Genomic DNA, 55,594 nt, shown 5'->3' on the forward strand with positions numbered 1-55,594 from the left:
GCCCTGAACCCAAGCATGCTTGTCAAACCAGCACGCCCAGGCTTCGACCAAATCAGCCCGAATGGCTGCTTGGGTGCTATGAAAACAATAGCTATTAGCGCCTTGTAGACAGGCGAAAGAAGCCGTTTTCATTCAAAACTCAAGCCACCACAGCCTCCCGCTCATCCGCCGCAAACTCCGGCAACCCTTGGAGCCGCTCATAGATCGGCGCAAAGTCCGCCGCCGTCATCTCAAACAGCTGCTCAAAACTGTCGATCACAAAATACGTCTGCTGGTACGTATCGATCTTGTAGCGCGTGCGCATGGTCCGCTCCAGCGCCAGCGGAATGCGCTGGGGCTCGGGGCTCTGCACCGAATACGCCAGCTCGCCCGACGAACTCAAAATGCCCGCGCCATAGGCCCGCAGCTCCCCCGCCTCGCGGATCAGGCCGAACTCGATCGTGTACCAATACAGGCGGCTCAGCATCTCGCACGACCCCAGCCCCTGGGCCTTCAGTCCGCCCTGGCCGTAGCGCTGCACATAGTCCGCAAACACGGGGTTGAACAGCAGCGGCACATGGCCGAACAGGTCGTGAAAAATGTCGGGCTCGACGATGTACTCGAACTCCTCGGGCTTGCGGATCCAGTCCGTCACCGGGAATTGGCGGTTGGCCAGCAGGGTGAAAAACGGCACCTCCGGGATCAGACCGGGCACGCCCACCAGCTCCCAGCCCGTGGCCTTGTAGAGGCGCTCGTTAACCTCTTCAAAACGCGGAATGCGGTCGCTCGCTCCCAGCGACGGCAGGGCGTCGATGAACGCCTGGCTCGCCAGGCCGGGCAGCAGGGCGCGCTGGCGTTCGTACAGGCGGCGGTAGGTGTCGTGGTCGGCGGCGGTGTAGGCCGCGTAGTTCTGCGGGCAGGTGTAGTTCTCGCCGGCACGCGAGTAGTCGCCCCGGGGCGGGCGGGTGGATTGGCCATAGACGACGGGGGCTTGTCCCATTTTTGTACTCCTTTGCCGCCATGGTCGGCGCACCGCGAAAGTGGTGCGCATCTGCCCGGCAGCTGCTAATCGATCTTGATTTTTGCGGCCCGGATCAGGAACTCGTACTTGCTGTTTTCCGAGCGCACAAATTGCGCGAACCCGTCGAGCATCAGCTCTTCGGGCGTGATGCCCATCTTCTTGAACTTCTCCTTGCCGGCGGGCGCATGCATGGCGGCCGAGAAGGCCGTGGCATAGCGGCGTGCGTCCGCATCGGGCAGCGCGGCGGGCGCGAACAGCCCGAACCAGGTGGACACGTTGAAGCCCTGCACGCTGTCGTTGATGCTGGGCACGTTGGGCAGCGCCTCGTTGCGGCTGAGCGTGGTCACGCCCAGCGCCAGCAGCTTGCCCGACTGGATCTGCGGCAGCGCCGAGGCCAGGTTGTCGAACACCATCAGCACCTGGCCCGATTCCAGCGCGGCCAGCGCGGGCTTGGAGCCCTGGAAGGGCGTGTGGCCCATCCGGGTGTTGGTGAGCGACTCGAACATTCCGGCCGAGATGTGGCCGATGCTGCCGTTGCCGCCCGATCCGTACTTGAACTGGTCGGGGTGCTTCTTGAGGTGCCGCACCAGGTCGGGCGTGGTCTTGATGCCCAGCTTGGCGGCCTGCTCTGCGTTCACCACCAGCACATTGGGCGTGCGCGCGACCAGGGCCAGGGATTTGAAGTCCTTGAGGGGGTTGTAGGGGAAGTTCTGGTACAGCCAAGGGTTCACCGCGTGGGTGGCCACTGCGCCCATCAGCACCTGGTTGCCGGCCTTGGGGGCCTTGGCCACCTGGTCGGCGCCGGTGCCGCCGCCGGCCCCCGGCTTGTTCTCCACCACGATGGGGCCGAGCTGGCCGGCGGCACCAGCGGCCACGATGCGGGCCGAGATGTCCAGCGGGCCGCCAGCGGGGTAGGGGACCACGATGGTGAGGGGGGCAGACGGGTTCTGCGCGAGCGCGGCACTGGCCGCGCTCGTCAGAAGGATGCTGAACAGGGTGCTACGGAGCGACATCGGGATCCTTTTGAGTTCCGGGGAGCGCGCAGTATAGGCACCTGTTCAGGGTAAACCCTTGATGCTGTCAGGACCCGGCCGGGTCAGGTGTTCAGCACCCCGCGGCGGATCTGGTCGCGCTCCAGCGATTCGAACAGCGCCTTGAAGTTGCCTTCGCCAAAGCCGTCTCGGTAGTCGCCCTCGCGCTGGATGAATTCAAAGAACACCGGGCCCAGCATGGGCGTGGAGAAGATCTGCAGCAGCAGGCGGGGCGTGCCGTCGGCCGTGGTGCCGTCCAGCAGGATGCCGCGCGACTGCAGCTCGGGCACGGGCTGGCCGTGGCCGGGCAGGCGGGTGTCCAGCATTTCGTAGTACACCTCGTTGGGCGCCGTGGCCAGGGGCACGCCGGCCAGGCCCAGCTTGTCCACCACGTCCAGCAGGTTGTCGCAGATCAGCGCGATGTGCTGGATGCCTTCGCCGTTGAACTGCATCAAAAATTCTTCGATCTGGCCGCCGCCCTGCTTGGCTTCTTCGTTCAGCGGGATGCGGATCTTGCCGTCGGGCGCGGTCATGGCCTTGCTGGTCAGGCCCGTGTATTCGCCCTGGATGTCGAAGTAGCGGATTTCGCGGAAGCCGAACAGCTTCTCGTAGAAGTTGGCCCAGAAGCCCATGCGGCCCCGGTACACGTTGTGCGTGAGGTGGTCGATCAGGTTCAGGCCGTGGCCTGCAGGGCGGCGGTCCACGCCTTCGATGAATTCGAAGTCGATGTCGTAGATGGACTTGCCGTCTTCAAAGCGGTCGATCAGGTACAGCGGTGCGCCGCCAATGCCCTTGATGGCGGGCAGGCGCAGCTCCATGGGGCCGGTGGGGATCTCGATGGGCTGGGCACCCAGCTCCAGCGCACGGTTGTAGGCTTTGTGCGCATCCTTCACGCGAAAGGCCAGGCCGCAGGCCGAGGGGCCGTGCTCCGCGCCGAAGTAGGCAGCCTGGCTGTGGGGCTCGCGGTTCAGGATGAAGTTGATGCCGTTCTGGCGGTACAGCACCACGTCCTTGGAGCGGTGCTTGGCCACCAGCGTGAAGCCGAGCTTTTCAAACACCGCCTCCAGCACGCCCGGTGTGGGCGAGGTGAACTCGACGAATTCGAAGCCCATCAGGCCCATGGGGTTGTCCCAGGCTTCGAGCTGGGCGGCGGTTTCTTGCGGCAGGGCGGCGTTCATGGGGTGTCTCCGGCATTCGTTGATGAATGTCATGGACTGTAGGCGCGCCCTGCCTCATGTTTCTGGCGAAATCAAGAGGCTTTGGTCTCTGATTTGCAGGAATCTTGTGAAAACTCAAATTCTGACGCAGGCTGTCGGCGCAGTCCGTGGGGGCCGCCCATTGCGGCTCGCTGGCTCAGGAGCCGGTGCCGGTGCTGGCGGCCTGCAGCTTGCGCAGCGCCAGCGCGGCGTCCACGCGCTGCTGTTCGTCGGCGGAAAAAAGCTGTTGGCGCAATTGCTGGGTTGCGGCCCCATCGCCCTGCTGGGCCCGGGCCTGGCTGTACTGGGCCAGGCGCTGCTGCCAGTGCTGCTCCTCCCGGTCGAGCCGGGCCAGTGCATGGGCGGCGGCCTCGCCATACTGGGCGCTGCGCGCGGCGTGGCGCGTGTGGTCGTCGGCGTTCTGGGCATTGAAGGCGGCGGTCTGTGCGGCGGCGGCCAGGTGCTCGGTGGCGGCGCTGCGTTCGGCGCGGCGCTCGGGCGAGAGTTCGCTGTCGGCTGCCTGCAGCGCCTGGGCGCGCTGCTCGGCTGTGAGCTGGGGGTTGCGGGCCGCCTCCAGGCGCGCCAGGGTGTAGCGGTCCAGCTCGGCCTCGCGCGCAAACAGCGCGTCGTATTCGGCCCCGTCAAAAAACTGCAGGCGCACCGTGTGGCGGGCGTCCATCGCATCGCGCAGGGCGCGCGGGTCGGTCGGGTCCTGGGGCGCGCGCAGCTGGCCCAGGGCCACGCGGTAGTCCACATAGCGCTCGGCCAGCGCCAGCGCGCGCGTGGCCAGGGCGGCGGGGAAGTGGCGCCCCACCAGTGCGGCCAGGCGCTGCTTGAGGATCGCGGGGTCGCTGGTGTCGCCCGCTTCGAGCAGCAGGGCCTCCAGCGTGTTGCGCAGGCCGTCCACCAGCAAAGGGTCGGCCATGCCCTCCGTGCCGCTGGCGCGGTGGTGCGCCAAGGCATTCGCATCCGCGCCCGCACCCTGCGCGGACGGGGCATGCAGGCCTGCGCTGGGGACTGGCGCGGCGTCCGCGCCCAGCGGCCCCGCAGGCCATGCGCCCACACCGGGCCAGCCCGCGGGCCCCATCAGCCACCAGGCCACGGCGGCCGAGGCAAGGATGGCCAGGGCCGCTGCGGTGCGGGGCCGGATGTGGGGAGTCATGCTCACAGGCCCTGCTGCTTGAGGCGATTGGCGTGCTGGCGGTACAGCGTCACCGGGTCGGTGGAGAACCAGTCGCGCAGGCCCAGCAGCTGGTTCACCTCGTCCAGGTGGTTCTGGCGGTAGTCGCCCAGGTGCTTGCCCAGGCGCGACGAGCAGGCCGACACCAGGCCGTCGTTGGCTTCGCCAAACACCAGGCTCAGCACGCTGAGCAGGCCGTCGCTGGCGTCGAACACATTGGTCAGCGGCTGCGTGCCGGTCCAGGAGTAGTAGCGCACGCCGTTCACCAGCTCGGCCCCGCTGCCGCAGCCCGTGGGCACGGCCTGCGGAAAGCGGCGGTTGAAGTCGGCCAGGCCGGCGGTGGTGAGCGAGTCCAGCGCCGCCGTGGGCATCTGGGGCAGGCCCGTGCCGCCGGAGGTCAGGTTGATGAGTGCCACCAGCGCCGACGCTGCGCCGCTGGCCAGGGTCTCCGACACCGAGCCTGCGGGCGCCACGCCACGCAGGATATCGGCCACGCGCGAGCCCTTGTTCACGCCCCCGATGGAGGTGACGGACGCCACCAGCTGCGGCGCCACGCCCGCCACGTAGCGCGTGGTGGGGCCGCCGTGCGAGTGGCCCACCAGGTTCACCTTGGCCGCGCCGGTGATCGCCAGGATGGTCTTGACCTGGGCCAGCAGCTGCTCGCCCCGCACCTCGGAGCTGTTGGCGGCCGACACCTGGGCCACATAGACCTTGGCACCGCCCTGGCGCAGCGCGTCGGGGATGCCGTAGAAGTAGTCGATGCCCAGGGCCGAGTCAAAGCCGAACAGGCCGTGCACCAGCACGATGGGATACCGCGTTTGCGTGTAGCCCGTTTGCGCCTGCGCGCCCACGCCCACCAGCAGCAACCCCGCCGTCGCCGCCAGCACCAGTCGCCGCAGCAAGCGGCTGAAAAATCCGGTCATGTATTTGTCTCCGTTGATGTGATTTCTTATGTTTGCAAAAAAGAACGACCGTTCGTTTTTGCAAGGTTTATTTTTCGTGGAGGCGGCCGGTGTCACTATCGGGACATACCCGAGCCCGCAGGCTGTGGGGCGCCAAAGTCCAGGATTTCGTAGAATCCTGCGCCATGAAAGCCTTTGACGCATTGGACAAGCTGGATCGGGCCATTCTGCGCCGCCTGCAGGAAAACGGCCGTGAAACCTACGACGTCATCGGCGAGCAGGTGGGCCTGTCGCCCAGCGCCGTGCTGCGCCGGGTCAAGCGGCTGGAAGACAGCGGCGTGATCCACCGCTACGTGGCGCTGGTGCAGCCCGAAGCCGTGGGCCTGGGGCTCACGGCCTACCTCAACGTGCGGCTCGAAAAACACACCGAAAGCCACAAGCGCAACCCCATGGACCTGTTCCGTGCCAGCGTGCAGACCTGGCCCGAGGTGGTGGAATGCGCCTCGCTCACCGGTGAGATGGACTACCTGCTGCGCGTGGTCGTGGCCGACATGGCGCACTACAGCCGCTTCATCATGGACACCCTGCTCAAGCACCCCAGCGTGCAGGACTGCAAGACCAGTTTTGTGCTCGACCGCGTGAAGGCGACGACGGCCGTGCCGGTGTAAGGGGTGGGGGCTGCACCCAGGGGCCGCTGTTGCCGGGGGAGCCGCTCCGCTATACGCTTGGGATGGCTGGGTGGTGGTTCTTGTTGCTCTTGAAACGAGAGCTAAAACATCTTGTGCAGATTGCGGAAGCCCCGCTTTTCATGGTTTTTGAGTGCGGTCACTATTTTGCTGCGCTGCAGCAAAATGACTGGAAATGATTGGGGAAAACCCTTACATTACACGGCATGATCGCAACCAAAGACTGGCTCAAGGCATCCTGGTACGCCGGCAGGGACATGCTGCGTCCGGTGACGGGCGGCCCTTCTGTCGGTGACATTCGCATCAAGCAGGAGGTGCCCGTGATGGTTCCTATCCGTGCCCTGGGGCCTTCTTACCGCGAGCGGATCACCCAGCATCTGCTGCAACTGGAGCCCGCCGACCGCTACCTGCGGTTTGGCTATGCCGCCAACGATGAACAGATCCGCCGCTACGCCGAGCAGCTCAACTTCGACCGCGACGAGATCTTTGGCGTCTACAACCGCCGCCTGGAGCTGATCGCCATGGCGCACCTGGCGTTTTCCGAGCACCCCGAGCACAAACACTGCGCTGAGTTCGGCGTGTCGGTGCTCAAGCAGGCCCGGGGCCGTGGCTTTGGGGCGCGCCTGTTCGAGCGTGCCGTGATGCATGCCCGCAACGAAGGGGTGAACATGGTGTTCATCCATGCGCTGTCCGAGAACACGGCCATGCTCAAGATCGCGCGCAACGCGGGGGCCACGGTGCGCCGCGATGGCTCCGAATCCGAGGCCTACCTGCAGATCCCGCCCGCGAGCCTGGACACGCGCATGGCCGAGATCGTGGAGCAGCAGTTTGCCGAGGTGGACTACCAGCTCAAGAAGCAGGCCAAGCAGTTCTGGGATTTCCTGGCCAACGTGCAGGAAGTGCGCAGCGGCGTGCAGCACGCGCGCCACCAGTCGGCCGAATAACGGCCGCGCAGCGGGCCGGGCCTGGGCATGGCGCGGGCCCTGTCACGGCAATCCGCTATCCTAGGGGCCCGATCCACTACCGCACGTCCTGCGCACCACGACAGTGTCTGATCCGCATCCCGGGCGCCTGCCCGAAAAGGAAGACAAACGCAGCTTCCTGCAGAAGGTGGCCGAGTTCATCCACCCCGGCCCCGACTCGACGGAAGAGTTGATCGAAACCCTGGCCGAGGCCGAGGACAACGAAGTCATCGGTGCCGAGTCGCGCGTGATGCTGGAGCGTGTGATCCGCATGGCCGACATGACGGCCGGCGATGTGATGGTGGCCGCGCCGCGCATGGACCTTGTCAACATCGACGCGCCGTTTGACGAGCTGCTGCACCTCGTGATCAGCACCGCGCATTCGCGGTTTCCGGTGTACCAGGGCGAGCGCGACAACATCATCGGCATCCTCATGGCCAAGGATCTGCTCAAGTTGCAGCGCGCGCCCGGGTTCAGCATCCGCGCCCTGCTGCGTCCGGCCGTGTTCGTGCCCGAAAGCAAGGGCCTGAACGATCTGCTGCGCGAGTTCCGGGGCAACCGCAACCACCTGGCCATCGTGATCGACGAGTTTGGCCGCATGGCCGGGCTGGTCACCATCGAGGATGTGCTGGAGCAGATCGTGGGCGAGATCGAGGACGAGTTCGACATCCCCGAGGACGACGGCGACATCTTCGGCCTGGCCGACCGCACCTACCGCGTGAGCGGCGACACCTCGGTCGAGCGCGTCTGCGAAGCCTTTGATGCGCTCATCCAGAGCAGCGACCCCGGCGAGAGTTTTGACACCATCGGCGGCCTGATCGCCCATGAAATGGGGCACGTCCCCAAGCGGGGCGAGCACCTGCAACTGGGCGGCCTGCATTTTGTGGTGCTGCACACCAAGGGCGGCGCCGTGCGCTGGTTCAAGGTGTCCAAGGCCGAAGACGGCAGCGCTGCCGGTTGATGGCGACTTGCGCAAAACAGAGTTCAAGCAAGCGATCCGCCATAGTGAGCCGTCTGTTGTTCCATCCTTATTTGTGTAAGTCTTGTTGATGCTGCGGGCTTCCTTGACGATGCGCTGGCCCCTGCAGGCGCTGCTGGCACTGGCCGCAGGGCTGGCACAGGCGGCGTCGCTGGCCTGGCCGGGCAGTGGCCAGCCCCTGTGGTGGCTGCAGCTCGTGTCCCTGGCCGTGCTGGCCCGCCTGGTGCGGCCCATGGCCAATGCTGCCACGGGTGGGGCGGTGTCCTGGCAGCGGGGCGCGCTCATCGGCGGCGTGTTTGCCACGGCCTGGCTCTCTGGCACCTTCTGGTGGCTGTTCATTTCCATGCACGCCTATGGTGGCCTGCCTGCGCCGCTGGCGGTGGCTGCGGTGCTGGGGTTGGCCGCGTTCCTGGCCAGCTACTACGCCGCTGCCTTGGCCTTGTTTTGCCGCCTTGCGCCCGTCCATAAAGCGGGAGCTGCTCTGCTTTTCGGAGCGCTCTGGTTGTTGGCCGAGCTGGCGCGGGGGATCTGGTGGACGGGCTTTCCCTGGGGCGCGGGGGGCTATGCCCATGTCGATGGGCCCCTGGCGGTGCTGGCGCGGTATGTGGGCGTCTATGGCGTGGGGGCAGTGGCCGCCGTGCTGGCGATGGGGGCGGTGCAGCTGCGCCCCGCCGACCTGCGCCGTGGGCGGCTGTGGGCGTGGCTGCTGGCCATGGCGGGCGTGCTGGCCCTGGCCACGGTGGGCCGCTTCTGTGCCGTCAATCTCTGCCACACCCCTTCGCAACCCCCGCCGCCGCCGCTGAGCCTGGAGCTGCTGCAGGGCAACATCCCGCAGGACGAAAAATTCCAGCCGGGCAGCGGCGTGCCCGTGGCGCTGCAGTGGTATGCCCAAGCGCTGCGCGATGCCAAGGCGGACCTGGTGGTGGCGCCCGAAACCGCGATCCCGCTGCTGCCCCAGCAGCTCATCCCGGGGTATCTCGAAGGCCTCCAGCAGCGCTATGCACAGGGCCCGCAGGCCGCGCTGGTGGGCATTCCGCTGGGGGATGAAACCCTGGGCTACACCAACTCGGTGCGGGGCATGGGCCCCTCCACGCCGGGTGGGCAGGCCGAGCCCTACCGCTACGACAAGCACCACCTGGTGCCCTTTGGCGAGTTCATCCCGCCGTTCTTCAAATGGTTCACGGCCATGATGGACATCCCGCTCGGGGACTTCAACCGGGGGGCAGTGGGCCAGCCGTCGTTTGCCTGGAAGGGCCAGCGCATCGCACCCAACATCTGCTACGAGGATCTGTTTGGCGAAGAGCTGGGCGCGCGCTTCATCGACCCGGCCCAGGCGCCCACGGTGTTCGTCAACTTCAGCAACATCGGCTGGTTTGGCGACTCGCTGGCGATTGACCAGCACCTGCACATCAGCCGCATGCGCGCGCTGGAGTTCGAGCGCCCCATGGTGCGCGCCACCAACACCGGCGCCACGGCCATCATCGACCACCGGGGTATGGTCACCCACCAGCTGGAGCGCCACACCCGGGGCGTGCTCCGGGGCGAAGTGCAGGGCCGGGGGCTCAGCGCGCCAACCGGCTGGGCGATCACGCCCTATGCGTGGTGGGTGGCCCGCTGGGGGCTGTGGCCGCTGTGGGCACTGGGGGGGCTGGCGCTGGTTGCGGCCCTGCTGGCCCAGGGTGTGCGCAGGGCGCGGGGCGGTTGATCCAGGTCAGCCGCCAGCTGGGCCACAGGGTGCGGGACAATCCCTTCTTTAGAGGCGCCTCCCTATGCCTTGATAATAGAGCCCCGCAAGCGGGGGCTTGTTTTGCGGACAACGATGATTTGAGGCGGGGGAACCCGCCGTTCTGGAGCACGACTGAAAATGGCAGATTCCTTTTCCTACGAACAACTGATCGCCTCGGGCGAGGGCCGGCTGTTCGGCGCTGACAGCGGGCGTCTGCCGCTGCCACCCATGCTGATGTTTGACCGCATCACGCACATCGACAGCGATGGCGGCGCGCATGGTTTGGGAAAGATCGTCGCCGAACTCGACGTCAAGCCCGATCTGTGGTTCTTTGCCTGCCACTTCCAGGGCGATCCGGTCATGCCGGGCTGCCTGGGCCTCGACGCCATGTGGCAGCTGATCGGCTTTTACCTCACCTGGCTCCAACTGCCCGGCCGGGGCCGCGCGCTGGGCGCGGGCGAGGTCAAGTTCACCGGTGAAGTGGGCCCGGATGTGAAGCGGGTGACCTACGAAATCGACATCAAGCGCGTGATCAAGCGCAAGCTGGTGATGGCCATTGGCGACGCCCGCTTGCTGGCCGATGGCAAGGAAATCTACGTAGCCAATGACCTGCGCGTGGGACTGTTCAAGCGCGAGGGCGACGACAAGGACGCAGCATGACCAGCAAAAAGCGTGTAGTCATCACCGGCGCGGGCATCGTCTCGTGCATCGGCAACGACCTGGCCACGGTGGAAGCCTCGCTGCGTGCGGGCACCAGTGGCATCAAGGCCGTAGAAAAATTCAAGGAACTGGGCCTGCGCAGCCAGGTCGGCGGCGCCCCTGAGATCGACATCGAAGCGCGCATCGACCGCAAGCAGCTGCGCTTCATGGGCGATGCAGCGGCCTATGCGCAGATCGCGCTCGAAGACGCCATTGCCCAGGCAGGCCTCACGCCCGAGCAGGTGAGCCACCCGCGCACCGGCCTCATCATGGGCTCGGGCGGCGGTTCGCCCGCCAACCAGATCGAAGCGGCCGACACGCTGCGTGAAAAGGGCATTCGCCGCGTGGGGCCCTACCAGGTCACGCGCTGCATGAGCTCCACCGTGTCCGCCTGCCTGGCCACCAACTTCAAGGTCAAGGGCATCAACTACTCCATCACCTCGGCCTGCTCCACGTCGGCGCACTGCATCGGCGCGGCCGCACAGCAGATCGCCTGGGGTGTGCAGGACGTGATGTTCGCGGGCGGTGGCGAAGAGCTCTCCTGGGGCATGTCGCTGCTGTTCGACGGCATGGGCGCGATGTCCAGCAAGTACAACGACACGCCCGAGAAAGCCTCGCGCGCCTACGATGCGAACCGTGATGGCTTCGTGATCGCCGGCGGCGGCGGCGCCGTGGTGCTGGAAAGCCTGGAGCATGCCCAGGCGCGCGGCGCGACCATCCTGGCCGAAGTGGTGGGCTTTGGCGCCACCAGCGACGGCGAAGACATGGTGGCCCCGTCGGGCGACGGCGCCATTGCCTGCATGCAGCAGGCGATGGAAGGGCTCGACGCCCCCATCGACTACATCAACACCCACGGCACCTCCACCCCGGTGGGCGACATGCAGGAAGTGCGCGCCATGCGTGCCCTGTTTGGCGACCAGGTGCCCCCGTTCTCGTCCACCAAGTCGCTCACCGGCCACTCGCTGGGTGCCACGGGTGTGCAAGAGGCCATCTACTGCATGATCATGCTGAACAAGGGCTTCATCGCCGGTTCGGCCAATGTGGAAACCCCTGACCCGGCGCTGGGCGCCATGCCACTGGTCATGCAGACGCGCGATGCGCAGCTCACCACGGTGCTCTCCAACAGCTTCGGCTTTGGCGGCACCAACGCCAGCCTGGTGCTGCGCCGCTGGTCGGGCGCCTGACGCGGTAAGCGCTACCGCTTCGCCCCAACCCGCCCCCGCATTCGCGGCGGCGGGTTTTTTCTTGGCAGGCGGTCGGCTCCGTCGGTTACTTGCGCGGCCGTGGTGGCGACAGCGCTTCGTGCAGCAGCGCAGGCAACATGGCCAGCATGCGCGTGGCCTGTAGCCCCGGAGGGTGGTGGCTGGCGTGGTAGCTGTACAGCGACATGGGCGGCAGGTCGGGCAGCTCCACCGCCGCCACATGGGCCGGGTCCAGGCGGATGGCCGTGAGGAAGTCCACCACCGTCCAGCCCATGCCCAGCCGCACCAGCTCCAGCGCCAGGCGCGAGGTCTGCACCTGGATGCCGGGCCCGCCCGGTGTGCCCAGGCGGTCGGCCGTGCGGTCGATGGACTGGCGCATCGGGTCGTCGCCCACCAGCCGGACCACGGGCACCTGCGCCAGGCGCGCGGCCGTGCTCGCGGCGCGTGGGGCACGGTCCCACACGGTGCGCGCCACGGCCAGCGACAGGCGGCCGCTGACCAGCAGCTCGCTGTGGATCTGCGGGTGCGGGTGCTCGAAAAAACCCAGCCCAAAGTCCACGCTGCGCGTGAGCAGCGCCTGCGTCATCTGGTCCTGGTGGATGGTGCGCACCTCCACCCCCACCTGCGGGTGCTTTTGCGCATGGCGGTGCAGCAGCGTGGGCAGAAACTCGTGGGTGATGGAGGGGATGGCGGCCAGCCGCACGTCGCCCAGCTCGGTGGTGGCCAGGTTGCGCGCGGTGCGCTGCAGTGCGTCCAGCTGGCGGTGGATGCTGCCGGATTCTACGGCCAGCACCTGCGCCTCGGGCGTGGGCGTGAGGCCCGCCGGCGTGCGGTTGAACAGCCGGTAGCCCAGCTGCAACTCGGTGTGGGCCACGGCCTTGCTCACAGCCGACGGTGTGATGCACAACAGGCGGCCTGCGGCACTCATGCTGCCCGTCTGCAAAACGGCCTGGAACACTTCGAGTTGGCGCAGGTTCATGGGGACACAGGGAAGAACAGCGAAGAAGGGGTGTGAATTCAATTCACAGGGTGAGGCCAATTATTCCACTTGGCTGTGTGTGGATTTCTCATAGGATGCCGCACCGCCCGCCACCCGCAACCGGGGGCGGGTGGTGGCGGGACGCAGCACACCCAGGCTGTACCAAAAAAATGAACCGGAGACACAAACCATGCGAATTTTTTCTGCTTCTTCCTCGTCCATCACGCGCCGCTGGTTTGCGGGCGTGGTGCTCTCGGCCCTGTCCTCGGTCGCCCTGGCCCAGGCGGCCAAGCCCCATGTGGTGGTGCTGGCCACGGGCGGCACCATTGCCGGCGCGGGCGCATCGGCGGCCAACAGCGCCACCTATGCGGCCGCCAAGGTGCCGGTGGACAAGCTGCTGGCGGGCCTGCCCGAGCTGGCCAGCGTGGCCAAGGTCTCCGGCGAACAGGTGTTCCAGATCGCGTCCGAGAGCTTCACCAACGAGCACCTGCTGCGCCTGGGCCAGCGCGTCTCGGCCCTGTCCAAGCAGGCCGATGTGGACGGCATCGTCATCACCCACGGCACCGACACGCTGGAAGAAACCGCCTACTTCCTGAACCTCGTGGTGCGCACGGCCAAGCCCATCGTGGTGGTCGGCTCCATGCGCCCCGGCACGGCGTTGTCGGCCGACGGTGCGCTGAACCTGTACGACGCCGTGACCGTGGCGGCCAGCAAGGACGCCGCCGGCAAGGGCGTGCTCGTCACCATGAACGACGAGATCCAGAGCGGCCGCGATGTGAGCAAGACCATCAACATCAAGACCGAGGCCTTCAAGAGCCAATGGGGCCCGCTGGGCATGGTGGTGGAAGGCAAGAACTACTGGTTCCGCGCGCCCATCAAGCGCCACACCCTGAACTCCGAGTTCAACATCGACGACATCAAGGCCCTGCCCGCCGTGGACATCGTCTATGGCTACGGCAACATGAACACCACCGGCATCGAGGCCTATGGCAAGGCGGGCGTCAAGGCGCTGGTCCACGCCGGCACGGGCAATGGTTCGGTGGCCGCACAGGCCGTGGAGGCCCTCAAGGCCCTGCGTGGCCAGGGCGTGCAGATCATCCGCTCGGCCCGCGTGCCCGACGGTTTTGTGCTGCGCAATGCCGAGCAGCCCGACGACAAGTACGACTGGGTGGTGGCGCATGACCTGCGCCCTCAAAAGGCCCGCATCCTTGCCATGGTGGCTTTGACCAAGACCCAGGACAGCAAGGAACTCCAGCGCATCTTCTGGGAATACTGATCTCCCGAACTGCGCACCAACCGCTCGCCAGAGCGCACTGCAAGCGACACCGGTGGCCAAGGCCGGGGCTCCACAAGGGCCCCGGCCTTTGTTCTTGGCGGGGCGCCGTAAAATCGCTGGTTTCGCCCTGGCACCACGCCGTTTCCTGATGGGAGGCAGCAGGCCCGGGCACCGGTTTGATCCCGTTGTTGTTTCACCTTTCTCATTGCCCGGCCCTGGTTCTGCCAGGGCCCCACACCTCATGTTGACCTTCCAGCAAATCATCCTGAAGCTGCAGTCCTACTGGGACGCGCAGGGTTGCGCGCTTTTGCAGCCCTATGACATGGAAGTGGGTGCCGGCACCTCGCACACCGCCACCTTCCTGCGCGCCATCGGCCCCGAGCCCTGGAAGGCCGCCTACGTGCAGCCCAGCCGCCGCCCCAAGGACGGCCGCTACGGCGAGAACCCCAACCGCCTGCAGCACTACTACCAGTACCAGGTGGTGCTCAAGCCCGCGCCGGCCAACATCCTGGAGTTGTACCTGGGTTCGCTCGAAGCCCTGGGCTTCGACCTCAAGAAAAACGACATCCGCTTCGTCGAAGACGACTGGGAGAACCCCACGCTGGGCGCCTGGGGCCTGGGCTGGGAGGTCTGGCTCAACGGCATGGAGGTGACGCAGTTCACCTACTTCCAGCAGGTCGGCGGCATCGACTGCAAGCCCGCCACGGGCGAAATCACCTACGGCCTGGAGCGCCTGGCCATGTACCTGCAGGGCGTGGACAACGTCTACAACCTGAAGTGGACCGACACGCTGAGCTATGGCGACGTCTACAAGCAGAACGAGGTGGAGCAGTCCACCTACAACTTCGAGCACAGCGACGCGGACTTTTTGTTCACCGCCTTCAATGCGCACGAAAAGCAGGCCAAGTACCTCATGGAGCAGCAGCTCGCGCTGCCGGCCTATGAGCAGGTGCTCAAGGCCGCGCACAGCTTCAACCTGCTGGATGCACGCGGCGCCATCAGCGTGACCGAACGCGCCGCCTACATCGGCCGCATCCGCAACCTGGCCCGTGCCGTGGCGCAGAGCTATTACGAGAGCCGCGAGCGCCTGGGCTTCCCCATGGCACCGCGCGAGTGGGTGGAACAGATGACGAAGAAGGCTGCGTGAGAGAAATGACGATGACAACCCAAAACCTCCTCGTAGAACTGTTTGTCGAAGAGCTGCCCCCCAAGGCGCTGCAAAAGCTGGGCGATGCCTTTGCCACGGTGCTGGGCGACCAGCTCAAGGCCCAGGGCCTGGCCACGGCAGCGTCCGTGGTCACGCCGTTTGCTTCGCCCCGTCGCCTGGCTGCGCATGTGACCGCGGTGGCCGACAAGGCCGCCGACAAGGCCGTGCAGCAAAAGCTCATGCCCGTGACGGTGGGCCTGGACGCCGGCGGCAACGCCACGCCTGCGCTGCTGAAAAAGCTGCAGGCGCTGGGCGCCGACGTGTCCGACCCGGCAGCCGCTGTGGCTGCATTGAAGCGCGCACAGGACGGCAAGGCCGAGGCCCTGTTCTACGACAGCGTGGTGCCCGGCGCTACGCTGCAGGACGGCCTGCAAAAGGCGCTGCTCGAGTCCATTGCCAAGCTGCCCATTCCCAAGGTCATGAGCTACCAGCTCGAAACCGACTGCGAGCTGCCCGGCTGGAGCAGCGTGAACTTCGTGCGCCCCGCACATGGCCTGGTCGCGCTGCACGGCAGCACCGTGGTGCCGGTGAAGGCGCTGGGTCTGTCGGCGGGCAACAGCACGCAGGGCCACCGTTTTGAAGCCGCCGTGTCGCCCGTGGTGCTGGCGGATGCCGACAGCTACGCCGCTACGCTGAAAAAGGACGGCGCCGTGATCGCCAGCTTTGCCGAGCGCAAGGCCGAGATCGCGCGCCAGCTGGCTGCGGCTGCTGCGAAGGTGGGCAACGGCGCGCGCCCCATCGACGACGAGGCGCTGCTCGACGAAGTGACCGCGCTGGTCGAGCGCCCCAACGTGGTCACCTGCTCGTTCGAGACCGAGTTCCTCGACGTGCCGCAGGAATGCCTCATTCTCACGATGAAGGCCAACCAGAAGTACTTCCCGCTGCTGGACGCCGCAGGCAAGCTGACCAACAAGTTCCTGGTGGTCAGCAACATCAGCCCCGAAGACACCAGCTTTGTGACCGGCGGCAATGAGCGCGTGGTGCGCCCGCGCCTGGCCGACGCCAAGTTCTTCTTCGACCAGGACCGCAAGAAGACCCTGGCCTCGCGCGTGGAAGGCCTCTCCAAGGTGGTCTATCACAACAAGCTGGGCACGCAGGGCGAGCGCGTGGAGCGCGTGCGGGCCATTGCCAAGGCCATCGCACAGCAGCTGGGCGATGCGCAGCTGGTGCAAGACGCCGACCTGGCCGCGCAACTGGCCAAGACCGACCTCGTGACCGACATGGTGGGCGAGTTCCCCGAGCTGCAAGGCATCATGGGCGGCTACTACGCCCTGAACGACGGCCTGGGCGAAACCGTGGCGCATGCCATCGAAGACCACTACAAGCCGCGCTTTGCCGGTGACACACTGCCGCGCAACACCGCCGGCGTGGTGGTGGCCCTGGCCGACAAACTGGAAACCCTGGTGGGGATGTTTGGTATTGGCAACCTGCCCACGGGCGACCGCGACCCGTTCGCGCTGCGTCGCCACGCACTGGGCGTGATCCGCATGCTGGTCGAGAAGGACTTGCCGCTGGACCTGAACGCCCTGCTGGCCGGTGCCGTGCCCGCCTTTGGCGACAAGATCACCGACGCATCGGCAGCCCTGGCCGACTTCATCTACGACCGCCTGGCCGGCAGCCTGCGCGAGCAGGGCTACCGCGCACAGGAAGTCGATGCCGTGATGGCCCTGCGCCCGCAGCGCCTGGCCTTGGTCGAAAAGCAGCTCGCCGCAGTGCGCGCCTTTGCCGCACTGCCCGAAAGCCCGGCCCTGGCCGCCGCCAACAAGCGCGTGGGCAACATCCTGAAAAAGGCCGAGGTCGAAGGGGCGGTGGACGCCCACGTCAACCCCGAGCTGCTGCAGGAAAAGGCCGAGCAGGACCTGTACGCCGCGCTGCAGCGCTTTGTGCCCGAGGCCAATGCGCAGTTCGACGCGGGCGACTACACCGCCAGCCTGCAGACCCTGGCCGTGCTGCGCGCGCCGGTGGATGCGTTCTTCGACGACGTCATGGTGAACGCCGAGCAGATGGACCTGCGCCTCAATCGCCAGGGCCTGCTCAAGAGCCTGCACGACGCGATGAACCGCGTGGCCGATCTCTCGCGCCTGGCGGTCTGACCCCGGGGCTGATAGGCTGGCGGTTCGTTCTCACAAGGCAAAACCCCTCCTATGAAACTCGTCATCCTGGACCGCGACGGCACCCTCAACCCGATGGGCGATGACTACATCACCTCGGCCGACGAGTGGACCGCCGTGCCCGGCGCGCTCGAAGCCATTGCCCGGCTCAACCATGCCGGCTGGCATGTGGTGGTGGCCACCAACCAGCCGGGGCTGGGCCGGGGGCTGTTTGATGTGGTGGCGCTCAACGCCATCCACGCCAAGATGCACCGCCAACTGGCGGCGGTGGGCGGGCGCATCGACGCGGTGTTCTATTGCCCGCACGCGGCCGACGAGGACTGCACCTGCCGCAAGCCTGCGCCCGGCCTGCTGGAGCAGATTGGCGACCGCTATGGCGTGGAGCGGCACGACCTGCGCGTGGTGGGCAGTTGCGAAGCCCATGTGCAGGCGGGCGCCGCGCTGGGTGCGCAGGTGCACCTGGTGTGCACCGGGCGTTCGGCCCAGGTGGTGCCCGGCGGGCCGCTGCCGGCGGGGCTGCCACCCGGCACGCTGGTGCATGCCAGCCTGGGCGATTTCGTGGACCAGTTGCTGCCCCTGGTGCCCGGGGCTCCGGCCACCGCAGCGCCGCTGCCTGCCGCGGGGCAGGGCGCCCACTAGCCACCGATTTTGCTATTTAATTAATAGCTGTTTGCGCTTGATGGACAGGCGCTGGCGGCCCAAAAGACTATAAAAATGGCTTTCATCCGTTCTGTCATTCACCTACTCTGGATGGGCATCACCGTGGTGCCCTATGCGCTGGCCATCATGCTGGGCACGCTGCTGGGGGTGCGCGGCCTGCCGCTGTACCGCATTGCGCGGGCCTGGCTGTCGCTGTGCATCAGTGGCGCGCGGGCCATCCTGGGCATCCGCGTCGAGATCACGGGCATGGAGAACCTGCCCCAGGGCGAGAACGCCGGCGCGGTGCTGCTGGTCAAGCACCAGTCCACCTTCGAGACCTTTTTGATGCCGACGATCATGCCGCACCCCCTGGCCTACGTGTTCAAGAAGGAGCTGCTGTATGTGCCCTTCTTCGGCTGGGCCATCGGCCGGCTGGACATGATCCACATCGACCGCAGTCAGCGCACCCAGGCCTTCAACAGGGTGGTGCAGCAGGGCAAGGACCTGCTGGCCAAGGGCATCTGGATCATCATGTTCCCCGAGGGCACACGCATCGCGCGCGGGCAAAAGGGCAACTACAAGACCGGCGGCACGCGCCTGGCCATCGACACCGGCGCGCCCGTGGTGCCGATTGCCGTCACGTCCGCCAAGGTCTGGCCGCGCAAGGCCTTCGTCAAGCGCCCGGGCGTGGTGGAGGTGTCGATTGGCCAGCCCATCTCCAGCGTGGGGCGCGAGCCCGACGAGCTGATGCGCGAGGTCGAAGCCTGGATCGAGGCCGAGATGCGCCGCCTGGACCCGGGGGCCTATCCGGCCACTGCAGCCAGCGCAGCCGTCCAGAGCGGGAAGTAAGCCCACCGTGATGCCGCGGCTTGTGCAGCTGGCGCTGGACCTGTTCGACCCCCCGGCCGCTGCGGCGCCCGCGCCAGTGGCCCCGGCTGCGGGTGTGCCAGGTGCCAAGCAAAAAATGCCCTCTGCGCCCGATGGGCAAGCGCTGATAGCTCCTAAAACAATAGTAAACCGCCCCTCAATCTCGGCGTCCCCGGCGGTGCCGCTGCCTTCGTTGCTGTCTCCCGCCGAGTTCCGCCACCCAGAGGCCAGCCGCGAGTTGCTGCTGGGCGATGCGGTGGTGGCCTATGCGCTGCAGCGCGCGCGGCGCCGCAGCATCGGCTTTACCGTGGGGGCCGACGGCCTGTCGGTGCGGGCGCCGAGCTGGGTCACACTGTCGGCGGTGGATGCCGCGCTGCGTGAAAAATCCGGCTGGATCCTGCGCAAGCTCTCCGAGGCCCGCGAGCGCCAGCAGCGCCTGGAGGGCGGCCGCATCGTCTGGGCCGACGGCGCCGTGCTGCCCTACCTGGGCGAGCCTTTGACCGTGGTGCTGGACCCGAGCCACGGCTTTGCAGGCAAGGGTGGGGCGCTGGTGGCGGCTGCAGGGCAGGGTGCCAGCCTGCACATCGGACTGCCCCACAGCGCCAGCCCCGCGCAGATCCGCGATGCCGTGCAGGCCTGGCTCATGCGCGACGCGCGCCGCCACTTCACCACGCGGCTGGACCACTTTGCCCCGCTGCTGGGGGTGCGCTGGGCCAGCCTGCGCCTGTCGAGCGCACAGACCCGCTGGGGCAGCGCCAAGGCCGACGGTTCCATCCGCCTGAACTGGCGCCTGCTGCACTACCGCCCGGCCGTCATCGATTACGTGGTGGCGCACGAGCTGGCCCACCTGCGCGTGATGGACCACAGCCCCCGCTTCTGGGACACCGTGGCCACCGTGGTGCCCGACTATGCGCAGCTGCGCAGCCGCCTGCGCGACGAACCGGCCCCTTTATGGTGAACCCCCCTGAGTCGCCTGCGGCGCCTTCCCCCGAGGGGGACGACGCCCTCGCTGCGGGGCGGCCCTTGCTCGGCGTCCCTCGCACTGGCCGCGCTTGATTCAAACGTTTTGCCCAATGCCCTGAAAGGATCGACACCATGACAACCACGCTCCCCCCTGTTTCCCCCGCCGACGGCTATGCCGGTGACGTGACCCCCCAGCAGGCCTGGCAGTGGGCGCAATCCGGCCAGGCCGTGCTGGTGGACGTGCGCAGTGATGCCGAGCGCGAGTGGGTGGGCCGGGTGCCTGGCGCGGCCGCCGTGGCCTGGAAACAGTGGCCCGGCATGGCCATGAATGCGGAGTTCGATGCGCAGATGCGCGCCGCCGTGCCTGCGGGCACGCCCGCCGTGCTGCTGTGCCGCAGCGGGGTGCGCTCCATCGCCGCCGCGCGCCGCGCCACCGAGCTGGGGATTACCGCGTACAACATCCTCGAAGGCTTCGAGGGCGACTCCGATGCGCAGGGGCAGCGCGGCAAGCGGGGTGGATGGCGCTTTCACGGCCTGCCGTGGAAGCAGGGTTGAGTGAATTGATTTGCTATTAAAAAAAGAGCTGCCAGCGCTGGCAGCTCTTTTGGCTTGAAGTCCTGGGGGCTTACTTGGCCAGGGGCGGAATGCGCAGCTTCTGGCCGGGGTAGATCTTGTCGGGGTGGCTCAGCATGGGCTTGTTGGCCTCGAAGATCACGGGATACTTGTTGGCGTCGCCGTAGAACTTCTTGGCGATGGCCGACAGCGTGTCGCCGCGCACCACGTCGTGGTACTGCGCTTCGGGCTCAGGGTGGGTCACGTCCATCAGGTTCTCGACGCTGGTCACGCCGGCCACGTTGCCGCAGCACAGGGTGATTTTTTCCTTGGCGGCCTGCGTGGGGGCCGCGCCCTTCACGGTGACCTTGCCTTCGGGGCCTTCAAAGGCCACCTGCACGTCGCTGGCGCCCAGGTTCTGGGCGGTGATGTAGGTCTCGATGGCCTTGCCCGCCTTGGCATTGAGTTCGCCCTGTGTGGGGGCGGCTGCCGTGGCGGCCTGCGCGTCTTTGCCGCCGAACAGCTTTTCACCGGCTTCCTTGATGAAACTGAAAAGACCCATGTCGTACCTCCTAATGTTGCAGAAACAGGAACAACCACTGTAGCGGGAATGTGGGGCCGTCCTGTGTCGGACAGCGGCGCGAAACGATTTTTCACATTCCCTTGCGGGCCGCTGTGCGGCTGTCGCTGGGGGAGCAGCCCCGATCGCAAAACTCGGGATAATCCGCCGCATGACTTTTCTGGCCATCGACGTCGGTAACACCCGTCTCAAATGGGCGTTGTACGACGCTCCCCGCCCCGGGGCTGCGCTGCTCGCGCATGGCGCCGAGTTCCTGGACCACATCGATCGCCTGGCCGAAGGCAACTGGGCCCCGCTGCCCCACCCGGAGCGCATGCTGGGCTGCGTGGTGGCCGGGGATGCCGCCAAGCGCCGGGTGCAGGAGCAGATGGAACTCTGGGACGTGGCCCCCTCCTGGGTGGTGTCTTCGGCGCAGGAGGCGGGGCTGACCAACGGCTACGACCACCCCTCACGCCTGGGTTCGGACCGCTGGGTGGCCATGATCGGCGCGCGCCACCACGTGCTGGCCCAGGGCTCCGCGCGGCCGCTGATCGTGGTGATGGTGGGCACGGCCGTCACGGTGGAGTGCATCGATGCCGAGGGCCGTTTCATGGGCGGCCTGATCCTGCCCGGCCACGGCATCATGCTGCGGGCGCTGGAGACCGGCACCGCCGGCTTGCATGTGCCCACGGGCGAGGTGCGCCCGTTCCCCACCAACACCAGCGATGCGCTGACCAGCGGCGGCACCTATGCCATTGCCGGTGCGGTGGAGCGCATGTACCAGCACCTGCTGCAGCACTGCGGCCAGGAGCCCGCCTGCATCATGACCGGCGGCGCCGGCTGGAAGATGGCCCCCAGCATGACCCGGCCGTTCGAGCTGGTGGACAACCTGATTTTTGATGGGCTGCTGGAGATTGCCGCGCGGCGTTTTGGGGGTTGAGGACTGCGGCTCCAAGCCTGTCTGCGCAGGCTTGGACGGCCCCGAAGCGCCTCAGGGGGTTACTCTTCCAGTTCACTCCGCGCCATTTCCACATCCAGCCGCTCCATGGCATCGGCCGGCTCGCTGGCAGCGGCCTTTTCGTACAGCTGGGTGGCTTCCTTCATCTTCTTGTCGCCCTCCAGCATGACGAGCGCGTTGGCGTATTCGATCATGGCGATGGCCGAGCCGGGGTTGAGTTTGAGTGCCTCCTGGAACAGCTTGAGGCCCGCGTCCTTCTTGGCGCCATAGGTCATGCCGCCAATCAGCGAGCCCACCTTGTCGATCACCTCGGCGTGGAAGGCGCCCAGCGCAATGCGCGCATCGGCGTGCTTGGGCGACAGGGCAATGGCCTTTTCCAGAGACTCCTTCACCTTGCCGCCCAGGCCCTGGGCCAGCGCCTTGGCCACGCTGATGCCCTGGCTGTAGCGGCCCAGCGCATAGGCATGCCAGTACCAGGCGTTGGCGTTGTTCGGGTCTTCGCCGGCCTGGGCCTGGGCGCGCTCGGCCACCTGGGTGAACAGGTCCAGGCGTGTTTTTTCCTTGGGTTCCAGGTAGTTGGCGTAGATGGACATGGCCTTGTTGGCCACGGTGATGCCCGCGCCACCGGCGGCCAGGCCGGCGGTAGCGGCCTTTTCAAAGTCGCCGTTGTGGAACAGTGCCCAGGCTTCCAGCGCGGCGGAGTCCTTGGGGCAGGGCTCGGCATCGCCGCCATGCAGCCTTGCCCAGTGCTTCTTGACGCCCGCGGCGTCGAAGGCGTAGTCGCCTGCGTGGGGGAAGGGGGTCCATTTGGCCATGTGTGTCTCCTGTGGTTCTTGTGGGCGGTTGGATCAGCCCGGTGCTGCGGCATAGGCGCCCACCAGCTGCAGCAGGTGGGCACGCTGGCCACTTTCGAGGTAGGGCATGAGCAGGTTCAGCACATGGTGGGCCCCGCGCAGCAACGCGGCCTGGGCGCTTTCGGGCTCCAGCGCGCGGCGCGGGTCGCGCACGTATTCAAAACTGAGCCAGTAGGTCAGCACCACCACCATGCTGGTGGCAGTGGCCTCCAGCTCGCGCGAGTCGATGTGCAGGGCTTCCGCGCGGCCCATGCCGTCGAGCATGGCGCGCACGGCCCGGGTCTTGTTCTTGAGGATGGCCTGGAAATGGGTTTCCAGGCGCCGGTTTTTGGACAGCAGATCGTTGAGGTCGCGGTACAGAAAACGGTACTGCCAGATCAGCTCGAACAGCGTGTGCATGAAGAACCAGGCGTCTTCCACGTTGCGCACGCCATCGGCGGCCGCGAGCAGCTCGGTGAGCGAGCGCTCATAGCGATCGAACAGCGCGTTGATCAGCTCGTCCTTGGCGGGGTAATGGTAGTAGAGGTTGCCCGGGCTGATGCGCAGCTCGGCCGAAATCAGGGTGGTGGAGACGTTGGGTTCGCCGAACCGGTTGAACAGGTCCAGCGTGACTTCCAGAATGCGTTCTGCGGTGCGGCGTGGCGCTTTCTTCACCATGTGTGCAGGCCCTTCGCGTCGTTGTGCGTCGTGATTTCGGTGTCTCTGATGGCTACTCTAACCCACGCGGTCATGCTGCAGTGCGGCATGGGCGGGGGGCTCCGTGCCGCTGTGTGCGGCAGCTGGGCTGCTTGGAACAGGTTCTAACGCAGTTCGCGGGTTTCGCCAAAAGAAGAAAAGCGGCCGGCGCGCAGTCGCGCGCGGGCCGCCTTCAGGGGCGCAGAGCGCCGCCCGTGTGCAATCAGCTGGCCGACGGTGTGCTGGCGCTGTCGGCGGCCGCTGCGCGGGCTGCGGGCTTCTTGGCGGCAGCCTTCTTGGCCGGTGCGGGCTTGGCGGCGGGCTTGGCTGCTGCCACCTTGGCAGGGGCCGCCTTCTTTGCTGCTGCCTTCTTGGCCGGTGCCTTGGCGGCGGGCTTGGCTGCGGCCTTGGCGGGGGCGGCCTTGCTGCCCTTGGCCAGTGCGTCCACGCGGGCGCTCAGGGCTTCCAGGTCGCGGGCCGAGGGCACGCCTAGCTTGGCCAGCGCCTTGGCCACGCGGTCTTCAAAGATGTTTTCGAGCTTGTCCCACTGGCCCTGGGCCTTGGAGCCGATGTCGCTGGCCATGGTGGTCACGCGGCTGGTGGCTTCGGTGATCTTTTCTTCGGCCACGGCCTGGGTCTTGCGCTGGATCGTCAGGCCTTCCTTGACCAGGGCTTCAAACACCTTGCCGCCTTCTTCTTGCGCCTTGGAGAAGGCGCCCAGGCCCGCCAGCCAGATCTGCTGGGCGGAGTCCTTGACGGTGCTGGACAGTTGGGCGTTGCTCTTTTTCTTGTCGGCGCTGAGTTTCTGCAGTTTCTTGACCATGGGGCCTCCGTTGTGCGGTTGGTTGGTTGATGGGTTTTGCCGAGGTGGGTTGCCGTCGACGCATGGCCGCACTGTACGCCGCACCGCGCGCAAGGTGTAGGCACGCGCTCCTAAAAAAGTAGAGCATGCCATCTAGCGGGGCCAGGCTCTGGCGGCCTAGCATCGGCGCGGGTTTCTGCTGAATCGGTGCGCGCAGGCCTTGGGCAAGAATGAAGCAATCTCACAGGAGTTTTCCATGCAGTATTTCGTGACAGGGGCGACGGGGTTCATTGGCAAGCGGCTGGTCAAGAAGCTGCTGGAACGCAAGGGCGCCGTGGTGCATTTCCTGATCCGCAAGGAGAGTTCCGACAAGGTGGCCGACCTGCGCAGTTTCTGGGGCGTGGGGGCTGCGCGTGCGGTCCCTGTGTTTGGCGACCTCACCGCCAAGAAGCTGGGCGTGGCCGCAGAAGACATCAAGAAGCTCAAGGGCCAGATCGACCATTTCTACCATCTGGCCGCGGTCTACGATCTCGGCGCGGATGAGGAAACCCAGGTGGCCGTGAACATCGAGGGCACGCGCAACACGGTCGACCTGGCCAAGGCGATCGACGCCGGCCACTTCCACCATGTCTCGTCCATCGCCGCCGCCGGCCTGTACGAGGGCGTGTTCCGCGAGGACATGTTCGAGGAGGCCGAGGGCCTGGACCATCCCTACTTCCAGACCAAGCACGAGAGCGAAAAGATCGTGCGCCAGGACTGCAAGGTGCCCTGGACGGTGTACCGCCCCGCCATGGTCGTGGGCGACAGCACGACCGGCGAGATGGACAAGATCGACGGCCCCTACTACTTCTTCAAGCTGATCCAGCGCCTGCGCCAGCTGCTGCCGCCCTGGATGCCCACCGTGGGCCTGGAGGGCGGGCGCGTGAACATCGTGCCCGTGGACTTCGTGGTCAACGCGCTCAATGTCATCAGCCACCAGGCGGCCATCGCCAAGAAGTGCTACCACCTGGTGGACCCGGTCGGCTACCGTGTGGGCGACGTGCTCGACATCTTCAGCCGTGCTGCCCATGCGCCGCGCATGAACCTGTTCATCAACGCCGCACTGCTGGGCTTCATCCCCAAGGGCATCAAAAAGAGCCTGATGGCCATGGCGCCCGTGCGCCGCGTGCGCAATGCCGTCCTGAAGGACCTGGGCCTGCCCGAGGACATGCTCACCTTCGTGAACTACCCCACGCGCTTTGACTGCCGCGAAACCCTGGCGGCGCTCAAGGGCTCTGGGGTGGCCTGCCCCAACCTCAAGGATTACGCCTGGCGCCTGTGGGACTACTGGGAACGCAACCTTGACCCCGAGCTGTTCATCGACCGCACGCTCAAGGGCACCGTGGCGGGCAAGGTGGTGCTGATCACGGGCGGGTCGTCCGGCATAGGCCTGGCGGCGGCGCACAAGTTTGCCGAGGCGGGTGCCACCACCATCATCTGCGGGCGCGACCAGGACAAACTCGATGAAGCCTGTGCCGAAGCCAAGGCCAAGGGCTATGCGTTCATCGCGTATTCGGCCGACATCGCCGACATGGCCGACTGCGACCGCTTTGTGCAACTGCTCATCGACAACCACGGCGGCGTGGACTTCCTCATCAACAACGCGGGCCGCTCCATCCGCCGCGCTATCGAGTCGAGCTACGACCGCTTCCACGACTACGAGCGCACCATGCAGCTCAACTACTTCGGCTGCCTGCGCGTGACCATGGGCTTTTTGCCCGGCATGGTGGAAAAGCGCAAGGGCCATGTGGTGAACATCAGCTCCATCGGCGTGCTGACCAACGCGCCGCGCTTTTCGGCCTATGTGGCCAGCAAGGCGGCGCTGGACGCCTGGACGCGCTGTGCGTCGAGCGAGTTCGCGGACCAGGGCATCACCTTCACCACCATCAACATGCCGCTGGTGCGCACCCCCATGATCGCGCCCACCAAGATCTACAACAACGTGCCCACCCTGAGTCCCGAGGAAGCGGCCGACATGATCGCCCAGGCCTGCATCTTCAAGCCCGTGCGCATTGCCACGCGCCTGGGCATCACCGGGCAGATCCTGCACGCGCTGGTGCCGCGCGTGGCCCAGATCACGATGAACACGAGCTTTCGCATGTTCCCGGATTCCACGGCCGCCAAGGGCAGCAAGGATGCCAAGCCGCAGCTCTCCGCCGAGGCGGTGGCGCTGCAGCAGATGATGCGAGGTATCCATTTCTGATCCGATGGCCCTTCAACCCGCCCCGGTGGCCCCGTATTGAACTCTGTTACCGGGTCACCGGGAGGGGTGGGATAATCGCGGGCTCTGCCGAGCAGGCATTTCACACAGCCCTCCCTATGATTCTGGTTACCGGCGGCGCGGGTTTCATCGGCGCCAACTTCGTTCTTGACTGGCTTGCTGCCTCCAGTGAGCCCGTGGTCAACCTCGACAAGCTCACCTACGCGGGCAATCTGCACAACCTGGACGGTATCCAGGGCGATGCGCGCCACACTTTCGTCCAGGGGGATATCGGCGACACCACCCTGTTGGCCCGCCTGCTGGCCGAGCACAAGCCGCGCGCCGTGGTCAACTTCGCGGCCGAATCGCATGTGGACCGCTCCATCCACGGCCCCGAGGATTTCATCCAGACCAACATCGTCGGTTCGTTCCGCCTGCTGGAGGCCGTGCGTGCCTACTGGGGCGCGCTGCCCGAGGGTGAGCGCGCGGCGTTCCGCTTCCTGCACGTGTCCACCGACGAGGTGTACGGCTCGCTCGCCCCCACCGACCCGGCGTTCGCCGAGACGCGCGGTTTCGAGCCCAACAGCCCCTACAGCGCCAGCAAGGCCGCCAGCGACCACCTGGTGCGCGCCTGGCACCACACCTATGGCCTGCCGGTGCTCACCACCAACTGCAGCAACAACTACGGGCCCTACCACTTCCCCGAGAAGCTGATCCCGCTGATGATCGTCAATGCCTTGGCCGGCAAGAATCTGCCGGTGTACGGCGACGGCATGCAGGTGCGCGACTGGCTCTATGTGAAGGACCACTGCAGCGCCATCCGCCGCGTGCTGGAAGCCGGCGCGCCCGGCGAGACCTACAACGTGGGCGGCTGGAACGAGAAGCCCAACATCGAGATCGTGAACATGGTCTGCCGCCTGCTGGACGAGCTGCGCCCCCGCGCCGACGGCCAGAGCTACCGCACCCAGATCACCTACGTGAAGGACCGCCCGGGCCACGACCGCCGCTACGCCATCGACGCGCGCAAGATCGAGCGCGAGCTGGGCTGGAAGCCCGCCGAAACCTTCGACACCGGCATCCGCAAAACGGTGCAGTGGTACCTGGACCATGCCGACTGGGTGGCCAGCGTGCAGACCGGCGCCTACCGCGACTGGGTGCAGACCCAGTACGCGCAGGAGCCTGCGGCCGTGGCGGGCGCCCGCGCATGAACATCCTGCTCTTTGGCAAAGGCGGCCAGGTCGGCTGGGAGCTGCAGCGCAGCCTGTCGGTGCTGGGCACCGTCACCGCCTTGGACCATGACAGCACCGACCATTGCGGCGATTTTGCGAACCCGGCGGGGGTGGCCGACACGGTGCGCGCCCTGCGCCCGGACGTTATCGTCAATGCCGCCGCCCACACTGCCGTGGACAAGGCCGAGAGCGAGCCCGACTTTGCTCGCACGCTGAACGCCACCACCCCTGGCGCGATTGCGCAAGAGGCCGCCAGGCTCGGCGCCTGGCTGGTGCACTACAGCACCGACTACGTGTTCGACGGCAGCGGCAGCCGCCCCTGGGTCGAGACCGATACGCCTGCACCGCTGAGTGTCTATGGCCGCACCAAGCTCGAGGGCGAGCGGCTCATCGCAGAGGCCGGTGCCAAGCACTTGATCCTGCGCACCAGCTGGGTCTACGCCGCACGCGGCGGCAACTTCGCCAAGACCATGCTGCGTCTGGCCCAGGAGCGCGAGCGCCTGACCGTGATCGACGACCAATGGGGCGCACCCACCGGTGCCGACCTGCTGGCTGACGTGACGGCCCATGCCATCCGCCACCTGCTGCGGCACCCCGAGGACGCCGGCCTGTACCACTGCGTGGCGGCCGGCGAGACAAGCTGGAATGAGTACGCCAAATACGTGCTGGCGTGTGCCCAGATTGCCAATCCTGCTATCGAAATAAAAGCAAAAGAGGTGGCGCCCGTTCCCACGAGCGCATTCCCGACCCCCGCAGTGCGCCCGCACAATTCGCGCCTGAATACCGGCAAACTGCAGGCCACTTTCGGCCTCGGCTTGCCGCATTGGCAGGCCGGCGTGGCGCGCATGCTGGCTGAAATTCTCTGAACGGCACCCTCATATGACGCAACGCAAAGGCATCATCCTGGCAGGAGGCTCCGGCACCCGGCTGCACCCCGCCACCCTGGCCATCAGCAAGCAACTGCTGCCGGTCTACGACAAGCCCATGATCTACTACCCGCTGAGCACCCTGATGCTGGCGGGGATCCGCGACATCCTCATCATCAGCACGCCGCAGGACACCCCGCGTTTTGCGCAGTTGCTGGGGGATGGCAGCCAATGGGGGCTGAACCTGCAGTACGCGGTGCAGCCCAGCCCGGATGGCCTGGCGCAGGCGTTTGTGATTGGCGAGGCGTTTCTGGATGGGGCGCCCAGTGCGCTGGTGCTGGGCGACAACATCTTCTACGGCCATGATTTTCACGAACTGCTGGGCAATGCGCAGCAGCGCACGGAGGGGGCCAGCGTGTTTGCCTACCATGTGCAGGATCCCGAGCGCTATGGCGTGGCTGAGTTCGATGCCCAGGGCAAGGTGCTGTCGCTGGAGGAAAAGCCCGCGCAGCCCAAGAGCAGCTATGCGGTTACCGGCCTGTACTTCTACGACAACCAGGTGGTCCAGATGGCCAAGGACCTCCAGCCTTCGCCGCGCGGCGAGCTGGAAATCACCGACCTGAACCGGCTGTACCTGGAGCAGGGGCAGCTGAGCGTGGAGATCATGGGGCGCGGCTATGCATGGCTGGACACGGGCACGCACGAAAGCCTGCTGGAAGCCGGCCAGTTCATTGCCACGCTGGAGCACCGCCAGGGGCTGAAGATTGCATGCCCCGAGGAGATCGCCTGGCGCTCCGGCTGGATCGACAGCGCGCAACTGCAGCGCCTGGCCCAGCCCCTGTCCAAGAACGGCTACGGCCAATATCTGCAGCGCCTGCTCAACGACAAGGTTTATTGATCCGCCATGCAAGCTATCCGGCAATCCATCCCCGATGTTGTGCTGATCGAACCCAAGGTGTTTGGTGACAGCCGAGGGTTTTTCTACGAGAGCTTCAATCAGCAGGCCTTCAACGAGGCCACGGGCACGAACCATTCGTTCGTGCAGGACAACCACAGCCGCAGCAGCCAGGGCGTGCTGCGTGGCCTGCACTACCAGCTGCCACCCCGGGCCCAGGGCAAACTGGTGCGTGTGGTGCGGGGGGCGGTGTTCGACGTGGCCGTTGACATCCGCAAGGATTCGCCCACCTTTGGCCAGTGGGTGGGCGCGCTGCTGACAGAAGACAACCACCGGCAGCTCTGGGTGCCGCCAGGCTTGGCCCACGGCTTTCTGGTGCTCTCCGAGTCGGCCGATTTCCTCTATAAGACCACGGACTACTACAGCCCTGAGCACGAGCGCTGCATCCGTTGGGACGACCCGCAGCTGGCCATTGCCTGGCCTTCCGTGGAGGCCGCGATTCAGCTGTCGGCGAAGGACCAGGCGGGCCGGTGGCTGGCCGAGGCAGACCTTTGACGGGCTCTCTGGCGCCTGCGTCCGAAGCTCCCGGCGCCGACGGCCCCCCGGCCGCACTGCGGATCGCCATCCTCGGGGCGCGGGGCATTCCGGCGAGCTACGGTGGCTTTGAGACCTTTGCCGAGCAGTTGGCCACGCGCCTCGCTGCCCGTGGGCACCAGGTCACGGTCTATGCCGAGGGCGGAGACCGCCCGGTCGCAGACACCGTTTACCAGGGAGTCCGGGTGCGCACCCGGCGCCGGCCCCGGTGGGGGGCGGCTTCGGTGCTGGCCTACGACTGCGCCTGCCTGTGGGATGCGCGCCGTGGGTACGACCTGGTCTACATGCTGGGCTATGGCGCCGCGTGGGCCTGCTGGTGGCCCCGGGTTTTTGGGGTGCCGGTCTGGATCAATGTCGATGGGCTGGAGTGGGCCCGCAGCAAGTGGGGCTGGGGCGCACGCGTTTATCTGCGCTGCATGGAATGGGTGACCACCAAGGTCGCCACACGCCTCATTGCCGATGCCGAAGCCATCGCGCAGCGGTTCCGCCAGGCCTATCCGAGCGGAGCACCGAGCAGCTTCATCGCCTATGGCGCCGAGTTGGTCCAGGCCGAGGACGTCGACCCTGCGGTGCTGTCGGCATGGGGGCTGCAGCCCCACCGGTACATGCTGGTCGTGGCGCGGCCGGAGCCTGAGAACCATATCCTGGAGATCGTGCAAGGCCATGTGCGCCATGGAGGCGACTGGCCCCTGGTGGTTGTGGGCGATGTGTCGGGCGCTACCCCCTATCAGCGGCAGTTGCTGGCGCTGGCAAGTGATCGCGTGCGTTTCGTGGGTGGCATCTACGACACAGGGCAGCTCAAAAGCCTGCGCGTGCATGCGGCCTGCTACCTGCATGGCCACTCGGTGGGTGGCACCAATCCGTCGCTGCTGGAGGCGCTGGCCTGCGGCAACTGGGTGATCGCGCACGATAACCCCTTCAATCGGGAGGTCGCACGCGACGCGGCAGAGTACTTCAGTACCCCCGAGCAACTGGCGCGCAGCCTGGACCGGGTGGTGAGCCAGGGGGCGGCCCTGCAGGCCGAGCGCAGCCGCCGTGCACGTGGCATTGTGGCGGAGTACTACACCTGGGATGGCATTGCAGATGCCTATGAAGCGTTGATGCGCGCCGAGTGCCTGCCCCGCCGTTCGTCGGCAGCGGTCCAGCGGTGAGCGCCATGGCTGGCACCAGTCCACGTCGGCCCCGCATGACGAGGTGGCGCCCATGAGCGCTGCGCTGGTCGATGTGCTGCTGGCCACCTACAACGGGTCGAAATACCTGGCGGACCAACTCGACTCCATTCTGGTCCAGACGCACCAGGATTTCCGGCTCCTGGTCAGCGACGACGGCTCGTCGGATGGCACCTTGGCAATCCTGCAGCAGTACCAGGCCCGGCTGGGCGAGCGCCTGGTCTTGGTGCCGAACCCCTTTCCCGGCAAGGGCGTGGTCCGCAACTTCGAAAACCTCATGGCGGCCAGCCTGGCCGATGGCGTGGCGCAGTGGGCGGTTTTTTCTGACCAGGATGATGTCTGGCTGCCCGAAAAAATAGCGTCATCGCTGGCGGAGATGCGACGGATCGAAGGCGATGACGGCAGCCATGTGCCCTGCCTGGTGCATTCGGATCTCACGGTGGTGGACGAGGGGCTGGTGGTGCTGTCCCGATCTTTCGCCCAGTACCAGCAGATGGAGCCGGCCACCTGCTCCCCGCTGTCGCTGCTGAGCGTGAACCAGGTGACGGGTTGCACCATGATGGTCAACCGGGCCTTGCTGAAAATGGCGCTGCCGCTGCCCGCCGAAGTCATCATGCACGACTGGTGGTGTGGCCTGGTCAGTGGCAGCGGGCGCCGGTCCTTCCTGGCGACGCCCTTGATCCTGTACCGCCAGCACGGCGCGAACCAGGTTGGTGCCAAGGACCGGGGGTTGAAGACTCGGTTGCGGCGCATGTTCACGGACGGCCCCGGGGTGGTGCGTCGGGTGAGGGGGCTGGGCCGTGCCACCTCTTTGCAGGCCCAGGCGCTGCAGCAGCGGCTGCGCGCGCAGGGGGTGGATGGGGGCTACGTGTCAGAATACCTCTCTTGGAGAGGCCAGCCTTTGTGGTCCAGGGTGACCAGCTACCGCCATTATTATGTCGGCCCCGAGCTGGATCGGCTGAGCCGCTGTTTGCTGTGGTTCAAATGACCCCCTCACAGGGTGAATTTTGATAATTCCAGGGTATCTGGTTCGGAAATGTGCAAAGGCGTAGGTAATGAAGTCTTCGGCTGAAGTAATCGAAATGGAAAGCGTTGATGCCGCTGCGCCCAAGCTGGGGGAAATGCTGCTTGCCGAGCAGAAGCTCTCCCGCAACGACCTGGACAGGGCGCTGGAGGTGCAGCGCTCCATGGGGGGGCGGCTGGGCCGGCTGCTCATCAGTCTGGGTCTGGTTTCCGAGGGGGACGTGTATGCCGCCCTGGCGCGCCAGGCGGGGTTGCCTCTGGTGCGCCAGGACGGGTTTCCGAAGGACAAACCGGAAACCTCCAGGTTGAACACCAGCTTCCTGCTGGCCAACAACCTGTTGCCGCTCGGGGATGCCGACGGCACCGATGGCGAAAAATCACTGCCCGACTTCGCGTCGGTGGACCCCAGGAGTGCGCAGCTTCAGGATGCCCTGCGGCTTGTGTTTGGGCAGGTGCCCCGGATCAGCTTCGGGCTTGAATCCGAGATCTCCAGCCAGTTGAACGAGTGGTATGTGCAGGATGCGTCGCAGGGCGAAGACGGCGGGGGCGACCAGCCGGAGGCGTCGGAGTTCATCGAGCACCTGCGCGATATGGCCTCCGAGGCGCCCATCATTCAGCGCGTGAGCCAGATCCTGGCGCAGGCCGTGGCTGCGCAGGCCTCGGACATCCACATCGAGACCTACGAAGAAAAATCGGTGGTGCGCATCCGGGTGGACGGAGAGATCTTTCCCATCGACGAAATCGACAACAAGGATGCGCCCGCGATCGTGTCGCGCATCAAGATCCTGTCGCAGCTCGACATCGCCGAGCGGCGCATGCCCCAGGACGGCCGCACCAAGCTGCGCGTGCATGGCAAGGAAATGGATGCGCGGGTGTCCACCATTCCCACCATGTTTGGCGAATCGGTGGTCATGCGCCTGCTTGAAAAGAACTTCGACCTGCTCTCCCTGGAGAGCCTGCATTTCACGCCGCCCACGCTCAAGACCATGCGCCAGCTGCTGAGCGTGCCGCATGGCATTTTCCTGGTGACCGGGCCCACGGGGTCGGGCAAGTCCACCACCCTGTACGCCTCGATGCAGGAGCTGGAGGGTGAGAACCTCAAGATCCTCACCGTGGAAGACCCGGTGGAATACCGCCTGCAGTGGCTCAACCAGGTACAGGTGCAGCCCCAGATTGGCCTCACGTTCGCCAAGGTGCTGCGCTCCTTTTTGCGCCAGGACCCGGACGTCATCATGATCGGCGAAATGCGCGACGGTGAAACCGCCGAAATCGCTGTCCAGGCCGCGCTCACGGGCCATCTGGTCATGTCCACGCTGCACACCAACAGTGCCTTGGGGGCCATTGTCCGTCTCATCAACATGGGGGTGGAGCCCTATCTGATCACGGCGTCGGTGGTTGGCGTGCTCGCGCAGCGCCTGGTGCGCAAGCTGTGCGACGAGTGCAAGGCGCCGCTGCTGCCGGAGCAGGCGCAAGCTGCTGCGGTGTCTCTCGGGGTGCCGTTGCCCCCAGGGCAGACCATGTACCGCTCGGTGGGCTGTCCCGCGTGCCGTGGCACGGGCTACCGGGGGCGGGTGGCCATCCATGAGTTGCTGGTCCTGACCGAGGAGGTCAAGAAGGTCGTGCTGGAGCGTGGTTCCTCCCTGGGCAGTGAGGATGGCGCCTATGCGGGGGGGAACTTGTTGCAGGATGGCGCCACCAAGGTCTTCCAGGGTCTGACGACCGCAGAGGAAGTCTTGCGCGTCGCTCGTCAAAATGATTGATTTTCAATACGATGGTGTGATGCCCGATGGCAAGGCTTGCCAGGGGAGCATCCGCGCGCCGAACGAAGAAACCGCACGCTTGCGGCTGATCGGGCAGGGCGTCACGCCGGTGCGTATCGTGGGCGGGGCAGGAGCCCTGTCGCCAGACGCGCCCGAAAACCGTGGTGCCCGGCTCAAGCGCAGCGAGGTGCTGCTGTTCAGCCGTGAAATGGCGCACCTGAAGCAGGCGAACATGCCCCTCGACAAGGCGCTGGCCATGCTCAAGGAAACGGCCGACACCGACCGCCTGAAGGCCTTCATTGCCAAGGTGGAAGAGGGCGTGCGTGGCGGCAAGTCGCTGTACCAGTCGCTGCTGCCGTTTGAGCGCGACCTGGGGCGGCAGTATCTGGTGCTGATCCGTGCGGGGGAAACATCGGGCTCTTTGCACGTGGTTTTGAAGGAGCTGACAGCGCAGCTGGAGGCCGACGACAAGCTGCGCAACTACGTCATATCGTCCATGACCTACCCGGTCATCCTGCTGGTGGTGGCCGTGCTTTCCGTCGTGCTGCTGCTGGCGTTCGTGGTTCCCCAGTTCCGGGAGATCTTCGACTCCATGGGGGACAAGCTGCCGTACTCGACCCGGCTCGTGGTGGACCTGAGCGATCTGATCCGCTCGCACTGGATGGCCCTGCTGCTGGGCATCACGGTGGTGTTGTTCCTGGGGTCGCGCTGGGCGGCCACGGCGGACGGGCGCTTGCGGCTCGACAGCCTGCTGCTGGATCTTCCCTTGTTTGGCAAGGTGCTGCGCAACCTCCAGTTCGCGGTCTACTTCCGTACCTTTGGCATCTTGCTGCAGCGCGGCGTGCCCATGGTCGATGCCCTGCGAATTGCGATCGACACGCTGACCAACACCGCCTTGCGCAAGGACATCGAGCCGCTGGTGGGTTTGGTGAAGGCCGGCAAGCGCCTTTCCACCGGATTTGTTTCACCCTATCTGGGAAAATCCAGCACGCCGCAGCTGATTCGTGTCGCCGAAGAAACCGGGCAATTGGATATTACCTTGCTGGGTTTGGCGGACCGCTATGAAGATGAGGGCCGCCGGACCATGGGGCGCGTGCTGGCGGCCATGGAGCCTTTGATTATCATCGTGCTGGGGGCTCTGGTGGCCTTCATTATTATCGCGATTCTGGGTGGCGTCCTGTCGATCAACGACACTATTTGATATTGAATATTTGATTGTTTGAGAAAATTCGTCATGAATATTACAAAATTTCGCAATACCGAGAATGCCTTGAAAATCCGCCGTGCTTCGGGCTTCACCCTGATCGAGTTGCTGGTGGTGCTGGTGATCCTGACGTTGCTCGCGGGCCTGGTGGGCCCCAAGGTGCTCGACCAGCTTGGCGGCGCCAAGTCCAAAACGGCCAAGATCCAGATTTCTGAAATCGAACAGAGCCTGGACCTCTTCAAGCTGGATGTCGGCCGCTATCCCTCCGATGCGGAAGGCTTGCGGGCCCTGGTCGAGCGGCCTGCCACGGCCCAGGGGTGGACGGCGCCCTATCTGAAAAAGGGCCTGCCTACCGACCCATGGGGCGCGGCCTACCTATACAAGAACCCCGGCCGCCATGGGGGCCCGGATGTGTTCTCTTTGGGGGCGGATGGCAAGCCTGGCGGCGACGGCGAGAACGCCGATGTCTACAACTGAAAAACACCTGCAGCACAGGATGTCTACCCAGTGATCCGTATCGCATGATGGGGCGTTTTCGCGCGCACCCTGCAGGCCCGGCAAGCCAAGGGTTCACCTTGCTGGAGCTGCTGGTGGTGCTGGTGGTGGCTGCCATTGCGGTGTCGGTGGTCGGGGTGGGCGGACAGTCGTTCATGGAGCGATCCCGCTACCACCAGACCGTGCGCGATGTTGCCAGCCAGCTCCAGCAGGCACGGGCACTCAGCGTGCGAGAGGGGCGGTCCGTGCTTGTCACCTACCAGCCCGAAATCCGCAAGCTCCTGATTGATGGACGGCTGTACCTCGATATTCCTGCTGCGTTGCAGGTCCAGTGGGACGCCATGGAGCGCAGTGCCGGGATGGCGTCGGGGCCAGGTGTCCCGCTCTTTGTGTTCAATACCGATGGCGGCGCCCGGGGTGGGCGCCTGGCGGTGTTGCGGGGAGGGCAGGGCGTGGCCTTTCGGGTGAACTGGTTGCTGGGCACGGTGGAGCAAGCCGCCGCCGTGGCCCCGTCATGACGGCGATGCACGGCCTGCTGCGCTGCCTGGGGCCCCGTTTCGGCGGGCGCAAGCCGGTGCTATGGGGGGCGCGCCAGCGAGGGTTCAGCCTGCTGGAGGCGCTTGTCGCCATGTCCATTGCCTCCATTGCGCTCGCCAGCCTCTATCGGACGGTGGGGCAGAGCTCCAAAGGCGTGGTGGATGTCGAATCCCGGATCGAGGCGGCGCTGGTCGCCCGCTCGGTGCTGGCCGGCAGCACGTTTGCCGAAGATGCAGAGCGTCAGCCCAGTGGCGCTGCGGGGGAGTGGCACTGGCATGTCCAGATGCAGGCTCAGCAGATCCCCCTGCGGGAGGAGGATGGGCGGCCTGTGCCGGGGGCGCCCTTGCGCGCTGCCAAGGTCACCGTCGAAGTGACGCGTGGCAAGGATGGCCCGACGGTCATGACCTGGACCACCTGGAAACCCTACCGGTCAGCGCTATGAACCGCCTTCCCCATAACCGGTCGCGCGGTTTCACCCTGCTGGAGTTGCTGATTGCCCTGGCCGTCACGGCGGCGGTGGTCGCGCTGATGTTTGCGGGTTTCGGCGTGATCGGCCGCTCAGAGGAGCGCAATCAGCGCGTGATGGACCGTTCGGAGCGCATGCTGGTGGTCAGCCAGTGGCTGGGGCGCAAATTCGATGCACTGCGGCTGCTCAGCCGGCGGGATGGGAATACCTTTGTCAATTTCTTCAGTGGCAACGCCGCAGGTGTCATATGGGTGGCCCCCTTGCCCGAGCGCGGTGATGCGGGCGGGCTCTATGTGTTTCGCATGAGCCCTCTGCGCCATGACAACGGCCGTGTCGATCTTTCCGTCGAGGCCGTTCCTTACGACGGCGCGCTCATGGCGCTGGACTGGGGCAGTGCCTTGCGTGAGACGCTGCTGCGGGATGTGCGCACCCTGCAGTGGTACTACCAGGATGGCCGCACGGGCGAATGGGCGCAGCAGTGGGATGCGTCCAAGGCGGGTTATCCCGCCCGGGTCCGGGTCGAAATTGCCGACGAACGCGGCGCCTGGCCGCCCCTCGTGTTTCCTTTGGCGAGGGCCCGGTGATGGCCAGGCGGGTACACAAGGTCCGGGGTGCGGCGCTCATCATGGTGCTGTGGCTGGTGGCTGCGCTGTCGCTGGTGGTGCTGGCGGGTGCGCAAGGGGTGCGGCAACAAACCCAGCGGACAACGCTGGACCTGGAGCGCCTGCGCGCGGAGTCCGTTCTGGATGCCGCGATACAGCTGACCGCCCAGCGCTTGCTGCTGGACAAAGGCAAGGACAGCTCGTATCGGATCCAGCGGCTGTCCTTGGGGCAAAGCGACATATGGGTGGAGATCACGCCATCGGGGGGGCTGGTGGACGTGAACGTCGCCAGCGATGCACTGCTCCAGGCACTCTTCCAAAGGGCGGGGGGGCTCTCGCCGGGCGAGGCGGCCATCCTTGCCTCGCGCGTGAGGGACTACCTCGACCCCGACGATATCCCCAGCGGCGTGGGGGGGGCTGAGGCGGCCCAGTACCGTGCAGCGGGTTGGCCCTCCATGCCCCGCAACGCAGCGCTGGACGACCTGTCCGAGCTGAAATCGGTGCTGGGAATGACCGCGGGGCTCTATGAGATAATCGCGCCCCATTTGGGCATCAACGGGCAGCAACGCATCGAAATCGATTCCGCTCCCCCTGCGCTGATCGACGCCCTGACGGGCCAGCAAGGTCTTGGGGCGCGCATTCACAAATCCCCACCGGAAATGCGGGCAGGTCTGCTTCTTTCGGGAGCGGCTGCCGAGTTCTTCATGCCTGCCCGTTCATCAGGGGGGCAGACCCTGCGGTTGCGGGCATTCGCCCAGGTCGAGGGCGACCGCTGGTGGCAGCGCGAGGTGTGGATGGACCTCGGCGAACGCCCGGACGCACTGACGCCCTGGACAACGCGCTCGGTAGAGCCAACACGCCGCTTTAACAAGCCGGAACAGGAATTCAAGCCATGACAGGTTGGGGGCAGCTATCTCTTCGTGTGCAAGCCGCGCTGGACCGGCTCGCATGGGGCTTTGGTGACCTCCAGCGGGTGTTGGTGGAGCATGGCGCCTGGCCCGCGGGCGCAAGCGCCGCCGTGGCCTCCGATGGCGGGCGCTGGTCTGTGACAGGCGGGCGCCTGCGCAAGCGGGCCGGTGGCCGCAAGGCCGTGGGCCTGCTGGTGCCCGAGTCCGAATGTCTGTGGGGGGCGGTGCAACTTCCCGCCATGCCATGCAAAGCCTTGGGCAGTGCGGTGGAGGAAGCGCTCTGGCGCGTGTCCCCTCTGCCACCAGACCAGATCGTTGCCGCCTGGCGGGCCGAGCCGGATGCCCACGGGGGGTGGTCCGTTCAATGGGGAATGTGCCGGCGCAGTGCGCGCGACCAACTGCTGGTCCAGCACGGGCTGCGCGAAGATGCCCCTGTTTTCCTGGTGCGGCAAGGGCGTGCCCTCCCGGTGCGTAATCAGGCCTGGCAGAAACAGAACAGCCGCCAGCGGTGGGTGGACGGTGCGGCCGTGGTGCTGCTCTTGCTGTTGCTGGTGGCGCTGTCACTGCCTGCGCTGATGCCTTTGGTGCTGAAGCGCCAGGCGGTGGTGAGGGCGGTCGAGCATGTCAACATGCTGGTGCCCAAGGCTGCGCCCCTGCGCCAGAAGATGGATGAGCTGCGCCGGCAGGCCGGCATGGCCGAGGAGCTGCGCAAGAACGTCAGCGCCGATCTGCCGCTGGCCAGCGTGGTCGATGGCCTCTCGGCTGCCTTGCCGGGAGACACCTGGCTGGACCGCATCGAAATCAATGGCTCCGAGATCCGCATCACGGGATTGACCTCCAATGCTCCGGAACTCATTGCGCAGCTGGGGCGCCACCCCGCGCTGGCCGATGTGCGTGCCACGGGGGCCAGCGTGCGTGAGGGCACCTCAAACAAGGAGCGCTTCACCTTCGAGATGCGCTGGCGCGGCGAAGGAGCAAAGCCATGAACACGATGAATCCCTGGTTGCGCCGCTCGGTGTTTGCGGTGCTGTTGCTGTTCTTCGGGGGGCTGGCCTGTGCTGCGCTGGTGTACCAGGCCCTGTGGGCGCGCTATGACAACGCCTTGCAGCAGTTGGAGCCTCGCAGCGAGCGGCTCGAGGGCGTGGTGAATGCGGGCGCCGACATCGAAACCCTGTTGAGCTCCGCCAGCGGCACGGTGGCTCCCTGGCTGCATCCTGGTGGCGAGGCCGCACAGAACGATGTTCAGCAGAAATTGCGCCAGATGATCGTGGCCTCCGGCAGCACCCTGGTGTCTTCCCAGGTGGCCCTGGAGCCGGGGGCAGAGGGCAAGCTGGCGCGCATGCGCCTCACGGCCACCGTCACGGGCGACTGGCCCAAGCTGGTGGGCTTCATGGAAAGCCTGCAAATGCACCGCCCGCCGTTCTGGGTGCGCACAGCCAGCATCACGCGCGAAGGCGCCAGCTCGGGCGCCGGCCCGCAGGCTGCACGCTTGGCCTTGCAGCTGGAGGCGCCCCTGGCGCCAGAAAAGGCCACGCCATGATGATCAAGCCCTGGTATCTGGGCCCCGTGCTGGCCGCTGCAGCCTTGGTTGCAAGCGCCTATTGGTGGCAGGCCGAAAAGGACCGCTGGGCCCCCCCAGAGGCGCGCCGCCCCGATTTACCCAAGGTGGAGCCCATGCCGCAGCCCGCGCCGATGCGCGCAAAGCAGGCGCTGGAGCGCCCCGTGTTCTGGGTGTCGCGCCGCCCCCCGGATGTGGACGACAAGAAAGGCAGCGTGGCGCGTGAGCTGACCCAGTCGCGGCTGACGGCCGTGCTGGAGTCGGGCGGGGAGCGCGTGGCCATTTTGCAGCGTGCGGATGGCAGCACCCTCAAGATCACCGCGGCCACACAGCCCTGGCGCATTGTGTCGTTCGATGGCCGCAAGGCCGTATTCGCCTCTGCGGACGAAGGGCAGGTGGAGCGGCCGCTGGAGGCCGGAAGCCCCGCGGTGGCGCCAGCAAGACCGGGCCCCATTGCTGACCGTGCGCGCAACCCAGCGGCCAACCAGTAAACCGCCGTAGTGCACCCCAATATTGTGGAGTTACCCCCTATGAACATTCGGCCTTCCATTCTTTTGCTGGCGTTGCTGGCCTCGGGCTGTGCCAGCACGCAGAGTGGTCCCGCTGCAAGTCCTGCGCCCCAGTCCGTGCCTGCTGCCGTGCCTGTTTCTGCCGCCGGCAGTGCAGCAGCACCTGCCAGCAAGGATGAAGCGCAGGCGCCTGCGCAGTCCGCTGTGCCGGTTGTGCCAGCGGTGGCAGAAAGCCCGTCCGCCTCTGCGGCGGGGGGGGGCAAAGAGCCCGAAGTAAAGCGGTCTGCCGCAGGCTCGCGGCTGTTTCCGGGCAATGACACGCTTTTCAAGCGCAGCATCGCGCCCCGCGTAGACCCCGTCCTGGCCCAGGGCGACAAGGTTGCCCTCAACTTCGAGAACGTTACGGTGGGCAACCTCGCCACCGCTTTGCTGGGCGATCTGCTCAAGCTCAACTACACCATCGACGCAGGCGGCGACACCGTGGTGAGCCTGCACACGCGCCAGCCGCTGCTGCGCAGCCAGGTGCTCGACGTGCTCGACGCCGTGCTCCTGCCGCACGATCTGGCCATCGTCCGTGACAACGCGGGCGTGTACCACGTCACCAAGCGCACGGTCACCCTGGGCGCGCGCCCGGTGGTGGGCGCTTCCAACTTCAAGGACCTGTCGGGCTCGGGCACGGTCATCGTGCCGCTGAACCACATCGCGGCCGCCGAAATGGCCAAAATCCTGGCGCCCATCGCCCCGAAGGAATCCATCGTCTATGTGGACAGCATGCGCAACCTGCTCGTGCTGCAGGGTAGCAAGGCCCAATTGGGCGGATGGCTAGAGATGGTGGAGGCCTTTGACGTGGACTTCCTCTCTGGCATGTCGCTGGGCGTGTTTGTGCTGGAAAACGCCAACGTCAACGTCGTGCGCGACGCATTGCAGGCCATGCTGGGGTCCGAAAAATCCGCCGACCCCTATGGTGGCGCCAGCCCTGCAGCGCCTGCGGGTGCGGCCCCCGGTGCCGGCGGTGTTGCTGCGGCGGCAGGTGGTGCCGCATCTGCGCAGGCGGCCGGCCCCCTGGGCGGGCTCATCCGGGTGTTCCCGGTCGAGCGGCTCAATGCCCTGGTGGTGGTCACACCCCGTGCCCACCTGCTGACCCAGGTCGAAACCTGGGTGCGGCGCCTGGACCGCCCCACCGACACCTTGGAAGCCAGCCTGTTTGTCTACCCCGTGCAAAACGGCTCGGCCTTGCAGCTGGCAGAAATGCTCAATGGCTTGTTTGGCGGGCAGTCCGCGCAGGCCAAATCGGGTAGCGGCGTGGCGGGCGGCTCTGCGCCCACGCAATTCACCCAGGGTGCGGGCACGGGCAGCGCTGGCCTTGGTTCTGGCAGCACAGGCGGCACCAACCCCTTTGGCGGCAGCAGCACGGGGTCGGGCTCTAGCTCCGGCACGGGCTCTACGGGGGGCTCCAGCTTCCAATCCATGGCAAACAACAGCAATAGCAAGGCCTCGCCCAACAACGCCTCGCTCACGTCCACCAGCCAGCTGGACGGCAATGTGCGCGTGGTGGCCGACGAAAAGCGCAATGCCCTGCTCATCCGTGCTCCGCGCACTGAGTACCGCCGCATCGAACAGGCGCTGCGCGAGTTGGACAAGGCGCCCTCCCAGGTGCTGATCGAGGCCAGCATTGTGGAGGTCAGCCTCACGGGCAACCTGCAATATGGGGTGGAGTGGTTTGTGCAAAACAGCCTGTCGGGTGGCCGTGAAGGGCAGGCGCTGCTCAACCTCAACAAAACCGGCGACATCGGCGCAAAGCAGCCCGGCTTCTCCTACACCATCCTCAACAAGGCGGGGGTTGTGCGCGCCACGCTCAATGCGCTGGCCGAAAAATCCCAGGTGCGCCTGCTGTCCAGCCCGTCGGTGCTGGTGTTGAACAACCACAACGCCACCATCCAGGTAGGCCAGCAGCAGCCCATCAAGAGCTCCACCTCGGTCACCACAGGCAATCTGGTGACCGAATCCATCGTCTACAAAGACACGGGTGTGATGCTGTCCGTCACGCCCTCGGTCAATGCCGGGGGCTTGATCACCATGGACATTTCGCAGCAGGTGACCGATGTGGGCGACCTGGATACCGCCACGGGCCAGCGCGCGTTCCTCACGCGCCAGATCCAGACCCGCGTGGCCGTGCGCTCCGGCGAGCCGATTGTGCTGGGGGGCTTGATCCGCGAAAACGACACCACGGGCCGCAGTGGGGTGCCCCTGCTCTCCAGCATCCCGGTGGTGGGCGCCCTGTTTGGCAACACCACCAACAACAACAACCGCACCGAGTTGCTGGTGTTGATGACGCCCCGCGCGCTGGAGGATGACGATGCCCTGCGCAGCGCCAGCGCCGAGATGCGCCAGCGCATGCGCAGCATGTCCTTGCAGTCGGCGCCGCCCCTTGATCGTGGGGTGTCTGCGCCCGCAGCACTACCGGCGCAAACCCCGTTGCAACGCTGAACCCAGGGCTGCAGCGACAACAACATATTAGATAGCTACTACATATAGTGAGCGAGCACTTTGTTCACCCATTTTTCTAGGAGAATATGCATGAAATTGCCTATGTTTCAACGCCGTCGCGTGCTGGCTAGCTTGACTGTGCCCGCCGTGGCCTTGCTGGCGGCCGGGCTGGTGGGCTGTGCCAGCGGCCCCTCGCCCGCCAAAGACCGTGAGGTTCTGTTGCAACGCGCCCAGGAGTTCTGGAAGTCGGTGCAAGACAACGACGCGGTCACTTCCTGGAAGTATGAGGAGCTGTCCAAAAAACCCGGCTGGACGCTGCAGGCCTATCTGAAGCGCGAAGGCATCCTTTATCAAGCTGTGCAGGTGCTGGAGGTTCGTTCGCTGGAGGGTGACCGGGCCGTGGTCGATGTGAAAGTCACTTACTCGATCCCTGTGCTGCGCATGATGGACCAAGAGGTCGTCTTGAAGGATGAATGGGTGCGGGTGGATGGGCTGTGGTACCACGCAGAGCGCAAGGGCGTTCTTTGAGGGTTGCAAATGCGGCTGGGCTTCGTTGTGTTGCTGCAACAAAACGCCAGTGAAAAAAATGAAAGTGATGCAAGGATTGAAAACCCTGTGTTCACGGGCTAAGATACTCGCAGCCCAAACGGTTTGACGGATGGGTTGCACAGCCCGCAAGGGTGGGAAGCTTCCTTCTTTTTTCTAAGGACATTTAAGATGAAAAAATTTGCTCTGGCAGCCGTTGCGGCAGCTGCGCTGACGGCTGGTGTGGCTCAGGCTTATACGGTCGGTACGTTCTCCAACGGCCTGGTGGTTCCTAACGTGATCCACAATGGCGCTGCCAACACCACCGCTGTCGGTCTGGTGAACCAATCCGGCCGCACGATCCCCGTGTTCTGGACCTGGTTCGATCAAAACTCCAACCACGGTGTGGACGGCTGCTTCCCCATGACCAACAAGCAGTACACCGGTTTCAACTGGGCTACGTCTTCCGGCGTTGGCATGGAAGGCAAGCGCGGTTACCTGGTGTTCGCCGTGGGTTCGGGCGGCGCTGCTCTGACGGCTGCTACGGCTTGCGCTCCAGCAAACGCCACCCTGGCTACCCAAGTTGACGCTGCTACTTCCGGTCAGCTGGCTGGCAATGCGTTCTATGTGGACGTCGCTGGCAAGAGCGTGGCCTTCACGCCCGTGATCGACGGTCCTCTGACCCTGGCCGCTGCTACCAATCTGTCGACGATGGATTCCCAGAGCCTGGTGAGCGTGGCTGGTGCCGCAACGGTGGCTCCTACGACCCAACTGTCGCTGCGTTATTTCATCGACGGCACGGTCAACAGCGGCAACGACACCCGCATCACGGTGTGGTCCACGGGCAACCAAATCGGTACGCACACTGTCAACATCTATGACAACGCGCAAAACCGCCAGTCCGTGAACTTCCCTCTGGCAGAAAGCGAACTGTCGTGGTTCGATCCTGAAACCATCGCCGGCCGCCCTGCTGCGTTCCTGGACGGTATCATCGAGTGGAACCCAGGCGTGACGCCATCCGGCGCTCCCGTGGCTCCTGCTCTGGTCGGCCCTCTGCTGTCCGCTGGTGGTGGTTCCGTGATTGCATACTCCACCATCGTGGCTCCTGCCTTCGGTGCTGTGCAAACGCTGCTGGGCGCACACCGCCTGTCCGCCGCGTTCTAATGACTTGATGGCGCGGCTCGCCGCGCCAGAGAGGCTTAGACAGGGTGGCCTTGTGCCACCCTCAAAACAAATAGCGCCTCTGGGCGCTATTTGTTTTGGTGTGTCAAAAATGGGAAGTTTGGAATGATACTGGGACGTCCTTTGCACGTGGTTGCAACCATCGTTGCTGCGCTGCTGCTTGCAGCCTGTCAATCCGCGCCTGTGCCAACTCAGGGGGGGCAGTCTGGTGCTGCTTCTGACGATAGCGGGCCTTCCGTGGCGCAACTTGCGCGCACGGGGATTGATGTGAACATGGCCTGGGGTGGTGAGTTGCGCTGTGGCGCTGTGGGTTGTCGACTGGTGGCAGTCGAGCATGAAAAGAGCATGGTGGTGCTCTACGAGGTGAAGGGGCGTCAGGCGCGTTTGCTGGACAAGCAATCCGTGGCCTACCATCCCGACAGTGCCATCTGGCTTTCCGATGACCTGGTGGTGGCTGCGGTGGAAAACAGCTTCAGCCTGGATGTGTTCCGTGTGGTGCAGGGGCGTTTGCAACCCCTGCGCCAGATTCCCATTGGGATTTCGCCGCGCGACGTGGTGCTGGTGAGCGCTTCCGAGGGGCGCTTCCGCTTGCTGGCCACGCCGTACAGTGGCAAGGAGGTGGTGTGGGTGGACTATGCCCCGGAGCAGCCCGAAGCTGCCACGCGCGTGCAGCGCGTCAAGTGGTGTGAAGCCCCTTGGCACCCGGTGCGTGTGCAGCGGGCACCGGGTGCGCCAGCCGGGGGGGTGGTGGCAGCTTGCCTGGACGAGAAGCGCGTGGTGCTGGCGCCCGGGGGCAGCTTGCAAGAACCTGCGCGCAACCTGTTGGCGGTGCCTGTCGAAACCCGCATCATCCCGCGCCAGACCCGGCCCTCGCCCTCGGGCCAGTGGCTGTATGTGGCGCTGGAAACGGGCGGCCGCAATCTGCGCTTCAATATGGACAGTGGGGAACTTCAGTGGATCGCCGCCCCCCAACCTGTGGGCTCCGTGAGTGTGCTGCCGCTTTCCGACGATCTGGTGATCTGGGGGGTGGATTCACGCCTGTACCTGCAGCGCCTGGGGGCTGACGGTGCCGTGCTGGAGACGCGCTGGTTGCCGGTGGACGGTTTTGCCACTGGTTTGCAATTGGCGGATGCCGATGCGGATGGGGTGCAGGACCTGGTGGTCTACAACTCGGCCGCGCTGCCCAAGAAAATGGGCGTTGAAATTATCTATGGGCCCCTGTGGGAACAGGCGCGGCCCCAAACACCATAAAGAGGACGAAAAGAGATGACGCTGAAAAAGATCAAGCATGTGGCCGCTGCAGTGCTGTGCATGGCGCTGGCTTCCGCCTGGGCCCAGTCGGCCCCTTTGGCGAAGCCCCTGGCGCGCATGGCCAATGGCGAGGTGGTGAGCGAGCAGGACCTGTCGGACTATCTGGACAATCGGATTGATCTTCGGCAGATTGCGCGCAATGCCTGGGGGGTGGAGGGCGTGGTTCAAGAGATGGCTATGACCCGTGCACTGGTGCTTGAAGGGGGGCGACTGGGTTTGCCGCGCAGGGGTGAAGGCGTGCCCAAGCGCTTTGACGACGTGTATGGTTTGGCCGTCTACAAAAAGGAGGCACCGGCCTGTGAGGCGCCGGCCAATGAGCAAGAGGCGCGCAAATACTTCGATTCGCACCCTCAAGCTTTTATGGTGCCTGCACAAGCGCGCGTGGAGCGCATTATTTTGCCGGCCGCAACGGAGATTGGCGGCGGCTCGGCCATGGCCTGGCTGCAGGACCAGGCTCGTGCGGTGATTCAGGGCAAGCGCAAGTTTGGCTTGGTCGCGATGCGCGCAAAGGGCGAGTATTCGCTGGATGCGCAGGGTGATCTGGGTTGGATCACGCTGGATGGCGACCACACCATCATGCGCGCCTTGAAGACGGTGAAGGCGGGCGAGTTGCTGGGGCCCGTGCAGGACGATGAATTTGTTTATCTGTTCTCGGTGCTGCAAAAGCGCGAGGCGCGCCAATTGTCGTGGGATGAGTCCAAGACTTTTGCTGCGACCCGTGCTGTCAGCTATTGCCGCGAAGAGGCGCAGACCCAGATGCGTGCGGATTTGTTCAAGCGCTATGGCGTGGAGATTGACCGCGCGGCCATTCGTGAGTTGGTAGCCAAGGCCAACAGCTCTAGCGCTGCTGCAGACAAGGCAGATGGCAAGGCCGACGCGAAACCGCAGCAATAGCCCCCGGCCTGCGTTGCGCAGGCCCCTGCAGGCGGATTTGTTAGACTCATGGGTTCGCCTTCTCTAGGACTTGCTGTTGCATCGCATGGCTGATATTCGAGCGTCTGTATTAATACCAGTCAAAAATGGTGGGCCTTTGCTGGGCGATGTGCTGGAGGCGGTGCTGGCCCAGCAGGCGCCTTGGCCCTTCGAAGTGATTGTGGTGGACTCAGGTTCATCGGATGGCTCCGTGGATTTGGCGCGCCGCTACGGTGTGCGTGTCGAGACCATTCCCGCTGCGGAGTTCGGCCACGGCCGCACGCGCAACTTTCTGGCGTCGATGGCGGTGGGCGATTTTCTGGTGTTCATCACGCAGGACGCCCGGCCCGCCAGCCCGCAGTGGCTGGCCAACATGGTGCAGGGCTGCGATTCTGATCCTGCGGTGGCGGGGGCCTTTGGGCCCCACCGGGCCCACCCCCACGCCCGGCATGTTACGCATTGCGAGCTGAGCCAGCACTTTGCCGGTTTTGGCGACAAGCTGTCGGTGGTGCGCCTAGACGACCGTGCTCGTTTTGCGGTCGATCCTGGCTATCGGCAGTGGCTGCATTTCTTCTCCAGCAACAACTCGTGCATCCGCCGTGCGGTGTGGGAGCAGCTGCCCTTGCCCGAAGTGGCCTTTGCCGAAGACCAGACCTGGGCCTTGCGCGCCATCGAGGCGGGCCATGCCAAGGCTTTTGTTCCCGATGCGGTGGTATTCCACTCGCACGATTTCGGCGTGTGGGAGACGTTGCAGCGCAACTTTGACGAGGCGCGCTCTTTCAACCTCTATTTCGGTTACCGCATCCAGGACAGCCTGCCCCGGGCGCTGAGGTCGGCCGTGCACTTGGCCAAGCGGGATCTGGCGTGGCTGCGCACGGGTGGGTTGGGGGGCTGGCGCCTGTTCAAAAATGCCGGGTACATGGCCTGCATCGAGCTGGCGCGTGTGGTGGGGCAATACCTGGGGACGCGCCACGACCGCCTGCCCGCCTGGCTGTTGCGCTCGGTGTCGCGCGATGAGCAACTGCAGCGCGCGGGGGCGGCCTGACCATGGCGTTGAACCTCAAGAAAAAGATCTGGCGCGTCAAGGAGATGGTGCGCAAGGAAGGTGTGCTGGCTGCCACGCGCGCTGTGGTGCGCCGCCTGCGCCAGGGGCCTGGCCGGTATGTCGATGTCTTCCGGCATTACGACTTTGCACTGCCCTACGTGCTGCCGGCTGTGCCGGGCGAGGCCAGGGCGGGAACCCTTCTGTGGTTCATTCCCGATTTCAACCTGGGCTCGGGCGGGCACCTCAATATCTTCCGCACGATCTGGCACCTGGAGCAGATGGGCTACACGTCCACCATCGTGATCGGCAAGCCCGTCATGCACCAGAACGCAGGCGAAGCCCGCGACGAAATCCGCGAGCATTTCTTCCCGTTGCAGGCCCAGGTGCTGCTGGGGCTGGACCAGCTGCCCCCCTGCGAGTTTGCCCTGGCCACGGGCTGGGACACGGCCTATGCGGTGCGGGCGTTCACGGGCGCCCAGCACAAGCTGTATTTTGTGCAGGACTACGAGCCCCATTTCTACCCGGTGGGGTCGGAGTCGGTGCTGGCCGAGAACACTTACCATTTCGGGTTTTTTGGCATCACGGCCGGTGGCTGGCTGGCGCACAAGCTGGCGCAGGAATACGGCATGACCACCCATCCGGTGGGTTTTGGCGTGGAGCTGGAGCGCTACCGCCGCCTGCCCCGGCGGGAGCCGGAAATCCGCCGGGTGTTCTTCTATGCCCGGCCCCCCACGCCTCGGCGTGCGTTTGAAATTGGCCTGCTGGTGCTGAACGCCGTGTGGGAGCGCTTGCCTGATGTGCAGTTTGTGCTGGCGGGTTGGGACACGGCGGGCTATCACATTCCGTTTCCCCACCTGAATTGCGGCACGTTGGCGCTGGACGACCTGCCGGACCTGTACAGCCAGTGCGATGCAGCTCTGGTGCTGTCGCTCACCAATGCATCGCTGCTGCCGTTGGAGTTGATGGCCAGCGGCTGTGCCGTGGTGTCCAACCGGGGTGCCAATGTGGAATGGCTGCTCAATGACGAGGTGGTGGTGTTAGCGGAGTCGTCGCCCGAGAAGCTGGCAGACGCCGTGTGTGCCTTGCTGCAGGACGACGCGCGGCGCCACGCCATGAGCCAGCGTGCCGAGGCGTTCGCCCGGGGGTTGACTTGGGACACTGTGGCCCGTGATTTCGAGGTGGGCCTGCAGCGCGCCCGTGCACAGAAACCGCGAGGCGAATCCTGATGCGTTGTGCCATTTTGGGTGGGGCAGGTTTTCTGGGGCGCCATATCGGGCGCTCCATGGCGGCCGAGGGCATGGCGGTGTGGTCGGTGGACCGGACGCTGCCACAACCGGGCAGCGCCCCCTGGCTGGCGGGTGAGGTGCAGGCGGATTGTTTTGATCTGGCCTCATGGTGGGATCGGGTGGGCGGTGCCGATGTGATTGTTCACCTGGCTTCGTCCACGGTGCCTGCCACGGCGAGTGAAGATCCGGTGCAGGATGCGCAGACCAACCTGGTGGGCACTTTGCGCCTGCTGCAGGCACTGCGCCACAAGGGCGCCCGCCCCAGGCTGTTGTTTGCCTCGTCGGGCGGGGCCGTGTATGGGCGGCCGCAGTTCGTTCCGCTGAGCGAAACGCACCCGACCCTGCCGATGGGCGCCTACGGGGCCACCAAGCTGGCGATCGAGCACCACCTGCGCATCGAGGAGGCGCAGCATGGCCTGCCCTGCCGCATCCTGCGCTTGAGCAATCCGTATGGCGAATGGCAGCAGCCCCATGGGGTGCAAGGGGTGATTGCGGTGTTCGCGCACCGCGCCTTGCATGGTCAGCCGCTGGATGTGTGGGGCGATGGCTCCGTGGTGCGCGATTTTGTCTATGCCTCGGATGTGGGCCGTGCCTTCGTGAACGCCGCTCGCCACGAAGGGGCGACGCGGATTTTCAACATTGGCGGCGGTGCAGGGCACAGCGTCAATGACATCATCCACACGCTGGAGCAGTTGCTGGGCCAGGCCGTGGAACGGCGGGTTTTTCCGGCACGCCCATTTGACCCACCGGTGAACGTGCTGGACATCCAGCGTGCGCAGGATGAGCTGCATTGGGCGCCCACCATGGCGTTTGAAGAGGGTGTGGCCATGTCGGTGCAATGGCTGCGGACGGTGCCATGACGCGTCCTGAATCCCTATCGACGGCGGTGTCATCGGCCGCCCCTCGGAACGCGCGCCAGTTGTGGGTTTTGTGGCGCTACTGGATGGTGCGCGAGTTCAAGACCCGCTACGCCGGGTCGGTGCTGGGCTTTGCCTGGGCGTTCGTCCAGCCATTGGCTTCCCTGGCGATCTTCTATGTTCTGTTTGGCTTGGTGCTGGCGGTGCGGGTGCCTGGGCTGGATGTGAACAATGGCTACCTGTTGCATTTGCTCGCCGGCTTGGCGGTGTGGCTGCCTTTCACCGATGCCATTGGGCGGGGGGTCGGGTGCCTAGCCGCCTATGAGGATTTCCTGCGCAAGCAGCCGATGCCTGCCGAGATTTTGCCGGCCGTGTCGGTGGGCGGCAGCCTGCTGGTGCTGGGCATTGGCTACGGCTTGCTGCTGGTGTTGTCGGTCGCCCAGGGCGTGGGACCCTATGCGTCGCTGGCCTGGCTGCCCGTGCTGGTGCTGGCCCAGATTGCGCTGACCTATGGCCTCACGCTGTTGCTGAGCATGGCGCATTTCCTGTGGCGCGATGTGGGCTCCATGGTGGCTTTTGGCCTGCAGCTGTGGTTTTACCTGACGCCCATCGTGTACCCGCTGTCCCAGGTGCCAGAGCAGTTCCATCGCTGGTTCCTGTTCAATCCGCTGGCCTGCCTGGTGCTCATGGTGCAAGGCGCGGTGCTGCACATGCCCGTGCCACCCGGGACGCCCGTGGCCCTGGCGGTGTGGGTGGTGCTGCTTGGCGGTGGCGGGTGGTGGTTCTTCCGTTCGATGAAGTCCGCGTTGGGCGAGGCCCTGTAAATCATGACCATCCGCTTTGAGGGCATCGAAAAGACCTACATGGTGTACGCCCGTCCCCAGGACCGCCTGTGGGAATGGGTGACGCGCAGCCAACGCCACCGGGTGCATGTGGCACTGACAGGTGTGGACTTTGAGGTCCAGGCGGGCGAGACGTTTGGCCTGATCGGCGAGAACGGCGCCGGCAAAAGCACTTTGCTGAAGATCGCCGCAGGCACCATCCGGCCGACGCGTGGACAGGTGACGCAGGAGGGGCGGGTGGCTGCGCTGCTGGAGCTGGGCGCGGGCTTCCACCCCGAGGAGTCGGGCTACGACAACATCCGCTTTATGGCGGCCCTGCATGGTCTGGAGGGCGTGGCGATGGAGGACTTCATTGTGCGGGCCACGGCGTTTTCGGAGTTGACGCGGGAGACCCTGGAGCGGCCCGTCAAGACCTACTCTTCCGGCATGTTCATGCGGCTGGCGTTTGCTGCCGCGACCGCCATCGATCCGGATGTGTTGATCGTGGATGAGGCCCTCTCCGTGGGGGATCTGCATTTTCAAAAAAAGAGCCTGAACCGCATCCTGGAACTGCGTGAACGCGGTGCGACGGTGCTGTTTTGCTCCCACAACCTCTACCAGGTGCGCAGCCTGTGCCAGCGGGCAGCGTGGGTCCATGGAGGGCAGATACAGGCCATCGGGGCGACCGAAGACGTGGTCACGGCCTACGAGTCCCATGAGCGGCGCCGGTATGCGCATCTGCGTGTCGAGTCGAATGAGGCTGCAGAAAAGAAAGATGCAGCCCCTGCGGCGGCCGCGTCTTCGGGGGCGCCCCTGGTGAAGATCGGGGGGCTGACCATCGAAACCGGGGATGGGATCAATCCTGCACAGGTCGATTCCTTCCAGGATTTGTCGGTGGAGATCGTGATCGAGTCATATGCCGATGCGCCATTCCATGTGCTGTTTGCGATCGTCCGGCCGGACAAGGACAACGTGTTTGGCACCAGCACGCAATTCCGTGCGGAAGGCAAGCCTCTGCGGGGCGTTGGCACCCACCGCATCCGCACGCGTTTTCCCCGCTTCCCCTTGCTGTCGGGGGAGTACCTGTGGAGTGTGTATGTGCTGGACGATTCCGGCATCCAGGTTCTGGACATGGCGGAGCTGATCCAGCCCTTTACCGTGCTGAACCAGAAACACCGGGAGTTTGGCGTGGCCTGGCTGGAGCACGAATGGGTGCTGGTGGAATGACGCGTGCCTGGTCCCTGGACCTGCTCTTCCCCTCCCTGGCCCGCGTGCCCACGTCCCTGCCCTGGCGACTGGCCGGGCGGATAGGCCGCGAATCTGCCGCTGAGCGCGAGCCTCTGCTGCGCTGGCTGGAAGGTCTGTTTGCCCGTGTGTTTCCGGGGGCCACGGGGGCGGAGCATGCCCAATGGGCAACAGCGCATTTGGCGATGCTGGCGCAGGAGATGGTGGATGCCATGGCGTTCCACCGGTTGGGGCGCTGGGGTGGGCCTGTCATCGATCTGCAAGGGGCGGAGCATGCGAAGCGCCTGGCCCGCCAGGGCAAGGGGTTCATTCTGGTGCTCAACCACTATGACCGGCTCCTGACTGCGCCGGTAGCGCTTGCGCGAGCAGGGATTGCCACCAACGTGCTGACGATGCCTGTGCTCGACAACCCCGAACTGCAGGCGGCGCAGCGCCGTTTCTTGCTGCGCAAGATCCAGGGTTACACCGCCGTGACCGGTGGGACATGGCACACCACGAGCGATGGCCTGCGCCCGGTACATGAAAGCCTGAGGGCAGGGCAGGGCTGGGTGATCCTGGCCGATGCATGGCGGCCCGAATTTGGCCGGCTGCGGGGCCATCCGTTTCTGGGGGGGGGGCTGAGTCTGCCCACGGGCATCGAACGGCTTGCCCAGTCCACGGGGGTCCCGTTGCTGCACGCGGTGACCTGTTCGCGGAGCCCGGACCATCTGGACGTGCTTGTCGAGCCCTTGCCGGACAACCCCAGGCAGGCCATCGATGCCGTTGTCCAGCGTCTGGAGCAGGACGTCCGGGCACGGCCCTGGGCCTGGTGGCAGTGGGGGTTGTGGGATCAGATGTGGCAGCAACAGGCACCAGAATCAGAAGTAGAACGAAAGCCAAAGCTGGGGGACAAGCATGACCAAGATTGAGCGCTACGACTACGCATTCGAGCCGGATGGTGATGAGTGGGCAGCGCGGTTGCTGCGCAGGGTTCCGCCAGGGGGCGGTTCGGTGCTGGAGCTGGGGCCAGGCCCTGGCGCCATGACCCGGGTCCTGCTGGAGCGCGGCCACCGGGTGACGGTGGTGGAAAACGACCCCGAGGCCCTGGAGGTGCTCAAGGCGCTGGGGGTCGAAGTCATCTCGGGGAACCTGGACGGCACCGATTGGCTGGAAGCGATCGCCGGCCGCCGTTTTGACGCGGTGCTGGCCTGTGACGTGCTGGAGCACCTCCGGAAACCCGAGGAGGTGTTGCACCGCCTGAGCGAGTTTGTCGCACCCATGGGCCGCCTGGTGATCTCCGTGCCCAACATTGCCTATGCCGGCGTGGTGGCGGCGATGCGCAACGGCATCTTCGACTACTCGGACAAGGGCCAGTTGGACAGAACCCATGTCCGGTTCTTCACCAAGCGCAGCATAGAAAAGGTACTGCTGGACTGCGGGTGGTCGCCCAGGGTTTGGGAGGCCAACCGGGTGCCGGTCGAGTGCAGCGAGTTTGCCTGGTACTGGAGCGCGTTGTCCGGCGAGCAGCGCCAGGCGTTGTTGGCAGGTTGGCAGGACTTCGATGTCTACCAATGGATGGTGGTGGTGACTCCTTCGGTGGACGCCTCTGCCTGGGAGCTGATCGAGGCTCGTGGTGCTGCCGACAAGCTGCGTGATGATCTGCAGGCCCTGACCGTGGTGCATCAGCGTGAGCGCGCGTCGTTGCTGGACCACCAGAAGGCTTTTTCGGAGGCCAAGGACATCATCGGCAAGCTGCAGTTCGAAATCAAGGAGCTGCGCGCCGAGGTGGACATCGTGCGAGCCGAGAAGACAGCGATCGAGGTGGCGCTGGCTGCCAGGCTGGCCGCGCCACCACCCCCGGGGGGCGTGTGGTCCCGGCGCTGGCGCCGACTCATGGGCCGTGCCTGAGTGGGCGGCCATGGTGGGGGCAATATGTTGCTAGGGGTTCCCGATTTCACGCAATCGCATGCGGGGGTGGATGTTCTTGGCGCTGACTGCCGGATCGATCCCACCGTGTCCGTGATGCGCTTTGGCCAGCGTGCCGGGGTGTTGTGCCTGGCCGACGGGGTCAGCCTGTATGCGCACACGCGCCTGGTGCTGGGTGATGTGGTGGCAGACCCCTGCGTGGGGATCCGCATCGGTGCGCGCACCATTGTGAATGTGGGGGGGTACCTCTCTGGCGAGGGCGGGTTGGAGATTGGCGAAGACGTGCTGATTGGGCCCCATGCCAAGCTCTTGTCTGCGGGGCATGCCATCGACGAAGGGGATGCGATCATCGCCCGCAACCGCATTACCCGCGCCAAGATCACGATTGAAGACGGGGCCTGGATCGGGGCGGGCGCCATTGTTCTGGAAGGGGTGACCATTGGCTGTGGCGCGGTGGTGGCTGCTGGGGCGCTGGTCCGGCAGGACGTGCCCGCAGGGATGGTGGCGGCGGGCATGCCTGCAAGGCTGGTCCGTGCTCGGCGTGGAGAGGCCTGGCCGCAGCACCATCAGCCTGAACAGGCCGCGACCGGGCTGCGGCGTGTCTGGTCCACGGTCAAGGGTATTTGGCGCTGAGCGTTGCACGGTGGATCGGAAAAAAATGAGCGCATGGGGCTGGAAAAGGGAGCGGGAGGGGCTGTTGCAGTGGACGGCAGGCCCTCTGCGCGGCGCCGTGCTGCTCACTGCGTTGGGGGGCGTGCTGCCATCCGCTGCCTGGGCCGATGCAGTCTGGGAGTTTGTGGACGGCGACGGTGTAGTGCACATGGGCAATGGTTCCCCGCCGCCCGCCTCGCGGGGGGTGACCTGGCTCAGCCGCATTCCGTCGGTCAAGGCGGGCAAGGGCGGCAAGGAGCGCGAGCCATCGGCGCTGCAGTTTCCTGGTTTTGATGCAGCCAAGCCGCACCTGGAGGCCGCAGCGTTGTCGCAGTCGCTGGACCCGGCGCTGGTTATTGCCGTGGCTGCGGCGGAGTCGGCATTCAACGAGAGGGCCGTGTCCCGCAAAGGCGCGCTGGGCCTGATGCAGGTGATGCCCGCCACGGCCGAGCGCTACGGCGTTTCTGCGCGTCCGGCGTCAGAAGGAGACCATGCCGCCATGGAGCCCAAGGTGAATGCGCAGATCGGAAGCCGCTACCTGGCAGATCTGCTGCGGATGTTTGATGGCGACAAAGAGCTGGCTTTGGCGGCATACAACGCGGGCGAAGGCGCTGTGATCAAGCATGGGCGGCAGATCCCCCCCTATCCGGAAACGCAGCAATATGTTGCCAAGGTCATGCGCATTTACCGTGCCCTGGTCCGATAAGGCGCGGCCATCGCAAACATGAAGCGCCACATGACCCGCTCGACAACCCTGGTGGGGTCACTGCTCCTGTGCGGGCCTGCACCACTTCTTTCGCCAAGAACCGTACTATTTCACGCAACAGGAGTCAATCGGTGGCCATGCGCAGCCGTGGCTAGCGGTTTCTTGCAGGCATTTGCGCCGAGTGCGGGTACGATCGGCCGCTCATGATCTGGTTATCTGTGGTGGCATTCATCGTCGCAGCGTTGGCTGCAGGGTACATCGTGCGATGGATGCGCAGCCACGCTTCCGTGTACGGCAACGGCATGCCGCAGCGCTTTCATTTTGGTGATGTTCCCCGCCTGGGCGGGGCGGCATTGCTGTTGGGCATCGGTTGCGGCTGGAGCCTGGGCGTGCTGCAGTCGCTGCAATGGGGGGACCCTGGCTCGCTGAGGCTGGGGGGCTGGGTGTGGGGGTGGCTGGTGGTGTTGCTGCCCGCCGCCCTGGGGGGGATTGCCGAAGACATGACCCAGCGCCTCTCCGTCCGCTACCGCCTGATCCTGACCGGCGCATCGGGCGTCCTGGCCGTTGTCTTGCTGAACCTGACGCTTCCCCGCATGGGCTGG

General features: G+C 65.6%; 56 protein-coding genes (1 of these 56 cut by a window edge). 46 read left to right on the forward strand and 10 right to left on the reverse strand.

Features of this window, described 5'->3' with window-relative positions:
• Positions 1-139: 139 nt before the first annotated feature.
• The 5 genes from phhA to DBV10_RS08755 form a co-directional block, all read right to left on the reverse strand.
• Positions 140-979 (reverse strand): phenylalanine 4-monooxygenase, encoded by an 840-nt coding sequence (gene phhA, locus DBV10_RS08735; protein ID WP_124512645.1) that lies wholly within the window; start codon positions 977-979, stop codon positions 140-142.
• A gap of 65 nt (positions 980-1,044) precedes the next feature.
• Positions 1,045-2,013 carry a tripartite tricarboxylate transporter substrate binding protein gene (locus DBV10_RS08740; RefSeq protein WP_124512647.1) on the reverse strand — a complete coding sequence of 323 codons (969 nt, stop codon included), beginning with the start codon at positions 2,011-2,013 and terminating at the stop codon, positions 1,045-1,047.
• Between the two features lie 83 nt (positions 2,014-2,096).
• The gene (gene hppD, locus DBV10_RS08745; RefSeq protein WP_124512649.1) at positions 2,097-3,209 is read right to left on the reverse strand and encodes a 4-hydroxyphenylpyruvate dioxygenase; all 1,113 of its coding nucleotides are present in this window, start codon (positions 3,207-3,209) and stop codon (positions 2,097-2,099) included.
• Between the two features lie 175 nt (positions 3,210-3,384).
• Positions 3,385-4,389 carry a lipase secretion chaperone gene (locus DBV10_RS08750; protein ID WP_233589854.1) on the reverse strand — a complete coding sequence of 335 codons (1,005 nt, stop codon included), beginning with the start codon at positions 4,387-4,389 and terminating at the stop codon, positions 3,385-3,387.
• Between the two features lie 2 nt (positions 4,390-4,391).
• Positions 4,392-5,330, reverse strand: a complete 939-nt coding sequence (locus DBV10_RS08755) for a triacylglycerol lipase (protein ID WP_124512651.1) — start codon at positions 5,328-5,330, stop codon at positions 4,392-4,394.
• Between the two features lie 164 nt (positions 5,331-5,494).
• On the opposite strand from DBV10_RS08755, the gene DBV10_RS08760 reads away from it, so the two are divergent.
• The 6 genes from DBV10_RS08760 (at position 5,495) to fabB (ending at position 11,545) form a co-directional block, all read left to right on the forward strand.
• Positions 5,495-5,977: an Lrp/AsnC family transcriptional regulator gene (locus tag DBV10_RS08760; RefSeq protein WP_124512653.1), complete on the forward strand. Its 483-nt coding sequence runs from the start codon at positions 5,495-5,497 to the stop codon at positions 5,975-5,977.
• Positions 5,978-6,201: 224 nt separating this feature from the next.
• Entirely contained in the window at positions 6,202-6,939 is a 738-nt protein-coding gene (locus DBV10_RS08765) for a GNAT family N-acetyltransferase (protein ID WP_124512655.1), read from the forward strand.
• 103 nt (positions 6,940-7,042) lie between these two features.
• Entirely contained in the window at positions 7,043-7,918 is an 876-nt protein-coding gene (locus DBV10_RS08770) for an HlyC/CorC family transporter (protein WP_124512657.1), read from the forward strand.
• An 88-nt stretch (positions 7,919-8,006) separates the two neighbouring features.
• Positions 8,007-9,641 (forward strand): apolipoprotein N-acyltransferase, encoded by a 1,635-nt coding sequence (gene lnt, locus DBV10_RS08775; RefSeq protein ID WP_124512659.1) that lies wholly within the window; start codon positions 8,007-8,009, stop codon positions 9,639-9,641.
• Positions 9,642-9,800: 159 nt separating this feature from the next.
• On the forward strand, positions 9,801-10,322 hold the full coding sequence (gene fabA / locus DBV10_RS08780; RefSeq protein WP_063459951.1) for a 3-hydroxyacyl-[acyl-carrier-protein] dehydratase FabA: 522 nt from the start codon (positions 9,801-9,803) through the stop codon (positions 10,320-10,322).
• Positions 10,319-11,545 carry a beta-ketoacyl-ACP synthase I gene (gene fabB, locus DBV10_RS08785; protein ID WP_124512662.1) on the forward strand — a complete coding sequence of 409 codons (1,227 nt, stop codon included), beginning with the start codon at positions 10,319-10,321 and terminating at the stop codon, positions 11,543-11,545. Before fabA ends, fabB begins: the two co-directional genes overlap by 4 nt.
• An 85-nt stretch (positions 11,546-11,630) precedes the next feature.
• Here fabB and DBV10_RS08790 read toward each other — a convergent pair whose 3' ends face one another.
• Positions 11,631-12,542, reverse strand: coding sequence for a LysR family transcriptional regulator (locus DBV10_RS08790; RefSeq protein WP_124512664.1), 912 nt, complete (start codon positions 12,540-12,542; stop codon positions 11,631-11,633).
• Between the two features lie 190 nt (positions 12,543-12,732).
• On the opposite strand from DBV10_RS08790, the gene DBV10_RS08795 reads away from it, so the two are divergent.
• The 7 genes from DBV10_RS08795 to DBV10_RS08825 all read left to right on the forward strand — a co-directional run bounded on the left by DBV10_RS08795 (position 12,733) and on the right by DBV10_RS08825 (position 20,160).
• A complete protein-coding gene (locus DBV10_RS08795; RefSeq protein WP_124512666.1) occupies positions 12,733-13,818 on the forward strand; it encodes a type II asparaginase in 1,086 nt (361 codons plus the stop codon).
• Positions 13,819-14,059: 241 nt separating this feature from the next.
• Positions 14,060-14,965 (forward strand): glycine--tRNA ligase subunit alpha, encoded by a 906-nt coding sequence (gene glyQ / locus DBV10_RS08800; protein WP_010462637.1) that lies wholly within the window; start codon positions 14,060-14,062, stop codon positions 14,963-14,965.
• Positions 14,966-14,976: 11 nt separating this feature from the next.
• Positions 14,977-17,118 (forward strand): glycine--tRNA ligase subunit beta, encoded by a 2,142-nt coding sequence (gene glyS / locus DBV10_RS08805; protein WP_124512668.1) that lies wholly within the window; start codon positions 14,977-14,979, stop codon positions 17,116-17,118.
• 51 nt (positions 17,119-17,169) lie between these two features.
• Complete coding sequence (gene gmhB, locus DBV10_RS08810) at positions 17,170-17,775, forward strand: D-glycero-beta-D-manno-heptose 1,7-bisphosphate 7-phosphatase (RefSeq protein WP_124512670.1); 606 nt, start codon at positions 17,170-17,172, stop codon at positions 17,773-17,775.
• 75 nt (positions 17,776-17,850) lie between these two features.
• Positions 17,851-18,624 (forward strand): 1-acyl-sn-glycerol-3-phosphate acyltransferase, encoded by a 774-nt coding sequence (locus tag DBV10_RS08815; protein ID WP_124512672.1) that lies wholly within the window; start codon positions 17,851-17,853, stop codon positions 18,622-18,624.
• Between the two features lie 10 nt (positions 18,625-18,634).
• Positions 18,635-19,600, forward strand: coding sequence for a M48 family metallopeptidase (locus tag DBV10_RS08820; protein ID WP_124512764.1), 966 nt, complete (start codon positions 18,635-18,637; stop codon positions 19,598-19,600).
• A 137-nt stretch (positions 19,601-19,737) separates the two neighbouring features.
• Positions 19,738-20,160 carry a rhodanese-like domain-containing protein gene (locus tag DBV10_RS08825; RefSeq protein WP_124512674.1) on the forward strand — a complete coding sequence of 141 codons (423 nt, stop codon included), beginning with the start codon at positions 19,738-19,740 and terminating at the stop codon, positions 20,158-20,160.
• Between the two features lie 70 nt (positions 20,161-20,230).
• Here the strand turns inward: DBV10_RS08825 and lysM are convergent, their stop codons facing one another.
• Positions 20,231-20,719 carry a peptidoglycan-binding protein LysM gene (lysM, locus tag DBV10_RS08830; RefSeq protein WP_124512676.1) on the reverse strand — a complete coding sequence of 163 codons (489 nt, stop codon included), beginning with the start codon at positions 20,717-20,719 and terminating at the stop codon, positions 20,231-20,233.
• Positions 20,720-20,888: 169 nt separating this feature from the next.
• Between lysM and DBV10_RS08835 the strand changes: the two genes are divergently transcribed.
• Positions 20,889-21,656, forward strand: a complete 768-nt coding sequence (locus DBV10_RS08835) for a type III pantothenate kinase (RefSeq protein WP_124512678.1) — start codon at positions 20,889-20,891, stop codon at positions 21,654-21,656.
• 59 nt (positions 21,657-21,715) lie between these two features.
• Here the strand turns inward: DBV10_RS08835 and DBV10_RS08840 are convergent, their stop codons facing one another.
• From DBV10_RS08840 to DBV10_RS08850, 3 genes are all read right to left on the reverse strand, one after another.
• Positions 21,716-22,489: a hypothetical protein gene (locus DBV10_RS08840; RefSeq protein WP_124512680.1), complete on the reverse strand. Its 774-nt coding sequence runs from the start codon at positions 22,487-22,489 to the stop codon at positions 21,716-21,718.
• A 33-nt stretch (positions 22,490-22,522) separates the two neighbouring features.
• Positions 22,523-23,185 (reverse strand): TetR/AcrR family transcriptional regulator, encoded by a 663-nt coding sequence (locus DBV10_RS08845; protein ID WP_063459963.1) that lies wholly within the window; start codon positions 23,183-23,185, stop codon positions 22,523-22,525.
• A gap of 241 nt (positions 23,186-23,426) precedes the next feature.
• Positions 23,427-24,026, reverse strand: a complete 600-nt coding sequence (locus DBV10_RS08850) for a phasin family protein (RefSeq protein ID WP_124512682.1) — start codon at positions 24,024-24,026, stop codon at positions 23,427-23,429.
• A 235-nt stretch (positions 24,027-24,261) separates the two neighbouring features.
• On the opposite strand from DBV10_RS08850, the gene DBV10_RS08855 reads away from it, so the two are divergent.
• From DBV10_RS08855 to DBV10_RS09010, 32 genes are all read left to right on the forward strand, one after another.
• Positions 24,262-26,247, forward strand: a complete 1,986-nt coding sequence (locus tag DBV10_RS08855) for an SDR family oxidoreductase (RefSeq protein ID WP_124512684.1) — start codon at positions 24,262-24,264, stop codon at positions 26,245-26,247.
• Between the two features lie 116 nt (positions 26,248-26,363).
• Positions 26,364-27,452, forward strand: coding sequence for a dTDP-glucose 4,6-dehydratase (gene rfbB / locus DBV10_RS08860; RefSeq protein WP_124512686.1), 1,089 nt, complete (start codon positions 26,364-26,366; stop codon positions 27,450-27,452).
• On the forward strand, positions 27,449-28,339 hold the full coding sequence (rfbD, locus tag DBV10_RS08865) for a dTDP-4-dehydrorhamnose reductase (protein WP_124512688.1): 891 nt from the start codon (positions 27,449-27,451) through the stop codon (positions 28,337-28,339). The genes rfbB and rfbD overlap by 4 nt, the downstream gene beginning before the upstream one ends.
• Before the next feature lie 13 nt (positions 28,340-28,352).
• On the forward strand, positions 28,353-29,237 hold the full coding sequence (gene rfbA / locus DBV10_RS08870; protein WP_124512690.1) for a glucose-1-phosphate thymidylyltransferase RfbA: 885 nt from the start codon (positions 28,353-28,355) through the stop codon (positions 29,235-29,237).
• Positions 29,238-29,243: 6 nt separating this feature from the next.
• The gene (gene rfbC, locus DBV10_RS08875; protein ID WP_124512692.1) at positions 29,244-29,789 is read left to right on the forward strand and encodes a dTDP-4-dehydrorhamnose 3,5-epimerase; all 546 of its coding nucleotides are present in this window, start codon (positions 29,244-29,246) and stop codon (positions 29,787-29,789) included.
• Positions 29,786-30,979, forward strand: a complete 1,194-nt coding sequence (locus tag DBV10_RS08880; RefSeq protein WP_233589855.1) for a DUF1972 domain-containing protein — start codon at positions 29,786-29,788, stop codon at positions 30,977-30,979. The genes rfbC and DBV10_RS08880 overlap by 4 nt, the downstream gene beginning before the upstream one ends.
• Positions 30,980-31,031: 52 nt before the next feature.
• Entirely contained in the window at positions 31,032-31,985 is a 954-nt protein-coding gene (locus DBV10_RS08885; protein ID WP_124512694.1) for a glycosyltransferase family 2 protein, read from the forward strand.
• A 94-nt stretch (positions 31,986-32,079) separates the two neighbouring features.
• Positions 32,080-33,780: a GspE/PulE family protein gene (locus DBV10_RS08890; protein WP_233589856.1), complete on the forward strand. Its 1,701-nt coding sequence runs from the start codon at positions 32,080-32,082 to the stop codon at positions 33,778-33,780.
• Complete coding sequence (locus tag DBV10_RS08895) at positions 33,773-34,981, forward strand: type II secretion system F family protein (protein WP_124512696.1); 1,209 nt, start codon at positions 33,773-33,775, stop codon at positions 34,979-34,981. Before DBV10_RS08890 ends, DBV10_RS08895 begins: the two co-directional genes overlap by 8 nt.
• 33 nt (positions 34,982-35,014) lie before the next feature.
• Positions 35,015-35,461, forward strand: a complete 447-nt coding sequence (gspG, locus tag DBV10_RS08900; protein WP_124512698.1) for a type II secretion system major pseudopilin GspG — start codon at positions 35,015-35,017, stop codon at positions 35,459-35,461.
• Between the two features lie 44 nt (positions 35,462-35,505).
• The gene (locus DBV10_RS08905) at positions 35,506-35,997 is read left to right on the forward strand and encodes a GspH/FimT family pseudopilin (protein ID WP_233589857.1); all 492 of its coding nucleotides are present in this window, start codon (positions 35,506-35,508) and stop codon (positions 35,995-35,997) included.
• Complete coding sequence (locus tag DBV10_RS08910; RefSeq protein WP_233589858.1) at positions 35,994-36,458, forward strand: prepilin-type N-terminal cleavage/methylation domain-containing protein; 465 nt, start codon at positions 35,994-35,996, stop codon at positions 36,456-36,458. The genes DBV10_RS08905 and DBV10_RS08910 overlap by 4 nt, the downstream gene beginning before the upstream one ends.
• Positions 36,455-37,066 carry a prepilin-type N-terminal cleavage/methylation domain-containing protein gene (locus DBV10_RS08915; protein ID WP_124512700.1) on the forward strand — a complete coding sequence of 204 codons (612 nt, stop codon included), beginning with the start codon at positions 36,455-36,457 and terminating at the stop codon, positions 37,064-37,066. The genes DBV10_RS08910 and DBV10_RS08915 overlap by 4 nt, the downstream gene beginning before the upstream one ends.
• 41 nt (positions 37,067-37,107) lie before the next feature.
• Entirely contained in the window at positions 37,108-37,980 is an 873-nt protein-coding gene (locus DBV10_RS08920) for a general secretion pathway protein GspK (protein WP_233589859.1), read from the forward strand.
• A complete protein-coding gene (locus DBV10_RS08925) occupies positions 37,977-38,978 on the forward strand; it encodes a PilN domain-containing protein (RefSeq protein WP_124512704.1) in 1,002 nt (333 codons plus the stop codon). The genes DBV10_RS08920 and DBV10_RS08925 overlap by 4 nt, the downstream gene beginning before the upstream one ends.
• Positions 38,975-39,532 carry a type II secretion system protein GspM gene (gene gspM, locus DBV10_RS08930; RefSeq protein ID WP_233589860.1) on the forward strand — a complete coding sequence of 186 codons (558 nt, stop codon included), beginning with the start codon at positions 38,975-38,977 and terminating at the stop codon, positions 39,530-39,532. Before DBV10_RS08925 ends, gspM begins: the two co-directional genes overlap by 4 nt.
• A complete protein-coding gene (locus DBV10_RS23075; protein ID WP_233589861.1) occupies positions 39,529-40,041 on the forward strand; it encodes a hypothetical protein in 513 nt (170 codons plus the stop codon). Before gspM ends, DBV10_RS23075 begins: the two co-directional genes overlap by 4 nt.
• 39 nt (positions 40,042-40,080) lie before the next feature.
• A complete protein-coding gene (gene gspD / locus DBV10_RS08940; protein WP_124512706.1) occupies positions 40,081-42,546 on the forward strand; it encodes a type II secretion system secretin GspD in 2,466 nt (821 codons plus the stop codon).
• 102 nt (positions 42,547-42,648) lie between these two features.
• Entirely contained in the window at positions 42,649-43,074 is a 426-nt protein-coding gene (locus DBV10_RS08945) for a hypothetical protein (RefSeq protein ID WP_233589862.1), read from the forward strand.
• 189 nt (positions 43,075-43,263) lie between these two features.
• The gene (locus tag DBV10_RS08950) at positions 43,264-44,235 is read left to right on the forward strand and encodes a hypothetical protein (RefSeq protein ID WP_124512710.1); all 972 of its coding nucleotides are present in this window, start codon (positions 43,264-43,266) and stop codon (positions 44,233-44,235) included.
• A 255-nt stretch (positions 44,236-44,490) separates the two neighbouring features.
• Positions 44,491-45,504 (forward strand): VCBS repeat-containing protein, encoded by a 1,014-nt coding sequence (locus DBV10_RS08955; protein WP_124512712.1) that lies wholly within the window; start codon positions 44,491-44,493, stop codon positions 45,502-45,504.
• A 60-nt stretch (positions 45,505-45,564) separates the two neighbouring features.
• Entirely contained in the window at positions 45,565-46,458 is an 894-nt protein-coding gene (locus DBV10_RS08960) for a peptidyl-prolyl cis-trans isomerase (protein ID WP_124512714.1), read from the forward strand.
• 85 nt (positions 46,459-46,543) lie between these two features.
• A complete protein-coding gene (locus tag DBV10_RS08965; RefSeq protein WP_124512716.1) occupies positions 46,544-47,521 on the forward strand; it encodes a glycosyltransferase family 2 protein in 978 nt (325 codons plus the stop codon).
• Positions 47,522-47,523: 2 nt separating this feature from the next.
• Positions 47,524-48,747: a glycosyltransferase family 4 protein gene (locus DBV10_RS08970; protein ID WP_124512718.1), complete on the forward strand. Its 1,224-nt coding sequence runs from the start codon at positions 47,524-47,526 to the stop codon at positions 48,745-48,747.
• Positions 48,747-49,667 (forward strand): NAD-dependent epimerase/dehydratase family protein, encoded by a 921-nt coding sequence (locus tag DBV10_RS08975; protein ID WP_124512720.1) that lies wholly within the window; start codon positions 48,747-48,749, stop codon positions 49,665-49,667. The genes DBV10_RS08970 and DBV10_RS08975 overlap by 1 nt, the downstream gene beginning before the upstream one ends.
• Positions 49,664-50,488 carry an ABC transporter permease gene (locus DBV10_RS08980; RefSeq protein WP_233589863.1) on the forward strand — a complete coding sequence of 275 codons (825 nt, stop codon included), beginning with the start codon at positions 49,664-49,666 and terminating at the stop codon, positions 50,486-50,488. The genes DBV10_RS08975 and DBV10_RS08980 overlap by 4 nt, the downstream gene beginning before the upstream one ends.
• A 3-nt stretch (positions 50,489-50,491) precedes the next feature.
• Complete coding sequence (locus DBV10_RS08985; RefSeq protein ID WP_124512722.1) at positions 50,492-51,712, forward strand: ABC transporter ATP-binding protein; 1,221 nt, start codon at positions 50,492-50,494, stop codon at positions 51,710-51,712.
• Positions 51,709-52,638, forward strand: a complete 930-nt coding sequence (locus DBV10_RS08990) for a lysophospholipid acyltransferase family protein (RefSeq protein ID WP_199740073.1) — start codon at positions 51,709-51,711, stop codon at positions 52,636-52,638. The genes DBV10_RS08985 and DBV10_RS08990 overlap by 4 nt, the downstream gene beginning before the upstream one ends.
• Entirely contained in the window at positions 52,625-53,617 is a 993-nt protein-coding gene (locus DBV10_RS08995; RefSeq protein ID WP_124512726.1) for a bifunctional 2-polyprenyl-6-hydroxyphenol methylase/3-demethylubiquinol 3-O-methyltransferase UbiG, read from the forward strand. Before DBV10_RS08990 ends, DBV10_RS08995 begins: the two co-directional genes overlap by 14 nt.
• A 114-nt stretch (positions 53,618-53,731) precedes the next feature.
• The gene (locus tag DBV10_RS09000; RefSeq protein WP_233589864.1) at positions 53,732-54,268 is read left to right on the forward strand and encodes a DapH/DapD/GlmU-related protein; all 537 of its coding nucleotides are present in this window, start codon (positions 53,732-53,734) and stop codon (positions 54,266-54,268) included.
• 223 nt (positions 54,269-54,491) lie between these two features.
• Positions 54,492-54,992 (forward strand): lytic transglycosylase domain-containing protein, encoded by a 501-nt coding sequence (locus tag DBV10_RS09005; protein ID WP_370451129.1) that lies wholly within the window; start codon positions 54,492-54,494, stop codon positions 54,990-54,992.
• Positions 54,993-55,195: 203 nt separating this feature from the next.
• Positions 55,196-55,594: the start of a glycosyltransferase gene (locus DBV10_RS09010; RefSeq protein WP_124512732.1), read on the forward strand. 705 nt of this gene lie beyond the right edge of the window; the window shows 399 of its 1,104 coding nt (coding positions 1-399); its start codon is at positions 55,196-55,198; its stop codon lies beyond the right edge, outside the window.

Origin of the sequence: Acidovorax sp. FJL06 (assembly GCF_003852545.1) — a bacterium.
GTDB lineage: Bacteria > Pseudomonadota > Gammaproteobacteria > Burkholderiales > Burkholderiaceae_C > Acidovorax.

Bases quoted from the DNA above. Each gene is read 5' to 3' on its own strand.
- phhA (WP_124512645.1), bottom strand. From the start codon at position 979: ATGGGACAAGCCCCCGTCGTCTATGGCCAATCCACCCGCCCGCCCCGG.
- DBV10_RS08740 (WP_124512647.1), bottom strand. From the start codon at position 2,013: ATGTCGCTCCGTAGCACCCTGTTCAGCATCCTTCTGACGAGCGCGGCC.
- hppD (WP_124512649.1), bottom strand. From the start codon at position 3,209: ATGAACGCCGCCCTGCCGCAAGAAACCGCCGCCCAGCTCGAAGCCTGG.
- DBV10_RS08750 (WP_233589854.1), bottom strand. From the start codon at position 4,389: ATGACTCCCCACATCCGGCCCCGCACCGCAGCGGCCCTGGCCATCCTT.
- DBV10_RS08755 (WP_124512651.1), bottom strand. From the start codon at position 5,330: ATGACCGGATTTTTCAGCCGCTTGCTGCGGCGACTGGTGCTGGCGGCG.
- DBV10_RS08760 (WP_124512653.1), top strand. From the start codon at position 5,495: ATGAAAGCCTTTGACGCATTGGACAAGCTGGATCGGGCCATTCTGCGC.
- DBV10_RS08765 (WP_124512655.1), top strand. From the start codon at position 6,202: ATGATCGCAACCAAAGACTGGCTCAAGGCATCCTGGTACGCCGGCAGG.
- lnt (WP_124512659.1), top strand. From the start codon at position 8,007: ATGCTGCGGGCTTCCTTGACGATGCGCTGGCCCCTGCAGGCGCTGCTG.
- fabA (WP_063459951.1), top strand. From the start codon at position 9,801: ATGGCAGATTCCTTTTCCTACGAACAACTGATCGCCTCGGGCGAGGGC.
- fabB (WP_124512662.1), top strand. From the start codon at position 10,319: ATGACCAGCAAAAAGCGTGTAGTCATCACCGGCGCGGGCATCGTCTCG.
- DBV10_RS08790 (WP_124512664.1), bottom strand. From the start codon at position 12,542: ATGAACCTGCGCCAACTCGAAGTGTTCCAGGCCGTTTTGCAGACGGGC.
- DBV10_RS08795 (WP_124512666.1), top strand. From the start codon at position 12,733: ATGCGAATTTTTTCTGCTTCTTCCTCGTCCATCACGCGCCGCTGGTTT.
- glyQ (WP_010462637.1), top strand. From the start codon at position 14,060: ATGTTGACCTTCCAGCAAATCATCCTGAAGCTGCAGTCCTACTGGGAC.
- glyS (WP_124512668.1), top strand. From the start codon at position 14,977: ATGACAACCCAAAACCTCCTCGTAGAACTGTTTGTCGAAGAGCTGCCC.
- gmhB (WP_124512670.1), top strand. From the start codon at position 17,170: ATGAAACTCGTCATCCTGGACCGCGACGGCACCCTCAACCCGATGGGC.
- DBV10_RS08815 (WP_124512672.1), top strand. From the start codon at position 17,851: ATGGCTTTCATCCGTTCTGTCATTCACCTACTCTGGATGGGCATCACC.
- DBV10_RS08820 (WP_124512764.1), top strand. From the start codon at position 18,635: ATGCCGCGGCTTGTGCAGCTGGCGCTGGACCTGTTCGACCCCCCGGCC.
- DBV10_RS08825 (WP_124512674.1), top strand. From the start codon at position 19,738: ATGACAACCACGCTCCCCCCTGTTTCCCCCGCCGACGGCTATGCCGGT.
- lysM (WP_124512676.1), bottom strand. From the start codon at position 20,719: ATGGGTCTTTTCAGTTTCATCAAGGAAGCCGGTGAAAAGCTGTTCGGC.
- DBV10_RS08835 (WP_124512678.1), top strand. From the start codon at position 20,889: ATGACTTTTCTGGCCATCGACGTCGGTAACACCCGTCTCAAATGGGCG.
- DBV10_RS08840 (WP_124512680.1), bottom strand. From the start codon at position 22,489: ATGGCCAAATGGACCCCCTTCCCCCACGCAGGCGACTACGCCTTCGAC.
- DBV10_RS08845 (WP_063459963.1), bottom strand. From the start codon at position 23,185: ATGGTGAAGAAAGCGCCACGCCGCACCGCAGAACGCATTCTGGAAGTC.
- DBV10_RS08850 (WP_124512682.1), bottom strand. From the start codon at position 24,026: ATGGTCAAGAAACTGCAGAAACTCAGCGCCGACAAGAAAAAGAGCAAC.
- DBV10_RS08855 (WP_124512684.1), top strand. From the start codon at position 24,262: ATGCAGTATTTCGTGACAGGGGCGACGGGGTTCATTGGCAAGCGGCTG.
- rfbB (WP_124512686.1), top strand. From the start codon at position 26,364: ATGATTCTGGTTACCGGCGGCGCGGGTTTCATCGGCGCCAACTTCGTT.
- rfbD (WP_124512688.1), top strand. From the start codon at position 27,449: ATGAACATCCTGCTCTTTGGCAAAGGCGGCCAGGTCGGCTGGGAGCTG.
- rfbA (WP_124512690.1), top strand. From the start codon at position 28,353: ATGACGCAACGCAAAGGCATCATCCTGGCAGGAGGCTCCGGCACCCGG.
- rfbC (WP_124512692.1), top strand. From the start codon at position 29,244: ATGCAAGCTATCCGGCAATCCATCCCCGATGTTGTGCTGATCGAACCC.
- DBV10_RS08885 (WP_124512694.1), top strand. From the start codon at position 31,032: ATGAGCGCTGCGCTGGTCGATGTGCTGCTGGCCACCTACAACGGGTCG.
- DBV10_RS08890 (WP_233589856.1), top strand. From the start codon at position 32,080: ATGGAAAGCGTTGATGCCGCTGCGCCCAAGCTGGGGGAAATGCTGCTT.
- DBV10_RS08895 (WP_124512696.1), top strand. From the start codon at position 33,773: ATGATTGATTTTCAATACGATGGTGTGATGCCCGATGGCAAGGCTTGC.
- gspG (WP_124512698.1), top strand. From the start codon at position 35,015: ATGAATATTACAAAATTTCGCAATACCGAGAATGCCTTGAAAATCCGC.
- DBV10_RS08905 (WP_233589857.1), top strand. From the start codon at position 35,506: ATGATGGGGCGTTTTCGCGCGCACCCTGCAGGCCCGGCAAGCCAAGGG.
- DBV10_RS08910 (WP_233589858.1), top strand. From the start codon at position 35,994: ATGACGGCGATGCACGGCCTGCTGCGCTGCCTGGGGCCCCGTTTCGGC.
- DBV10_RS08915 (WP_124512700.1), top strand. From the start codon at position 36,455: ATGAACCGCCTTCCCCATAACCGGTCGCGCGGTTTCACCCTGCTGGAG.
- DBV10_RS08920 (WP_233589859.1), top strand. From the start codon at position 37,108: ATGGTGCTGTGGCTGGTGGCTGCGCTGTCGCTGGTGGTGCTGGCGGGT.
- DBV10_RS08925 (WP_124512704.1), top strand. From the start codon at position 37,977: ATGACAGGTTGGGGGCAGCTATCTCTTCGTGTGCAAGCCGCGCTGGAC.
- gspM (WP_233589860.1), top strand. From the start codon at position 38,975: ATGAACACGATGAATCCCTGGTTGCGCCGCTCGGTGTTTGCGGTGCTG.
- DBV10_RS23075 (WP_233589861.1), top strand. From the start codon at position 39,529: ATGATGATCAAGCCCTGGTATCTGGGCCCCGTGCTGGCCGCTGCAGCC.
- gspD (WP_124512706.1), top strand. From the start codon at position 40,081: ATGAACATTCGGCCTTCCATTCTTTTGCTGGCGTTGCTGGCCTCGGGC.
- DBV10_RS08945 (WP_233589862.1), top strand. From the start codon at position 42,649: ATGTTTCAACGCCGTCGCGTGCTGGCTAGCTTGACTGTGCCCGCCGTG.
- DBV10_RS08950 (WP_124512710.1), top strand. From the start codon at position 43,264: ATGAAAAAATTTGCTCTGGCAGCCGTTGCGGCAGCTGCGCTGACGGCT.
- DBV10_RS08960 (WP_124512714.1), top strand. From the start codon at position 45,565: ATGGCGCTGGCTTCCGCCTGGGCCCAGTCGGCCCCTTTGGCGAAGCCC.
- DBV10_RS08965 (WP_124512716.1), top strand. From the start codon at position 46,544: ATGGCTGATATTCGAGCGTCTGTATTAATACCAGTCAAAAATGGTGGG.
- DBV10_RS08970 (WP_124512718.1), top strand. From the start codon at position 47,524: ATGGCGTTGAACCTCAAGAAAAAGATCTGGCGCGTCAAGGAGATGGTG.
- DBV10_RS08975 (WP_124512720.1), top strand. From the start codon at position 48,747: ATGCGTTGTGCCATTTTGGGTGGGGCAGGTTTTCTGGGGCGCCATATC.
- DBV10_RS08980 (WP_233589863.1), top strand. From the start codon at position 49,664: ATGACGCGTCCTGAATCCCTATCGACGGCGGTGTCATCGGCCGCCCCT.
- DBV10_RS08985 (WP_124512722.1), top strand. From the start codon at position 50,492: ATGACCATCCGCTTTGAGGGCATCGAAAAGACCTACATGGTGTACGCC.
- DBV10_RS08990 (WP_199740073.1), top strand. From the start codon at position 51,709: ATGACGCGTGCCTGGTCCCTGGACCTGCTCTTCCCCTCCCTGGCCCGC.
- DBV10_RS08995 (WP_124512726.1), top strand. From the start codon at position 52,625: ATGACCAAGATTGAGCGCTACGACTACGCATTCGAGCCGGATGGTGAT.
- DBV10_RS09000 (WP_233589864.1), top strand. From the start codon at position 53,732: ATGCGCTTTGGCCAGCGTGCCGGGGTGTTGTGCCTGGCCGACGGGGTC.